Source organism: Brachybacterium sp. UMB0905 (genome assembly GCF_002871795.1).
Lineage (GTDB): Bacteria > Actinomycetota > Actinomycetes > Actinomycetales > Dermabacteraceae > Brachybacterium.
On record NZ_PNHL01000006.1, the window covers coordinates 55984 to 111716 of the forward strand.

A 55733-nucleotide genomic window follows, 5' to 3' on the forward strand; every position below is an offset into this window, starting at 1 on the left:
AGCGCCCGCAGGATCCCGCGGTTGGGGGCGTGGGAGGCGGGGATCGGTCCCTGCCCGCGCCAGCCGTGGCGGCGCAGGGCGTCCAGGCCGCGGTGGTAGCCGGTTCGGGCATAGGCGTAGGCGGTGATGTCATCGCCATCGCTCAGCGCGTCCTCGGCCAGGGTCGCCCAGGCGAGCGGGGAATCGAGGTGCCGGGCCACGACCTCGCGCGGGTCCTGATCCACCAGCTCCTCGGCGACCTGCACGTCCACAAAGTCCTCGGGCAACCGGGTCTCGGGAATGCCCAGGAGGTTCCTGCCGACGAGGTTCTCGGTACGATCAGCCATGTTCGCATCGTAGGCGCTCCACGGCGCTGCGACCTCTCATATTGGGAACGATTCACACATGTCACACACGCAGGACGGCTCGGAGCTGCTGACGGGACCCGGGGCCGGAGGGCTGCTGGGCGCGGCCGTCGGGAACTCTGGCGGTGTGCTGCACAGCTGGCAGCTGGACCACGTCGACCATCGGCCCGGGCGCTCCACCAAGGCGCTGTACCGCACCCAGGTCTCCTGGCCTGAGCTGGATGGGCCGCAGGCTCCCGCCCGCGAGGAGCTGTTCGGCGCGAGCGCCCACATCGGCGAACAGGAGAAGGACCTGTACGTCGCCGAACAGACCCTCGTGATGACCGACGGGGACATCGATGTGCGGGTCTGGCGGTATCCGCATGACCCGTGGCTGCCGATGCTGCCGCGCGTGTGCTACCCCGACATCGTGGGCCGCACCCTGGCGGAACTGGGGGTGCACCTGGGCCCGGATCCGTCGGCCCCGATCGCGATCGACGTGGTCTCCTACCGTCCGGGCCGCCGCGCGGTGCTGCGTGCCGCGCAGGGTGGGGCGGCGGTGTTCCTGAAGGTGATGCAGCCGCATCGCAGCGGCGAGATCGTGGACCGGCATCACCGGCTGCTGGCCGCGGGGGTGCCGGTCCCGGAGGTGATGGCGCATCACGAGGGCCTCGTGGTGCTGCGGGAGCTGCCGGGCCGTCCGCTCTCGCGCGCGGTGATCGACGAAGGCGTGGATGCCTGCCGCGGCGAGGACCTGGTGGCGCTGCTGGACCGCCTGCCGGCCTCGATGTACTCGGTGCCGCTGCGGCCGCCGTGGACGGATTCGGTGGACTTCTACGCCGGGATCGTCGCCTCCTCTGTGCCGGCGCTCGGGCCGCGGCTGGATGCCCTGGTGCGGGAGATCCGCGAGGGCCTGGGCTCGCTCGAGCAGCGGATGGACATGCGCCCCCATGACGTGGTCCACGGCGATTTCTATGAGGCTCAGGTGTTCGTCGAGGACGGGCGCGTGGTGGGTCTGCTGGACATCGACACGGTGGGCCCGGGCCGACGGGCCGATGACCTCGCGTGCCTGCTCGCGCACCTGAGCGTGCTGGCGGACTACGGCAATGCCGGGCGGATCGACCGGGCGATGCAGGAGCGGGTGGAGACCGCGATCAGCACGTGGCATCGCACTTTCTCCGAGCGGGTGGATCCCACCGAGCTGGCGCTGCGCTCGGCCGGCGTGGTGCTCTCGCTCGCCACCGGCCCGCATCGGCAGCAGGAGACCGCCTGGGAGGCCGCCACCGAGGCGATCGTGCGGGTCGCCGAGGAGTGGGTGGCCAGGGCCCGCCGCGCCGAGGCTGCCACGCGCGAGCGCCTCGCGCAGGCGCAGGCGCAGTCCCAAGCCCCGCTCACCGGGCAGCGTCCCGTCGCGCCTGCGACGGAGCTGACGCCGGGCGATGATTCGCCCACGCAGGAGCGCCGCATCGACCAGATCGTGCAGGGCTGAGCTATGCGCGCGGTGCTGCAGCGGGTCGATGGGGCGAGCGTCGAGGTGGACGGCGAGGTCATCGGCGCGGTCACGGGTGAGGGGCTGCTGGCCCTGGTGGGCGTGACCCATGAGGACGGACCTCAGCAGGCGGCGACGATCGCCCGGAAGATCTGTGAGCTGAGGATCCTGGAGGGCGAGCGCTCGGTGCTCGATGCCGGTGCGCAGGTGCTCGTGGTCTCGCAGTTCACCCTGTACGGGAGCACGAAGAAGGGGCGCCGCCCCTCGTGGAGCGCGGCCGCACCCGGCCCGGTGGCGGAACCGCTTGTGGAGCAGGTGGTCTTGGCGATCCGCGAGCGCGGCGTGGAGGTTGCCACCGGCAGGTTCGGTGCGCAGATGCGGGTGGGCCTCATCAACGACGGCCCGTTCACGGTGCTCGTCGACACCGACGCGTAGCGTTCCTGGCGCGTCCCGGGCGCGTTCCTGGCGCGTCCCGGGCGCATTCCTGGCGCGTCCCGGGCGTGCGAGATCCGCCGTCCGTCCCGTGCGCCCGCCGCGGTGCGTGCGTAGGCTGGTGCCATGACCTACACACTTGTGCTGCTCCGCCACGGCGAGAGCGACTGGAACGCCAAGAACCTGTTCACCGGCTGGGTGGACGTGCCGCTGACCGAGAAGGGCCGCCAGGAGGCCATCGTCGGCGGTGAGCTCATGAAGCGCGAGGGCGTGCTGCCCGACGTGGTGCACACCTCCCTGCAGCGCCGCGCGATCATGACCGCGAACCTCGCGCTGGATGCCGCCGACCGCCATTGGATCCCCGTCAAGCGCGACTGGCGTCTGAACGAGCGCCACTACGGCGCCCTGCAGGGCATGAACAAGACGGAGATCCGCGAGAAGTACGGCGAGGAGCAGTTCATGGCCTGGCGCCGCTCCTACGACACCCCGCCCCCGGAGATCGAGTTCGGCAGCGAGTTCTCCCAGGACCAGGATCCGCAGTACGCGGACCTCGGCGATCAGCTGCCCAAGTCCGAGTGCCTCAAGGACGTCGTGGCGCGCTTCCTGCCCTACTGGGAGGAGGGCATCAAGCCGGATCTCCAGGCCGGGAAGACCGTTCTCATCGCCGCCCACGGCAACTCCCTGCGCGCGCTGGTGAAGTACCTCGATGGCATCTCCGATGAGGAGATCTCGGGCCTGAACATCCCCACCGGCCAGCCGCTGGTCTACGAGCTCGATGAGAGCTTCCAGCCCGTCGAGAAGGGCGGGCGCTACCTGGACCCGGTGGCCGCGAAGGCCGCTGCCGAGGCAGTCGCGAACCAGGGCAAGAAGTGAGCCGCTGGCATAGCGTGAGCGCTGCCTGACCTCCGATTTTTCGGTCCTGATCAGGAGCATAGCGGGACCGTGCATTAGACACAAGTACCCTCCTGTACCCTGCTGTTATCGCACGATGATTGCACGGGACCGGGAGGGTACTTGTGGCACGACCGAAAAAACGCACCCGCCGCTCATTCGGCGCTGTCCGCCAGCTCCCCAGCGGCCGCTACCAGGCCTCCTACCTCACCCCCGACGGGAAGCGTGTCAACGCCCCTGCCACGTTCACCGCAAAGGTCGACGCCGACGCATGGCTAGCCGTGCAACGGGCCGCCCTCGAAACAGGCCAGTGGAGAGGCATGGACGACAGCGTCATCCTCGGCCCGTACGCGGAGGCCTGGCTGGAGTCACTGAAGATCGCCCCGCGCACCCGCTACAACTACCGGTCCAGTTACACCAGGTGGATCAAGCCCACGTTCGCAGCCTCCCCGATGACCAGCGTCACCACAGCGCAGGTCCGCCGCTGGCTCGCCACCTTCCCCGACTCGAAACCTCAGGCCCGCGCCCAGGCGTACCGCGTGCTGTCCAGCATGTTCAGGCAGGCCGTGGAGGACGGCGTGGTCAACCAGAATCCGGTTCGCGTGAAAGGCGCTGGAGAGGTCCGCCCCGGGAGGGAAGGACACGCTCTGACGGTGGAGGAAGTCGTCATGATCGCTGAGCGGATGAATCCTGATCGTCGTCTCGCCGTCCTGCTGGCCGGTTTCTGCGCACTGCGCCCGGGTGAGACGCTGGCACTACGCCGCCGGGACGTCGATACCCAGGCGCGAACATTACACATCAGGGAGAGTGCATCCGCTCCCTACGGCAGCGGTGAGGCCGTCGGTCCGGTCAAGACGAAAGCTTCTAACCGTGTCGTGCACTATCCGGCCGCGCTGGATCCTGACGTGGCCCGGCAGCTCACGGAATGGGCGGCACCTGGCAGCCGGGGGCACCCGTTCCCCCGCGCGGCTGATCCTTCTAAGCCGCTCCCCTATTCGACGTTCTCACATTCGTTTCAAGAGGCGGCCGCGAGAGCTGGGGTGGAGGATGTGCGCCCGCATGACCTCAGGCATACGGGGGCGACGCTGGCCGCCGGTACCGGTGCGACGGTCCGAGAGCTCATGGCCCGGCTGGGACACACGACACCGAAGGTGGCGATGCGCTATCAGCACGCGGCGCGGGAGCGGGACAGGAGCATCGCCGACGCCCTGGGGGTGGAGATAGCTATGGCACGTCCCCAGACCGCTACCGCTGAGCGGATCGATGATGAGTGAGCAGCTCACCAAGGGTGGGCACGTCATCCGCGTGGTGTGCGCCGCGGGGGACCATGGCAGGGCCGTCCTCATGGAACTGGTGGAGCTTCCACGCTGGGACGGGCGCGGCACCTACTGGGGCCGATTGACAGCTATGTCCGCCCGCGAGGCGCGCGCGTGGAACGATTCCGAGCCCGGAGATGGTTCCCAGCTCCCCCGGCAAATGCGGGATCCGCGCGGAGATGGGTTCTACTGGCGGCGCAATGGGCAGAGGGTCATGGATCCCCGCGAGGCCCGCCGCATCTCTAACGCTTTCCACCATGCGGCTGGTGAGAATCGGCGTGGTGAGCCTGACCCGGGGATTCTTGCCGGGGTGGAACGCCGGTTCGAGCTCGCACCGTGCCGCCGCTGTGGCCGTGGCGGGACTACGCGAGCGCCCGCTTCACGGGTTGAGCATGTCCTGAGCGGCCTGCTGACCGCGGGCGTCACCGATGTGGACGTTGCCCTGTTCCGAAATGCCGTTGAACGGGTACGGCCTTAGCCGTGCTGCGCCCTGCTGTACCCTAGAGGCAGGTGCTAGCGGCACCCCCTGCGGTGGAGTACACCGCGCCCACGCCTCCAGCGTCGGCTACATAGCCCCCTTAGACCCGGGGCACGTAGTCACGCCCGGAGGCGTTTCTCATGCCCCTACAGAGCACCCGTCAGCGTTATTGCACCGTCGCCGAGGCCGCGGAATACCTAGGCGCGTCCACGAAGTTCGTTCGCGCCCTCATTGCACGCGGAGACCTGACCGGCTACCGCATCGGCGCACGACAGATCCGCCTAGATCTCCGCGAGATCGACCAGGCGCTAGCACCGATCCCCACCTCGAAGACGCGGGGTGGTGCCCGGTGAGCAGCGCAAAGAGAAGCCGCCCCGGCGCGAGCAACACCAGGGCGGCACTGAAAGAAAGTCAGACTCAAATCCACCCCCAGGGTACCCCGATCGGGTGCCCGGACGCGAGCGTGACACCCGCCCCCGTGGACTACCGGGACGACGACCCGCGCCTGCTGGAGCTGGGACCTGCCGTGCCTGTGGATCATCCCGGGCACCCGTGCTCCGACTGGAACCTGTACGGCCGCCCAGCCCCGGCCCCGTGGGGCAGCTACATGGACACCACGCCCCTGCCCCTCCCGCGGGATCGACGCGGCCCCATCGCCACGGCTCTGGACACCGCCGCCCGCTACCGGCAGGAGGTGGCCCTATGAGCGTCTCCTACTCTCAGGACACCGCGGTGTGGTGTGACCCGTGCGCCCTGCCCCGCGCCGAGTGCGGACACGCCCTCCAGGACACCCAGAACAGCGTCCAGGACGGCGAACAGTCCTCCCGCCACCTCCATGTCCAGGTGGCCGCCGACATCGTCCCTGAGCGCGTTTCCTGGCTCTGGCAGGGCCGCATGGCACTAGGTCACCTGTCCCTGCTGGCTGGCCGCGAAGGACTAGGGAAGTCCACGCTGGCCGCATGGATCACCGCTCAGGTCACCCGCGGCACCCTCCCTGGTGACCTGTACGGGCAGCCGCGGTCCGTCATCATCGTCGCCACCGAGGACTCATGGGCGCACACTCTCGTGCCCCGCCTCATGGCCGCCGGTGCCGACCTGTCCCGCGTCCTGAACGTCACCGTGGAGACCAGCGACGGGTTCATGACCGGCCTGTCCCTCCCGAAGGACATCACGGCCCTGGCCCGCGAGGCCGAGGCCCGGGATGTGGCTCTCATGGTCCTGGACCCCATCACATCCCGCCTGGAGAACCTGGACACGCACAAGGACGCCGAGGTGCGCCGTGCCCTGGAGCCTCTGGTGGCGATGGGCGACCGGGTGGGCATGTCCGTACTCGGACTCATCCACCTGAACAAGTCCAGCGCCGACCCGTTGAACGCAGTCATGGGCTCCAAGGCGTTCACTGCCGTGGCTCGGTCCGTGTCCACCGTCGTCGCAGACCCCGAGGACGAGGACGACCGCCGCCGCCTGTTCGGCACCGTGAAGAACAACCTGGGGCCGGCCCTCCCCGCGTCCGAGGTGTTCACCGTGGAGTCCTGCGAGGTCGAAGGACGGCGCGGAGCTCAGATCATCACGGGCCGCCTGGACTGGCACGGCAGTAGCGCGACGACGATCAAGTCCGCCATGGCCGACCCCGGCATGGAGGTCCAGGGAGCGCTCGGCGAGGCCGCGGAATGGCTGGAGGACTACCTATCCATGCACCCCGGCACCCCGCGCGTGGAAGTCATCCGGGACGCCGAGAAGGCCGGGCATAAGGAGCGGACGGTCAAGCGGGCCGCGAACGTCGTCGGTGTCCTCTCGCGCACCGAAGGGTTCCCCCGGCAGGCCGTGTGGAGTCTGTCCGCACAGTCGGGCCAAGCACAGTTGGGCCAGTCGGGCCAAGCCCCCCCTGGGGAGAGTGTGAATAAAGGACTGACTGGCCCTACTGGACGTGACCAGCACAAACAGTCCGAGGGGGGTGGATCAGTCGGGCCAGTCGGGCCAAGCTCCGGAGACGTGGCCCCACTGCTGGCCCAACAGCCGATGATCTGCCCCGGATGCAACGAACCGGGCTGCGACGGGGACTGTCTGGAGGTGGACCGATGACCCGCCGATGCACCGCCCACACCAGCAGCGGCCAGCCATGCAAGAAACCACCGATCCGCGGCGGCACCGCCTGCACCTCCCACGGCGGCAGCTCACCCCGCGTCCGTGCTGCTGCTGAGCGTCGCCTCGCCGAGCAGGACGCAGAAGCCAAGGCAGCTCAGGCCGTGGAACGCCTCACCGGTAAGCGAGCACCCATGAACATCGCCGACGTCTACCGCGAACTACTGGAACTGTCCGGTCTCGTCGTCGCCTGGAAAGACGTTCTCCGTGATCGGGTGGATGCCCTGACCGACTACACCACCCCCACCCTCGTGGGAGGTGAACAGATCCGCGGGGACGTACTCCTGTTCGAGCGGGCCATGGACCGAGCCCTGAAAGTCCTGGACGCTGTGGCCCGTCTCGACCTTGACTCCCGGCTGTCAGTCATCAGTGAGGAGGGGGCCAGGCAGATCGTCGCGATGATCCGCCGAGCAGTAGCGGATGTGGACTTCACACCGGAGCAGGAAGACCGGTTCAATGCCGCGATCGCGCGGGAGCTACGTCGCGCCTCCGAGGCGGGAGACACACAGTGACCGTCATGCCTGCTGGCCGTCGCCTGCTCGGTGCCCACGTCAAGGGCTACGCCGCCGCGTACTTCGAGAACCTCGCCGACTACCGCGGAGCGGAGGCACACGCCCGGGACCTCGCCGCCCGCGGGCACCACCAGGCAGCCCGCGACCTCACTGACGCTCTCGCCGACCTACGCGAGGCCGCACGACAACACCGTTCCGCCCGCGGAATCCCGGAACCCATCCCCATCCCCACCGAGGAAACCTCACCTCATGGCCCGACCGTCACCACGGCAACCGCCGCCCGACACCTCGGAGTCACAGACCGCCGCGTCCGCTACCTCATCGCCGACGGCACCCTGGCCGCCACCCGCGACGGAACCGGACCATGGCGCATCCCCAGCACCGCACTAGCCGACTACACCACCAGGAGGACCGCATGAACCGCGACCTGACCCCCGAACAGCTAAGGGAAGCCCTCACCAACCCCGACCAGCAGGGCGACCCGATAACCCGCGACCTCACCGAAGCGCTCACCGCCCCCGACGCCACCACCCGCGAGGCAGCAGCCCGCAGGGCCGCAAGCTGGGACGGCCACCCATGGCGCGCCCACTGGGAGCCTCACGAGCGCCTGGAGTACCGAGGACGCGAGGCCCACCTAGCCGGACTGTACGAAACCCGCCTAGGTGAGTCCCGGGCGGAGGCCGACGCCCACGTTCACCGTGAACTCTCCGCCGCCTGGACCCGCGGACACCTCCCGGCCGTCGCCGAGCGTCTGCGCACCGAGACCGCCCGCGTGGAGGCCCTCCCCGCCCTCCAGGCCCGCGAGACCGTCACCTCGTACACCCGTTGAAGCGCATCCAGGGAAACCGGCCTCACCGGTCCTGGAGCAAGCCCGCCACGCAGAAGCAGCCGCCCCGTAGGAAGCAGATCCAGATCAGCGAAGTACTACGAGACGCAATCGTCACCGACCCGACCAAGGAGTACTGACCCATGGCCACGAAACTGGACAAGGCCCGCGCCGAGCTGCGCACCCTCACCGACACCCTCCCGAAGTGGGAGCAGGCCGTCACCGACGCCCGCCGCGACCTGGAGGCCAGCGAGGACGCCCCCACGGAACTCACCGACCTGGACGAGCACGCCCGCGACCTCGCCACCGCCCGCGCCCACGGACTCACCGACCACGCGGACCGCCTCCAGGCCGCCGCCGACGCAACCGACGAGACCCTGGACCGGGCACTAGCCGCGGCACGGGAACAGCAGCAGTGAGGGACGGCCGGTGCGCTCCGACCCATGGATCAACGCGCACCGGCCCGACCCATGGAACACCGGGGATCGACCCGACCCTGAGAGAGTGGAGGAAACGGTGGTGCTGACATACAGGCTGCTGCGTGCATCTGGTGAGGATGCTGGCACCAGCATGATTGCCTCGGAGCAACTGATGCTCCGGCAGATCCACGAAGCGGGCCGTAGAGCTGAGACGCTTTGTCCGTTCATGCCGGGTCCGTGGCCGCGTGCGCTTTACCGGGGGGCTACCCCCGAGGCTGTTCGCAGGATCTGGTGGGCGACAGATATGTCAGTCGCAGAGTCGTATGCACAAAGTCGAAGGGATGCGGGGCTGGACGCAGTTGTCTATCGGGTTCAGGTCATGCCCGAGCAGGTGTTGCATATCACTCGCTCCGGCATGCCACGGGGGTATGAGGTGCGGGTGCATCCAGATCACCTCGAAGATGTTGAAGTGGTACCTCACCGAGGGCGGCGGATGCCGGGCCGGGAGCTGGAGCAGTCGGTGCGGTGGTATGAGTGGCGTGATGCTCTGAACGCCGAGTTGTCGGCACGGTATGGCGGGTATCTCGCGTCGCAGATGCGTTCGCGTCACGATGAGATGGTGACGCTATACCGGGGGGCTACGCCGCTCACAGCGCATGGGGTGTACTGGACCAAGAACCGGGGGGAAGCAGAGGTCTACGCCCGCCGGTGTGTCAGTGATGGGTGGGACGGTGCACTGTTTATGTGTGAGATCCCGATGTCTGGACTGTTCGCGCTCAAGCGCAGGATCGCATGGGTTCGCCCTGAGGTGCTGGAGCAGGTGGGAGTGGTGGAACTGGAACGATATGCGGCAGATGAGGCGGAGCCGCCGATCATTCATACGCTCTACCGGCGCTAATAGCCGGTGCTGACAGTGAGGAGAAATGGTGAGGACTGAGGATCAGGCGGACCCGCTAGAGGTCGCCGAACAGATCACCGCCGTGCTGGAGGCGCTGGAGCCGACGGACGATATGGGGGATCGGTTGCTGCGCGCTCGACTGGAGGGGTACGCGGCGGGGGTGCGTGATGGGGTGGCGGGTGTGGTCTCCCACCACCCCTATACAAAACGGGAACCCCATTAGTATAATCGGGGTATGAGCAAGCGGGTCATCGGGTACGTCAGGGTCTCCACCTCGAAGCAGGACATCGGCCCCGAGGTCCAGGCCGCCGACCTCACCGCCGAAGCGGAGCGCCGAGGCTGGGAACTAGAGCTGCGCCGCGAGGACGCCGCTTCCGCTTCCACGGTCACGCGCCGCCCCGTCCTGCTCCAGGCCCTCGCCGACCTGAAGGCAGGCCGCGCCGATGTGCTGGCCGTGTCCAAGCTGGACCGCCTCTCCCGATCCGTCGCTGACTTCTCACGGATCCTGGACGACGCCGAGCGGCAGCGCTGGGATGTCGTGTGCCTGGATCTCGGAGTGGACACCACCACCCTGACCGGCCGCGCCATGGCCCAGGTGACTGCCACGTTCGCTGAGATGGAGCGCCGTCGCATCGGGGAACGGACCCGCGCCGCCATGGCCACCCTCCCCGATGATGTGCGGGACCGGATGCGCCGCGGCGGCAGGCCCCGTGTTCTCTCCGATGAGACCGCCCAGCGGATCCGGGGTATGCGCGAGCAGGGCATGACGCTCAAGGGGATCTGCGAGCAGCTCACAGCGGATGGGGTGCCCACGGCGACGGGTGGGAAATGGTGGCCCGCGACGGTGCGGAAGATCCTGGAGCGCGCCTGATCCTCTATGAGGTCGGATCCCGCGGGGGTCCTCTATGAGGTCCGTTCCGTGGGATCGACTCCCGGAGGGGGCTTCATGGGGTCGGATGCCGACGCATTGCATGGGATCGGCTCCGGGGCGGTCATTGCATGGGATCCCCGCTGCGCGGGCCACTGCTAGCGGTCCCTACGGGTCTCCCGGATCAGTGCCCCTTCCCCAAAGATTTGCCCGCCGCCCTGGACCCGTCATCCGACTGTAGACACGACTAGTAGCGCCCCGCCGGAGTGGCGGACCGCTAGCCGTTCATCGTCCCCGTGGCCTACGGGGTACGCCGCGCCGGGTCTGCGCGATTCGTGAGGATCCTTCTCTACCCGCCGTCTGTTGATACCCCCATGCCTGGGGGAGCGTGTGACGTAGAGAGAGCACGCTGGGGACGCCTGAGCGCCCCTAGACGGGCCGTAGATGCCCCGGGGACACTCTCGGGTGCCCTGGGGCCGCTACGGGCCGCGTAGGGGGCTCAGACGGGCGCGAGAGTGCTCCCGTCGCGGATCAGCTCAGCGATGAGCACCGGCAGGCACCTACATGCCTCGCCCGCGTCATGGTGGGAGCCGACGCACCGGGGATCGGGGCAGCCGCAGACGTCACCGGTCCACTGGCCGCGCGCACCGTTGAGTTGTGCCCACTGGTGGGCCGTGAGTCCATGTTCACCGAGCAGCTCGACGGCATCGGGTGACAGGCCGCTCACTGCTCCACCTCCGTGGCGAGGGTGAGGATGTGCCGTGCGACGGCACGGGCGGTCTCCAGGTCCAGTGCGAGGTCATGGACGTGGACGGTGATCTGTCCGTCTGGCTCGGTGTAGGCGGCCACGTCGATCACCCGCCCGTCCGTGGTGGGGAACAGCTCGGTGGGGGTGCACGTCATCGTGTCCCCGTCGATCTCCCAGGTGCTGGTGAATCGGGTCATCGCGTCGCCTGCGATGCCGTCCAGTGCATTGTGGAGCGCCCGCGTGTTCTGGGGTGCCCTGGTGTGGTCTGCATGGTCGTGGGTATGCTCTGGCATGACCCCGCCTCCGTTTCAGGTGGTGTCCATGCCCGCCCGTGTTCGCGCACGGGGCGGGCGTTTTCATGGAACCGTGTTGCACGGAGGTTGCACGTTCCAGCATGTCTGCTGGTCACGCATCACTCTGGAACCAGGGCAAGAAGTGAGCCGCTGATCCCTGACATGCAACGCCCCCGGACCATGCCGGTCCGGGGGCGCTGTGGTTCCTGCGCGAGGTTCTGTCACCAGAAGTAGCCGGCGGGCCGATCGCCGTAGGAGCCACAGAGGTTCGCGACCTCCTGCAACGACAGCCAGTAGTACTTCGGCGCGGTGTATCCGCCCAGCTTGTCGCGGGCGGGGTCAGCGATGAGCAGCTCGCGGGTCTCCGGGCGGTACCCGTCGATCACCACGTAATGGCCGATCCGATTGGGGTTGCCGTACCAGGTCGGGTAGGTGTTCGGCGCCGCCTGCCAGTAGCCGATCGAGGCGTAGCCCGTATCGACGTTCCGGGTCACGCGATCCCACAGGAGGTTCGCGGCATCGCTGCCCGCGGGCTTCCCGGAGATCTGCTCGAAGCGGTAGGTCGCATCGGGCAAGGTCGTGCTCAGGTAGTCATCCATCGTCCAGTACGGGGTGGCGCCGTACGCCTCGGTCTCCACCGCCGCGGCGATCGTGTCGATCGACGGCGGAGTGTCCATCTTGGCGCTGAGCGTCATCCAAATGGAGGTGGGGCCGCAGTAGTAGCCGTTCCTCTGCGCCATGTACGTCGATGCCGTGGTGATCTCCGTGGCGGCGACGGCCGGTGCGGACAGCCCCGCCGAGCCGGCGGCCAGGCCCACGCCCATCAGGGCGGCGGTGCCGAGGGTGCGCAGGGCGTCGCGGCGGTCGATGGTCACCGCGGTGGGTCGAGGGGTGGTCATACGAGCTCCTCTCGGGTCAGGGGAGAGCGGAACGATGTGCCCCGGACGGTACGTCCCACGGGATCAGGTGCACATGGGCAGTTGTATCCCTTGACGCACCGGTGGGGCGGCACCGCCTTTCGACACCCCGTCCTTTCGTCCCGGTCCCCGCGAGGGACAGGACCGAGAGGTTCGCACCGAGGAAGGAAGCGCCGCCGCGCGGTCCGCTCCTAGCGTGGAGGACGAGACATACCGAGCCGCAGCAGCGGCCACCCGAGACCTCCTGGAGGACACCGCGATGAGCACCCTGACCCGTCGGAACATGCTGCGTGCGAGCGGCCTGACCGTCCTGGCCGGCTTCGGCGCTGCGGCGCTGGCCGCGCCCGCACAGGCCGCAGATCACACTGTCCCTCACGAGTACGTGGTGCAGCCGAACTTCTTCTGGTGCGGGCCCAGCGCCTGCCATATGGCGATCACCGCGAAGACCGGCTCCCCTGGCCTGGAGGCCCTCGCCCAGCAGCTGGGCACCACCGAGAACGGCACGAACTTCGGCGCGATCTCCCCGGTGCTGACCCAGAACATCCCGGGTGCCACGTACCGCGATCAGTGGATCGCCGGCAATGACGCCACCCCGGAGGAGAAGGCAGTGTTCTGGGACCGGGTGAAGGCGAACATCGACACGGGCTTCGCGACCGTGTGCAACTGGGTGGTGCCCCCGGGCAGCTACCCCAACGGCTACCAGAACGGCTCGACGATCTACCACTTCACGACGGTCGTCGGCTATAACGATAACCGCGATCTGCTCATCGCGGACTCCGCGAACTTCAACAACGTGGGCGTCTATTGGGTCCCCTCGGATCGGGTGGCGACCCTGTGCGCCGAGCGCGGCTACTTCTGGTGAGCCGCTGACCTGAGTCGTCACGGGTGCGGCGCGCGGGCGCGTCCACACCCTGGCTGCAGTACCGGCCCCGGACACCGAGCAGGTGTCCGGGGCCGATGACGTGCGGGAGAGGCGGATCAGCACACGGGCAGCGCGACGTTCACCGCCAGCCCGCCTTCCGCGGTCTCCTTGTACTTGCTGGACATGTCCAGACCCGTGATCTTCATGGTGCGGACCACGTCATCCAGGGACACCATCGGCGTGCTGTGCTCGAACACCGCCATCCGCGCCGCCGTGATCGCGGTGTGCGAGGCCACGGCGTTGCGCTCGATGCACGGCACCTGGACCAGGCCACCGATGGGGTCGCAGGTCAGGCCCAGATGATGCTCCATCGCGATCTCCGCGGCGGTGCACACCTGCTTCGGGCTCCCACCCAGGATCTGGGCCAGACCTGCGGCCGCCATCGACGAGGCGGAACCCACCTCGCCCTGACAGCCCACCTCCGCGCCGGAGAGGGATGCCAGCTCCTTGATGACGATGCAGATCGCACCGGCCACCAGCATGAACTCCACCGCGATGTCCTCGCGGGCGCGGCGCTGCTCCTCGGTCAGCTCCGCCCAGGGACGCACTCCGCAGCCTTCGATGGCGCGCGGCGTGTAGTGGGTGGCGTAGAAGATGACTGCAGGAAGGATGCCCGCCGCCCCGTTGGTCGGGGCGGTGATGACCCGCCCCCCGGAGGCGTTCTCCTCATTGACCGCGAGGGCCACGAGGCTGGTCCACTCCACCCAGAACTGGGGGTCGCGCGTGGGATCCTGCTCGCGCAGGGAGGAGTACCACTCCGGAGCGCGCCGACGGGTGTTCAGTCCGCCGGGCAGCACCCCGCTGCGGGTGAGGCTGTTGGCCTTGCACTCCTCCATGATCCGCCAGCGACGGGCCAGGCCGTCACGCACCTCCTCAGGAGTGCGCAGCACCGTCTCGTTGGCCATCATGACCTCGGGGATGGTCATCCCCTCGCGACGGCAGTGCTCCAGCAACTCCGCTCCGGTGCCGAAGGGGAAGGGGAACACGACCTCCTCCGGGGAGGTCTCCGTCTGCGCGGTCTCCTCACCGTCGTGGACCACGAAGCCCCCGCCGATCGAGTACGAGTACCGCTCGCGCAGCACCTCACCGTCCGCGTCCAGGGCCTGGAACCGCATCCCGTTGGCGTGCCGCTCGAGGAAGGTCAGCGGATGCTGTCCGATGTCCTCGATGCCGAACACGATCTCGGGGCCGTCCCCGCCCAGGCGGAGCGGGGCGCCCTCGGCCAGCTCGGCCAGGCGCGTGTCCACCACATCGGGATCCACCGTGTCGGGGCGATGCCCGTCCAGGCCCAGGAGCACGGCGCCGAAGGTGCCGTGGCCCTGCCCGGTGGCTGAGAGGGACCCGTACAGGTCCACCGCGATCTGGGCGGTGCGCTCCAGCAGACCCTCGCTGCGCAGCAGCTCGGCGAAGTCCGCTCCGGCATTCATCGGTCCCACGGTGTGGGAGGACGACGGGCCGATCCCGATCGAGTACAGGTCGAAGACGCTGACAGTCATGATGAGCTCCTTCCTTCGGCTCGGGGTGGATCAGGCGAACAGCCGGACGATAGATACGAGGATCGCGCCGATGGCGATGATGCCCATGACCACCACGAAGATGTTCGAGATCTTGCCGCGGTACGGCGCGAGCGCCGGGACCTTGCGGATCGCGATCATCGGCATGATGTAGAGGATCGCGGCGATGACCGGGCCGGACAGAGTCTCGATCACGCCGAGGATGCTCGGGTTGAGGATCGCGACAATCCAGGTCGACAGGAACATGAAGGCCGCCACGAGGATGGAGACCTTGCGCTTGCCCAGGGACTCGTAGACGCCGGGGGTGAAGCCGCGGACCAGACCAGCCGCACCTTCGGCGGCACCGAGGTAGTGACCGAAGAAGGACGAGCCGATGGCGACGATGGCGATGGCCGGGCCGGCATAGGCGATGGCCGGGGTGTCGTTGACGTTCGCCAGGTAGGACAGCACCGGGAGGTTCGCCTCACGGGCGGCGGCCAGGCCGTCGGCGCCGAGGGACAGCACGCAGGACCACACGAACAGCATGGTGAAGACCACCAGGATGGTCGCGGTGCGCTTGAGGACCCAGGAGGCCCGCTCAGCGGCCTTATCACCGTGCGCACGCTGCATCGCGAGCGAGAAGGCGGAGATGGCCGGGGAGTGGTTGAAGGCGAAGACGAGCACGGGGATCATCAGCCAGGTGGTCATCAGCAGACCGCCGCCGCCGCCCTTGGGCAGCTGGGTCAGGTCGCCGATGTGCCAGGTGGGGATCAGCATCAGGGAGATGATGAACAGGGCCGCGATCAGCGGGTACACCAGGAACTGGGTGACGGCGAGCATGATCTTCTCACCGGCGATCATCACGGCCATCATCAGGGCGATGAGCACGAAGGAGAGGATCGGGCGCGGGACCTGCGGCAGGCCCAGCTGGTTGACCATCAGCGAGTCGATGGTGTTGGTGATGGACACGCCGTAGATCAGCACGATTGGGTAAATCGCGAAGAAGTACAGGATCGTGATGGCCTTGCCGACGCCGGGGCCGAAGTAGTCGCCGGCCACCACGGTGATGTCCTCGCCCTTGCGCGGGGACACGCACACGAAGCGGGACAGGGCCCGGTGGGAGAAATACACCATCGGGCCGATGATGATCGTCACGAACAGCAGCGGCCAGATGCCGCCAGCGCCCGCATTGATGGGAAGGAACAGGATCCCTGCGCCCACGGCGGTGCCGAAGAGGCTGATCACCCAGCTGAAGTCCTGGGCCTTGCTGCCCTTGGTGGTTGTCGGGGTGGAGGAGGGATCAGAAGCGCCCGAGGGGACGCTCGCAGAGGTATCGGTCGCGCTCGACATCATCGTCCTCGAAGGTGTGGCCGCGCTGTTGCGGCGGGGTGGTCGCCCCGGCGGGAGCTGGGGGGCGATGGTGCCGACTGCTCGGTGGCTGGTCGATCACCACACCACGATGGTGGACCTTTTTTCTCAGCTCCGTGACACCTTTCGTCCCGACCTCACCCCTCAAATCACACCTGACCTGCGGTTTTTATGTGAGAAAAGTTTTTTGTCACGTTTGCTCACTTGGGCCTGCGGGCGGCCCGGAGGCAGCGGTAGACCGTCGGGACGGACACCTCGAGGGCATCGGCCACATCAGCCACCGCACCCTTGAGCCGGAAGATCCCCTCATTCTCGAGAGCTGCGACGACCTCCTGGCGGTCCGCAGGGGTGAAGTCCCCCAGCGGCACGCCGCGGCGCTCGATCTCCCGCTGGGTCGCGGTCACCGCGATCTCCTCGGCGGAGGTCGCGAGGTTCTCCTGCCACTGGCTGTCCTCGAGCTCCGTGGTGATCCCCGGCAGGTGGCGTTCGCTGATCTTCCCGGCCAGACCGATCAGCTGCTCGAGCAGGCTGTCATCGGTGTTGATGCACAGCATCGCCACCACGCGGCCGTGGCGGCGGAAGAAGTACGTGGCCGAGCGGAAGAACTTCCCGCCCCCATCGGCAGAGGCACGGTATCCGGTGACGTAGTCATCGGTGTGAGCGCGGCCATCGCGCAGCATGCGCAGCACGAGATCCGTGGCGGGAGCACCGATCGTGCGACCGCTGTTCTCCCCATTGGCGATCGCGATCACGGAGGCATCCAGGCGCGCCACATCATGCAGCACCACCTCGGAGGTCTTGCCCAGCACCTCCCCCAGGAACGGGACGATGGGGATGAAACGCCGCACGTATTCGCTGTCGGTGAGGTGGTCGTCCAGTGCCGCCTCATAGTCGTCGAGCATCATCGCCGCCGCCTGGTGCCGAACAGCGAACGGGTGATCTCCCGGCCCAAGACGGTGCCGGCTGAGCGCAGGAAGGACTTCACGGCGGGGTTCGCCAGGAGCCCCTCGTCCTTCGTGCGCCGGGAGCTCTTCGTGGGCCGACGGCCCGGTGGCGCCTGCTCCGGGTCGCGCTCGGCGTCCTCGGCGGCGCGCGTCTCCTCCTCGGCAATGCGTTCAGCCTCCGCTTCAGCGCGGGCGGTGAGGATCTCGAAGGCGCTCTCGCGGTCCACGGGCGTGCCGTAGCGCTCCTGCAGCGGCGAGGCCTCGACGATCGTGGCGATCGCCTCCTCGCCGGCGGGCTCCATGGAGGATTCGGGGGCGCGGATCGCGGTGATCGCAACGGGCGTGGGGGCGCCGTCTTCGCTCAGGACGGTGACGATCGCCTCGCCGGTACCCAGCGCCGGGATCACCTCGGTCAGGTCATGCTCGCTGGTGGGGAAGGTGGAGGCGGTGGCCTTCAGCGCCTTCGCGTCCTGGGGGGTGAAAGCGCGCAGGGCGTGCTGGATGCGGTTGCCCAGCTGCGCCAGGACGTCGGCGGGGATGTCCTTCGGGGTCTGGGTGATGAAGAAGACGCCCACGCCCTTGGAGCGGATCAGGCGGACGGTCTGCACCACCTGCTCGAGGAAGGCCCTGGAGGCATCCTGGAACAGCAGATGTGCTTCGTCGAAGAAGAACACGAGCTTGGGGACGTCGAGGTCTCCCACCTCGGGCAGATCCTGGTAGAGCTCGGCGAGCATCCACATCATGAAGGTGGAGAACAGGGCCGGACGGGAGGCCACCGCGGGCAGCTCAAGGCAGGAGAGGATCCCGGTGCCGTCCTCAGCGGAGCGCAGCAGCTCCTGGACGTCGAAGGCGGGCTCGCCGAAGAACACATCGGCCCCGGAGGCCTCGAAGGCGGTGAGCTTGCGCAGGATCACCCCGGCGGTGGCGCTCGAGATCCCGCCGATGCCCTTCAGCTCCCCCTTGCCCTCCTCGGAGGTGAGGAACTGGATGAGGGAGCGCAGATCCTTGAGGTCCAGCAGCGCGAGCCCCTGGGTATCGGCGTAGTGGAAGATCAGCCCCAGCGAGGATTCCTGGGTCTCGTTGAGGTCCAGCACCTTGGCCAGCAGCACCGGCCCGAAGTCGCTCACGGTGGTGCGGATCGGCACGCCCTGGCCCTGCCCGCCCAGGCTGTAGAACTCGGTGACGGGGGCGCGGGAGACCCATTCCTGGCCGCGCGCCGCAGCGCGGGCGGCGAGCTTCTCGGAGCCTGCGGCGGGCACGGCGATGCCGGACAGATCGCCCTTCATATCGGCGACGAACACGCTCGCCCCCGCTGCCGCGGCCTGCTCAGCGATGATCTGCAGGGTGCGGGTCTTTCCGGTGCCGGTCGCCCCGGCGATCAGCCCGTGGCGGTTCAGCATCGGCACCGAGAGGTTCACGGGCGTAGCCGCATCCGGCTGCTCATCGACCACGAGAGCGCCGAGATGGATCCGCGCGCCGGGGAAGGCATACGCCGTTCGGACAGCGGTGATCTCAGGGGTGCTGGACATCGGAACTCCTGCGCAGAAGGGAATGAGGGCATGGTAATAGGCGGCTCGGGCGCTGAGCAGGACCTTCAGGCCTTACCGTAGGCCCATGCCCGCTTCCGAGCCTGTGACCCCTGCCCCCTCGGCCCCCGCTGCACCTCGCGCTGTGCACGCCACGGAGGAACTGAGCGCCGCCGATGTCCGCGTGATGCTCACCGCGCCCTCCCGCGAGGGGCTGCTGGACCTGCTGGGGATCACCGGTGCTGACGCTCATGAGCTCCTCCCCCAGGCCGATGCCGTCGCCGCCGATGCGGAGCTGCTGGCGGAGGTCACGACCATCGCGAACCGGCTGCGCGCCGAGGCAGGGCTCGAGACGACGGCGGTGGACCTCGCGGCGGACAAGGAGCGGCTGGATGCGCTGCAGCAGCGGCTCCTGCCCGGGGAGGGACTGTTGGTGATCCTCGCCGCCGTGGTCTCCACCGCGACGGTGCGCGCCTGGCATACCGCGCGCGGCCTCACCACCGAGCAGTCCTGGCATGTGCTCGCGGACCTCGGCCAGCAGATGCGGGTGCATCGCAGCGGCACCGGGCGGCTGGGTCTGCACCAGCTGAACTGGGTGAGCCTGAACTGGGCGGGGCGGCTTGTGCACCTGGGGCGCCTGCAGTTCGATCTGCACCGTCGGGCGATCCACGGCGCCCCCGAGCGCTGGGTGCTCGGCACCCATATCCCGGCCACGGGGCCGCTTGATCCATCGGCCGTGGAGGAGTCTTTCGCCGCGGCCACCGCGTATTTCACGGGGCACTATCCGGAGTTGCAGGAGGATCGAGGACCGGATGCACCGCGGTTCGGCCACGAGTTCGTGTGCGATTCCTGGCTGATCTCCGATGCCTTCGCCGAGATCACGGGGCCAGAATCGAACCTCGCGCGGTTCGCGGCGCTGTGGGACCGGATCGCGGTGCAGGAGAACGCGGCCGATGGTGCGCTGTTCTTCACCTTCGGTCTACGTCCGCCGGTGGATGCCCGCTCCCTCCCTCGCCGCACCCGGCTCGAGCGGGCGGTGGCGGATCGGCGGGCCGATGGGCGCGGCTGGACCGGCGGGGTGGGGCACCTGGTGCGCTGACCGGATCCGGGGCCCTCGTTCGGGCGGCAGCATGGCCGGCGCCGTGGAAAAATAGGTCCATGCTGTTGATCGACCACATGCCGCCGACGATGCCCGCACCTCTGAAGGGTCGGCTGACCACCCGCGTCCCTCTGGAGTGCGACGTCGACGCGGTGACGGCGCTCGCCACCGCCGCGATCCGTCGGCACACTCCGGATGGTCAGGCGGATCGAGATGGTCTGCGCTCGCGCATGGTGGGGCTGAAGTCCTGGGCGCGCCGCCAGATCGTGGTTGTCCCGGCTGCGGCCGACGGCTCCCCCGCCGTGGATGCGGATCCGGTGGGGTGGATCGCTGTGGAGGATCGCGCCGCCGGGCGGACGAATGTCCAGGTGGTTGTGGATGAGTCCCTGGATCATCGCGATGAGCTGGCGCTTGCCCTGCTGGAGTGGGCGGTGGAGGTGGGCGGCTCCTTTGCCCGTGCTCGCGGGGTGGACAGCACCCAGCTGAACACTGACGCCCACGAGCTGGACACCGAGCGGGGTCGGCTGCTGTCCGCCGGTGGGTACGAGATGGTGCGGACCTGGCTGCATATGCGCCGCCCGGTGGATCCGGATGAGGTCGCGCAGCTGCGCGGTCCCCGGCCCGGGACGCGGGTGCGGCCGGTGCATCGTCACCCCTCGGGCCTGCCGGTCTCGCAGGATGTGCGCTCGGTGCATCGCATGCTCGAGGAGTCCTTCGCGGACCACTTCAACTCCTACCGCGAGTCCTTCGCCGAGTTCGTCCAGCGCCTGATCGAGAACCCCGATGAGGCGGGTTGGGACCAGTGGTGGATCGCGGAGATGGAGCGCGACGGGCGCTGGCTGCCCGCGGGCGGCCTGGTGGCCGTGCCGGTTCCGGCCACGCCGGAGCGGGGCGAAGGCACCTACCTGGAGTACCTGGGGGTCCATCGCAGCGCCCGCGGCAAGGGGATCGCGAAGTCCCTGCTGCACGCGGCGCTGCAGGATGCAGCCGCGCGAGGCCGGACCTTCGTGGACCTCGAGGTGGATGACGACTCCCCCACCGGTGCCGATGAGCTATACGAGGCGATGGGGTGGCGCACCTTCGAGCGCACCCAGTCCTGGCATGCCACGGCCCCCGCGCACCCCTCGCGCCTGCTCGAGCCGCCGGAGCACTGAGGGGGCGCCGCGCGACTCAGCGCCCGGCGCGGCGCTGCTGCAGCCAGTGGCGGATCCGCAGCGGAAACATCCCCAGCAGCGGGGCATTGCGCCCCAGGTCCGCATCGTCCCTCTCATCGAAGGCGGCGGAGATGTCCAGGGCAGAGCCGTCCTCGGTGAGCCGGGCGGCGACGTTGCCCACCATCGTCACCTCGAGGCCATCGAGGATCCATACGCTGCCCAGGCCCACCACCACGCGCCAGTGGAACCGGCTCCAGGGCAGCCGATCCATGCGGGCTGGGATCTGCGTGGTGATCGTACCGTCGGTGGCCTGCGCCATCGCTCCGCCGCTCATCGTCAGGCACACCTCTGGGCAGATACTGCAGAGCATGCGGCCCCGATGTGAGTCGGGACACTAGCCCTTCAGGCGGTCCACAGCAACCGCGCCCTCACTCCCACTCGATCGTCCCCGGGGGCTTGCTCGTGATGTCGAGGGTGACGCGGTTGATTTCGGAGACTTCGTTGGTGATGCGCGTGGAGATGCGCGTCAGCACGTCGTAGGGCACCTTCGCCCAGTCCGCGGTCATCGCATCGTCGCTGGTCACAGGGCGCAGCACGATCGGGTGGCCGTAGGTGCGGCCATCGCCCTGCACGCCCACGGACCGCACATCGGCCAGCAGCACCACGGGGCACTGCCAGATCTCACGGTCCAGCCCAGCGGCGGTCAGCTCGGCGCGGGCGATCGCGTCGGCCTTGCGCAGGATGTCCAGCCGCTCCTTGGTGACCTCGCCGATGATGCGGATCCCCAGGCCCGGCCCCGGGAAGGGCTGGCGCCAGACGATCTCATCGGGCAGTCCCAGCTCGGTGCCGACGGCCCGCACCTCGTCCTTGAACAGGGTGCGCAGCGGCTCGACGAGCTCGAAGGACAGGTCCTCCGGCAGACCGCCAACATTGTGGTGACTCTTGATGTTCGCCGCGCCCTCGCCACCACCGGACTCGACCACATCCGGGTACAGGGTGCCCTGAACGAGGAACGCGGTGGCCTCGTCCGATGCCGTGTGGGCGTCGGCCCCGTCGCCCTCGACCACGCCCTGCTCGCGCAGGATGTCCGCCTGCGCGCGCTCGAAGGTGCGGATGAACTCGCGGCCGATGATCTTGCGCTTGGTCTCCGGGTCGGTGACCCCGGCGAGCGCGGCGAGGAACTGCTCCTCGGCGTCGACCATCACGAGCTTCGCCCCGCCGGTGGATTCGCCGAAGGCCTTCTCGATCTGCGCGGACTCATCCTGGCGCATCAGCCCGTGGTTGACGTACACGCAGGTCAGACGGTCACCGATGGCGCGCTGCACGAGCGCGGCGGCCACCGCGGAGTCCACGCCGCCGGAGAGGGCGCAGATGGCGCTGCCCTCACCCACCTGGGCGCGGATCTTCTCCACCTGCTCTTCGATGACGTTGCCGGTGGTCCACGTGGGGTCGATGCCCGCACCGCGGTACAGGAAGTTCTCGAGCACCTCCTGGCCGCGGTCCGAGTGGCCCACCTCAGGGTGCCACTGCACACCGAACAGGCGCCGCTCGCGGTCCTCGAACGCGGCGACGGGGCTGGCGGCAGAGGTGGCGATGACCTCGCAGCCGCTCGGCGGGGCGCTCACGCTGTCGCCGTGGCTCATCCACACGTTCTGCTCGAGGTCCTGCCCGGCCAGCAGCGTGGAACCCGCCTCGATGGAGGTCAGACGGGTCGCGCCGTACTCGCGCACTCCCGTCGGCGCCACGGTGCCATCCAGCGCCGCGGCCATCGCCTGGAAGCCGTAGCAGAGCCCCAGCACCGGCACCCCGGCCTGCAGGATCGCCGGATCCAGGCGCGGCGCACCCTCCGCGTACACGGAGCTGGGGCCGCCGGAGAGGATGATCGCGCGCGGCTGCTTGGCGAGCATCTGCTGGGCCGGCAGGGAATGCGGGACGATCTCGGAATAGACCCGGGCCTCGCGCACGCGCCGGGCGATGAGCTGGGCGTACTGGGCGCCGAAGTCGACGACGAGGACGGGGCGCTGATCGGTGTCGTTCACGGGATGGAGTCTACGTCGGACGCACCGGAGCCGAGGTCGCCCAGGGTGGGTCGGCGCCGCAGGTCCTCCTCGACCCGCTGGTGGGTCCAGCGCTCGCCGATGAAGCTCAGCACGGGCACCACACCGAACAGCATGAGCAGCAGCATCCGCGGCAGCGCCCAGCGCATCTTCATCCACAGGTCGAAGGCGAGGATGACGTAGATCATGTAGATCAGGCCGTGGATCGGGGACCACACCTCGGAGACGCGATCCCAGAAGGGGCTGACGGAGGTGAACAGGCCCTCCCCGCCGTAGACGCCGTAGCGCATCACCATGATGGCCACGAGCACCAGCAGGGCGATGCCCTCCACGATCGAGCCCACGCGGAAGCGGGCGAAGGAGGTGCGGCAGGCATGCTCATCGAGCGGTCGGGGGGTGGGCACGGTCTCAGGTCTCCTGCGGGGTCGAGTCGGTGGACGGGGAAGGCGCGGTGGATGGCGATGCAGCGGCGGACTCGGCAGAGTCCGGGGCGGTGGCCAGGGCTGCCACCGTCTCGCGCTGGTCGGCGAGCTCATCGTGGTAGGCGGTGCGCACGGTGCGCCACCACAGGTAGAGGAAGAAGCCGCCGAACAGCACCCATTGGAAGGAGTAGCCGATGTTTTGCCAGTCCAGGCCGCGGGAGAAGCGGCTGGAGGCATCCGGCATCGCGGACAGCCCCTCCCCTGGGGTCTGCAGCGCGACGAACCCGGCATACATCGGCGATCCCCACTCGTTGACCAACAGCGGGGTGGCGATCTCAGTGGCGATCCCGGCGGTCACACCGCCGGTGGCGGCTTCGCTGGCCTCCAGTCGGCCCTGGATCTGCTGCTCCCCCGTCGGGGGCGGTGGGGCAAGGCTCGCATCCAGGGCGCCATCGGGCCCGGTGACATCGGTGGCGGGCACCCAGCCGCGCGCCACGGGTAGCCGCGCAGTGGTGCCATCCTCCTGTTCGATGAGCAGGGCGGTGACGACGATGACGGCGTCGGTTTCCTCGATCTCGCGGCCGGGCACGATCACCTGCTCACCCTCGGCATAGCGTCCGCTCGCGCTCACGGTGTCACCGGATATCTCGTTGGTCACAACATCCCCGGGGGACATCAGCGCTGTGATTGCTCCGCGGTCGGTGGGGCCCGCGTCGCGGTCGCTCAACGCACGATGTGCGCGATCCCACTGCCAGCTGGCCAGCAGTCCGCAGGCCACGGTCGCCGCCACCATGAGGGCAAGGAGCCCCAGGAAGCGGGGGCGAAGGGCGACGCGCAGCATGCCGACATGCTACGAGCCCGCCCCTGGACGGACCCCGTAGACGTGACCTGCGCGGCACTGCGACGACAAGGCCTGACGTGATGTGCGCGGCATCGGCGGGCCGTCCCGTAGCAGATGCCGCGCGGGAAGGCGGTCCCACGGGTCCCGTTCCTCCGTCGGCCCCCGGTGCCTATTGTGGGAGTCGTGTCCAACAGTGTGTACATCGCCAGCCCGGAGGGTATGACTGGAAAGTCGATGGTGGCTTTCGGTCTGCTCGAGACCCTCGCCTCCCGTTCCGACCGTGTCGGGGTGTTCCGCCCCGTCGTCAAGGCCGACCGCTCGCGTGATTACGCCGTCGACCTGCTCACCAGCCATCCCGCCGTGGACCAGTCCTATGAGGACGCCATCGGTGTGGACTATCAGCTCGTCCTGTCCGACCCCGATAAGGCGCACGAGAAGATCGTGGCGCGCCATCGGGAGCTCGCCGAGCGCTACTCCATGCTCGTCGTGCTGGGTTCGGACTACGACGACCTCGCCAACCCCGCCGAGCTCGCCTTCAACGCGGAGGTCGCCGCGAACCTGGGCGCCCCCGTGGTGCTCGTGCTCTCGGGCCTGGACCGCACCGCCGACCAGGTGGCCGCCCTCGCGGCCGTCGCGAACTCCGAGTTCACCTCCCACCATGCGATGCCGCTGGCCGTGGTGATCAACCGGGTCGAGGAGGACGGCCTGGAGGCCGTCAAGGCCGCCGTGTCCCCGAAGGTGCCCGGCGCCGTGGTCGCCGCGATCCCCGAGAACCCCGTGATCATGGCCCCCACCGTGCAGGAGCTCACCGATGCGGTGGACGGCACCCTGCTGCAGGGCAATCCCGAGTGGCTGGGCCGCGTGGCGATCGGCACCGTCGTGGCAGCGATGAGCCTGCCCAATGTGCTGAACCGCCTGTCGGAGAACTGCACCGTGATCGCCCCCGGCGACCGCTACGACCTGCTGCCCGGCCTCGTCATGGCGCAGCAGTCCGGCACCTTCCCGTCGCTCAGCTCGATCATGCTCACCGGCGGCTATGAGGTGCCCGATGAGGTCCAGCGCCTGCTCTCCGGTGTCCCCCAGGACCTGCCGGTAATCACCTCGGACTTGTCCACCTTTGAGACCGCGGTGCGCGTGGCCAAGTCCCGCGGCCGTCTGCACGCCTCCAGCCAGCAGAAGGTCGATGCGGCCCGCCGTGCGGTCGCCGAGCATCTGCCCACCACGGAGCTGCTGAGCGCCCTCGAGGTGAGCCGCCCCGCCGTGGTCACCCCGATGATGTTCGAGTTCGAGCTGCTGGCCCGTGCCCGCGGCGAGAAGAAGACGATCGTGCTGCCCGAGGGTGATGAGCCGCGCATCATCGCCGCCGCCGAGGCAATCCTTGCCCGCGGCGTCGCGGACCTGATCCTGCTGGGTGATGAGAACACCATCCGCGCCAAGGCGTCCCAGCTGGGCCACGACATCTCCGAGGCCCGTGTGGTCTCCCCGCAGGACCCGCAGTTTGTGGAGCCCTTCGCCGAGGAGTATGCGCGGCTGCGCGCCAAGAAGGGCGTGACCCTCGAGCAGGCCCGGGAGAAGGTCCAGGACGTCTCCTATTTCGGCACCATGATGGTGCAGATGGGGCAGGCCGACGGGATGGTCTCCGGCGCGGTCCACTCCACCGCCCACACGATCCGGCCGTCTTTCGAGATCATCAAGACCAAGCCGGGCGCCCAGATCGTCTCCTCGGTGTTCCTCATGGCGCTCGAGGACCGGGTGCTGGTGTACGGCGACTGCGCCGTGAACCCGGATCCGAGCGCCGAGCAGCTCGCCGACATCGCCGCACAGTCCGCGCAGACCGCCGCCCAGTTCGGGGTGGAGCCGCGCATCGCGATGCTGTCCTACTCCACCGGCTCCTCCGGAACCGGCGCCGATGTGGACAAGGTGCGCGAGGCCACCGAGAAGGTCCGCGCGGACCATCCGGAGCTCGACGTCGAAGGTCCGATCCAGTACGACGCCGCGGTGGACGCCTCGGTCGCGAAGACCAAGCTGCCGGAGTCCTCGGTGGCCGGGCGCGCAACGGTGTTCGTGTTCCCGGATCTGAACACCGGCAACAACACGTACAAGGCGGTGCAGCGTTCCGCCGGGGCGATCGCGATCGGGCCGGTCCTGCAGGGTCTGAACAAGCCCGTCAACGATCTGTCCCGCGGCGCCCTGGTCGAGGACATCATCAACACCGTCGTGATCACCGCGATCCAGGCCCAGGCCGCCTCGGCGCCTGCCGAGGCCTGAGCCGCGGCCCCGTCGCGGGTCGCATCGGTCCTTTCCACTTCGTAGGTCATCGTCACTCTCAAGGAGCCCCCTGCCATGACAGCAGCCATCGATTCCCGTGTCCTGGTCATCAATTCCGGTTCGTCCTCGCTGAAGTTCCAGCTGGTCTCACCCGAGGACGGCACCGTCGATGCCGTCGGCATCGTCGAGCGCGTGGGCCTGGATATGGGCAGCGCGAAGATCAGCGCGGGCAAGAAGGACGCGACGTTCTCCGGCCCGGTCCCGGACCACAAGGAGGCCATGCGCATCGTCGAGCAGCTGTTCGGCGAGGTGGGGCTGTCGCTGCAGGATGACCGCATCACCGCCGTCGGCCACCGGGTGGTGCAGGGCGGCGCCCTGTTCTCCACCCCGGTGCTGATCGATGACCAGGTGCGCGATGACATCCACGACCTGGGCAAGCTCGCTCCGCTGCACAACTACGCGGCGGTCGACGGGATCGACGGGGCCCGCGCCCTGCTGCCGCAGGTGCCGCACGTGGCGGTGTTCGACACCGCGTTCTTCACGCAGCTGCCCGAGTACTCCGCCACCTACGCCCTGAACCGCGAGTTCGCCGAGCGCTACGAGGTGCGTCGCTACGGCGCCCACGGCACGAGCCACCACTATGTCTCCGCGCTCGTGGCGGAGCGTCTGGCGGCGGAGGGCCGGGATGTCTCGGACCTCAAGCAGGTGGTCATGCACCTGGGCAACGGCGCCTCCGCCTCTGCGGTGCGCGGCGGCCGCCCGCTGGACACCTCGATGGGCCTGACCCCGCTGGAGGGCCTGGTGATGGGCACCCGCACCGGCGATATCGACCCGTCGATCTACGTGCACCTGCACCGGCAGGCGGGCCTCAGCCCGGAGGAGGTCGACACGCTGCTGAACAAGCGCTCGGGCATGATGGGCCTGTGCGGCATGAGCGATTTCCGCGACATCGAAGACGCGATCGCGGCCGGCGATAAGGTCGCGGACCTGGCGATGGACGTGTACGTGCACCGGCTGCGCAAGTACCTGGGCTCCTACACCTTCGTGCTGGGCGGCCTGGACGTTCTGGCCTTCACCGCCGGGATCGGCGAGAACGCCGCGATCGTGCGCGAGCGTCTGCTGAAGGGCATGGAAGTCTTCGGCATCGAGCTGGATCTCGAGAAGAACGCGGAGCGCTCCAAGGAGGTGCGTGTGATCTCCACGCCCACCTCGAAGGTCACCGTCATGGTGGTGCCCACCGACGAGGAGCTCTCGATCGCCCGCCAGGCCACTGAGGTCGCAGCCCAGCACAGCTGATCACGGAGCGCTGAAGAGCACAGACACTCCCCTCGGGGCGCACCACTGGCGGTAGGCTCAAGCCGATCTGCACCAGCGCCCCGGGGGGACTTGTCATGTCGTACGACCCGTACTCGCAGCCGTATAGCCAGCAGGGGCAGCCCGCTGGCGGAATGCCCTACCCCGCACCGCAGCCACGGCGAAAGCGGCGCGGGCTCAAGCGGCTGATTTTCGGCATTTTGGGCATCATCGCCAATGCGATCGGCCTGTTCGTGCTGCCGTTCATCGCGGTCCTGGGCGGCGCCGTGGTGGGCCTGATGGGGATGACGCCAGCGCCCCTCAGCCCCGACGGCGGGACCTTCGAGACCTCGGCCGCGAGTATCTACTACATCGCCGCGCCCGCCGATGAAGCCTCCTCCACCACCTGCGAGTTCGACGGCCAGAACCTCGACGTTGATCGCGAGGACTCAGCCCTCAGCGTCGGGGAGATCGACGGGGTCGAGTACGAATCCGTCTACATGGTCATCAGCCCGCAGAATCAGCAGGTGACCGTGCACTGCGAGGGCGCGACCACCCTGGCGGTGGCGGAGGTCGGGGTCGTCGGCATGCTGATCAGCACAGGCGTCGGAGTCATCATCCCGATCGTCCTGGGCCTGCTGGCGCTGATCCTCACGATCTGGGGGATCATCGCGCTGGTGCGCTCGTCCTGACCGCAGGCGATGGATCAGCGGGAGGAGTCCCCAGCCGCATCGGCGGCAGATGCGTCGGTCTCTGAGGTCTCGGTGTCTGTGGTGTCTGTGGCGGCGGTATCTGGAATGTCAGCGTCTGTGGTGTCTGTCGTGCTGCTGTAGCCGGAGCCGGTGTAGACCGACGTCGAGGTGTAGACCGAGCCGAGGGATCCGTAGGACGCGGTGGGGTTCGCACTGCTCGAGTTCGATGTCGGGTAGCTGGAACCGCTCGAGTACGAGGTCGTGTAGCTGGAGCCGGACGTGTACGAGGTGGTGTACGGCTCGGGGTCCGGCGTGGGATCCGCGTCCGGTCCCGGCTCGGGCTCCGCCTCAGGCTCCGGGGCGTCCTGTTGGTTCGGCAGGGGTTGCGGGTCGGGATCGTCGACCACGATGGGGATCGGCTCCGGCTCCGGGGTGGGCGGAAGGTCCGCGGCAGGTTCCAGCTCCTCGCGGGACTCCGGGCCCTCGCTGAGCTCAGGTGTCTCCTCGTCCCCCAGCTCCGGCAGCGCGGCGGCCCCCTCCGCGGACGCTGCCGCCGCGGTCACGCTGACCAGCGGCGCCTCCGGCTCTTCCTCCGGCGGCTCATCGGGGCTCTCCAGTCCCTCGTAGCGCAGCGGGGCGACGGGTCCACGCCGGGCAGAGTCCTTCTGCGCGGCCTCCGCCCTCGCCGTCCGCTGCTTCTCCTCTCGTGCCATGCGCGCACGCCGACGGGCAGCAGCTGCCCGCTCCTTGTCTGAGCTCAAGGAGCTCTCGTCGCGCTCCTCCATTTTCCTCACCATGCCGATGACGAAGATGATGACGAACGCGATGACGATCAGGATCTCCATCGGCCCCACCTCCCGAGCGTGTCGAGCGGGCCCGGTCGGCCCCGCCTTGTGCGGCACCCCGCCATTGTGCCAGCGGCAGGGGTCTGCCGACGGTCACACGGTGGTGACGACCTCGATGCGCTGCAATTCCTTGAGGTCGGTGTAGCCGGTGGTGGCCATGGCATGCCGCAGCGCGCCGACAAGGTTCGTGGTGCCGTCGGCGCCGAGGGACGGCCCGAACAGGATCTGCTCGAGCGGCGCAACGGTGCCGACCTCGACGCGGTGGCCGCGGGCGAGCGTGGGGTGGTAGGCCTCGCTGCCCCAGTGGTGGCCGCGGCCGGGAGCTTCCTCGGCGCGGGCGAGCGCTGCGCCGACCATGAGCCCGTCGGCCCCGCAGGCGATGGCCTTGACCAGGTCACCAGAGCGGCCCAGGCCGCCGTCGGCGATGACGTGGACGTAGCGGCCGCCGGATTCGTCCATGTAGTCGCGGCGAGCGGCGGCGACATCCGCGACGGCGCTCGCGAGCGGGACGGAGATGCCGAGGGTCTCCTGGGTCATCTGGGAGGCGCCGCCGCCGAAGCCGACGAGTACCCCCGCGGCGCCGGTGCGCATGAGATGCAGGGCGGCGGTGTAGGTGGCGCAGCCGCCGACGATGACGGGCACGTCCAGCTCGTAGATAAATCGCTTGAGGTTCAGCGGCTCGCGGCCCGAGGAGACATGCTCGGCGGAGACGGTGGTGCCGCGGATGAAGAACAGGTCCACGCCTGCATCCACGACGGTCTTCCAGTGCTCCTGGGTGCGCTGCGGGGACAGCGACCCGGCCGCGGTCACCCCGGCCTCGCGCAGCTGCTGAATGCGGGCGGTGATCAGCTCGGGCTTGACCGGTTCGCTGTAGATCTCCCGCATGAGACCGACAACCTGGGCGTCGGACGCCTCGGCGATGCGGTCGAACTGGGCGGTCGGGTCCTCGTAGCGGGTCCACAGTCCCTCGAGGTCCAGCACGCCGAGGCCGCCGAGCTGGCCCAGCTCGATCGCGGTCGCCGGGGACATGAGGGAATCCATCGGCGCAGCGAAGATGGGGACCTCGAAGTGGTAGGCGTCCACCTGCCAGGACGTGGAGACGTCCTCCGGGTCCCGGGTGCGGCGGGAGGGGACCACCGCCACGTCGTCGAAGCTGTAGCTGCGGCGTCCGCGCTTGTTCCGGCCAATCTCGATCTCGCTCATCACGCAGGCCAGTCTAGGTGGTGGCGCGCGGGCGACGAGACGGCGCAGCGTCTACGGTGTGCCCATGGATCGCTCGGCACCCCGCTCCCCTCTGTGGACCCTGCTGGCCGCGCTGCCGTCGGCCCTTGGCGCGGGCTGGGCTGCCGTCGCGGCGGTCGAGGTCATCTCCGAGCGCGGCACAGCGCGGGAGCCGGGCTTCCTTGTTCCGCTGGTGGCAGCGCTCGGACTGCTGGCCGGGGGCTGGTCGCTCGTGCGTCTGTTGCAACTGCGCGCTGAGGCCGCCGGGAGCGGGGTGGAGGATGATCCCGGTGGGTTTGGCCCCTCGGAGTCGCCGATGATCTCCGCACAGATGCATCGGATCTGGCTGTTCGGGGTGGCGGGCTCGCTCGCCCTGGTGGGCGTGCTGGGGATCTGGTCGCTGGCCGATGGTGACCTGTCCGGCCTCGAGCCCGGGTGGCCGCTGGTGCTCGCCGGGGCGGTGCTGACCGGCGCCGCTCAGCTGCTCGGAAGGGCGGTCGAGCAGCGGGTGCAGGAGCGCAGTGAGCGCTGGGAGCAGGCGCGCCGTGCGGAGCATGAGCGGCGGATGGAGGATCCGATGGGGCGGATCCTCGAGGCGGCGGAACGGGAGCCGGCGGCGCAGGACGAGCCTGCGGCCGGGGAGATCACATCGGCCAGTTCGGATTCGCGTCCGGAGTCCGACCCTTCGAGCGCAGATACTCATTGAAGTTCTCCGCCCAGGAGCGGTGCCAGGTCATCTGCTCACGGTGCAGGTCCGCGAGGGCGGACTCCGCGAGCTGCGGGAATTTCTGCGCCTGAGCGCGCAGCACATCGAGCGTCGCGGACACATCCACGTCCGCGGTGTGGAGCCGCCCATCCTGGGTCAGGCCGTAATGCTCCAGCACCGCGGTGAGAGTGCGCTTGCCCTTGCGGAAGCGATCCAGGCCGCGGTCGATCACGAGGGCGTCGAGCACCGGGGCGATCTCATGGCCCAGGCGATCGGCGATCGTCGGCAGGGAGTGCCGGCGCAGCTCGTTCTCGATGATCTGCAGGTCAAAGCTGATGTTGAAGGCCACCAGCGGGACATCCTGGCCCAGGGCGTCCACGATCATGCCCGCCACCTCGTCGAGCGCGGGGGCGGGCTGCATGCCGTGGGTGCGGGCATGCTCGGTGGAGATGCCGTGGACCCGCTGCGCGGGCTCGGGAATCTCGACGCCAGGGTCGATCAGCCACGTCGCGACGGTCTCGTTCTCCCGGCCCGGGCCGACGGAGTGCACCAGCGCCACCGTGACGATGCGGTCATCGGCCACGCTCGTCCCCGTCGTCTCGGTGTCGAAGCCGAGCAGGGGGCGATCGATCCAGGAATCAGCGGCAGCGTTCATGGGAACAGCGTAGGCCCAGGGCCTGACGCCCCGGCCCAGCCCGCACACTGCCCCCACGCTCGGCCCCGGCCGCTCCCGACACGCCTGCCCCGCCCAACACGCCGCCTCAAGCACGCCGAGTGCACCGATATGTCTCGTTTGTGAGACGTATCGGTGCACTCGGCGTGCGACACGCGGCGTGGCGCGGGTCAGGGCATGCGGGACGAGGCGAGGCAGGGCGCGGGGGGGGGCAGAGGCAGAGCACAGGCCAGCCCTGCCGCCCCGCGCGCCCCACGCCTCACGCCTCACTCCACCGGCGTGGGCTCCAGCTTCCACACCTCATCGGCGTAGTCGCGGATCGTGCGGTCGGAGGAGAAACGGCCCGAGCGGGTGATGTTCACCCAGGCCTTCTGCGCCCAGGCCCGCTGGTCGGCGTAGTCCTCGGCCATGCGGTCGCGCGCCTCGCGGTAGGCGGCGAAGTCGCCGAGCACGTAGTAGACATCGGCCGGATCGTGGGTGGCATTCAGCAGCGACCAGTGCAGGTCGTGGAACCAGCCGGAGCCGTTGTCGTCCAGGGTGCCGTCCACCAGGGCGTCGATCACGCGGCGCAGGCCGGGCACGGTCTCCAGCAGGTGGTGGGGGTTGTAGGTGCGGCGCAGCTCCGGCAGCTCATCTTCGGTGGCGCCGAAGATGTAGGCGTTCTCCTCCCCCACGGCGTCGAGGATCTCCACGTTCGCACCGTCCAGGGTGCCCAGCGTCAGCGCGCCGTTCATCATGAACTTCATGTTGGAGGTGCCGGAGGCCTCCTTCCCGGCGGTGGAGATCTGCTCGGACACATCCGCGGCGGGGATGATGTGCTCGGCCGGGGAGACGTTGTAGTTGTGCACGAACACGACCTTGATCGTCTCGTTCACGGCCGGGTCGTTGTTGACCATCTCGGCGATCGTGTTGATGAGCTTGATGATGCCCTTGGCGCGGTAGTAGCCCGGCGCCGCCTTCGCGCCGAAGATGAACACGCGCTTCGGCACCTCGAGCGACGGATCGTCCTTGAGGCGGAAGTACAGGTCCAGCACGTACAGGGCGTTCATGAGCTGGCGCTTGTACTCGTGCAGACGCTTGATCTGCACATCGAAGATCGCGGTCGGGTCGATCTCGATGCCTTCGCGCTCGGCCACCCAGGCGGCGAAGTCCCGCTTGTTCGCCTGCTTGATCTCGATGAGGCGGTCCAGCACGGCGTCATCGGCCTTGTCGGTGACCTCGGCGAGCTGCGAGAGGTCGGTGACCCAGGCATCGGAGCCGGTGACCTCGGTGAGCAGCTCGGCCAGGCGCGGGTTGCACTGGTTCAGCCAGCGGCGCGGGGTGACGCCGTTGGTCTTGTTGTTGAACCGCTCGGGCCAGATGGCATGCCATTCGCCGAGGGTCTCGCGCTTGATGATCTCGGTGTGCAGCGCCGCCACGCCGTTGATGGAGTAGGAGGCGTAGCAGGCGATCCACGCCATGCGCACCCGGTTGCCGTCGATCGGCGCCATGTACGCGATGGTCGACTCGTCGAGTCCCCGCTCCGTCATCTCCTCGCGGAAGCGCCGGTCGATCTCTCGCACGATCTCCGTGATCCGCGGGAACAGGCGGTCGAAGATCGACATCTCCCAGGTCTCGAGGGCCTCGGCGAGCACCGTGTGGTTGGTGTACGCGAAGGTCTGCGTGACCTCGGCCCAGGCCTCGTCCCAGCCCAGGCCGTGCTCGTCCATCAGCAGGCGCATGAGCTCGGGGATCGCGAGGACCGGGTGGGTGTCGTTGAGCTGGACCGCGTTGTACTGGGCGAAGCCGGTGAGGTCCTCGCCGTGCTCGGCGATGTAGTCGTCGATGATGGTCTGCAGCGAGGCGGAGACGAAGAAGTACTGCTGGCGGACCCGCAGCACCTTGCCCTCGTAGGTGGTGTCGTTGGGGTAGAGCACGCGGGAGATGTCCATGGCACGCTCACGGTCCACGATCGCGTCGGTGAAGCGCTGGGAGTTGAAGGCGTCGTAGTCAAACTCCTCGATCGGCTCCGCCTTCCACAGCCGCAGGGTGTTCACATTCTGCGTGCCGTAGCCGGTGATCGGCATGTCATAGGGGATGGCCCGCACGTCCATGTCCGCGAAGTGCACGCGGCGCTGCAGCTCCTCCCGCCGGATCACGAAGGGGTAGCCCTCCTCCATCCAGGAGTCCGGGTGCTCGGTCTGGAAGCCCTTCTCGTCGAACAGCTGCTTGAACAGGCCGTAGCGGTAGAGGATGCCGTAGCCCGCGACCGGCAGATCCAGCGTGGCGCAGGAGTCCAGGAAGCAGGCGGCCAGCCGCCCCAGGCCCCCGTTGCCGAGCGCCGCATCGGGCTCCTGCTCGAGCACGTCGGAGAGGTTCTGACCGAAGGCGCTCACGGCCTCCCGCGCATCCTCGACCAGGCCCAGGTTCGAGAGGTTGTTCAGCAGGGCGCGGCCCATGAGGAACTCGGCGGAGAAGTAGTGCTCGCGCCGACCGGCCCGGTAGGCGGCCGAGGTGCGCTCCCAACGGCCTGCGACGCGCTCCACGACGGCGGCCGACAGGCCCTGCCACGCCTCGTACGGGGTGGAGAGCTTCGCGGGGCGGCCGGAGATGGCGCGGACGGCGGGGCCGACGGTCTGCTGCAGCTGCAAAGTCATGGAAGATCCTTCGAGCTCGGGGACGGATACCCCGATGGTAGCTGTGCAAGAACTGCAAGAAGTACCCACGGGTCCCGCTGCTTCGCGCGATGTCGCCCCCGGCGGCCCGTCACCTGGTCACGCCCCGGCGCCGACCACCCCGGTCAGAGCGAGGCGGACAGCTGCGCGGCGGTGATCAACATAGAGATCAGGAAGGCGGCGAACCCCAGCGCGGGGGTGCACACGGTGAGCAGGATGATGCCGATGGGGCCGCGGCGCCGCTCCCCACGCACCAGGGCGGCGATCGCCAGTCCGAGCGCCACCAGCGATGCCAGCCCCCACAGCAGCAGGGAGCCCGCGGCGATCAGCACGCTGAGCTGGTAGGCGTCCGGTGTGTCCAGGAGCGTCCGCCCGGCCGCGGCCTCCTGCGGCGCGATGGTGATGCCGATGTAGAGCGTCGGCGCGAGCGTTCCGAGCAGTCCCACCAGGGCCAGGATCCAGGCGGGGCGGGTCAGGGGCCGACGGGCGGGGGCAGCCGCGGTGGGCCGGGCGGCAGCGGGCTCGCTGGCAGTGGGCTGGGCGGCCGCGGCCGCAGTGGGCTGGCTGACGTTGGGGTGCTTGGCGGTGGTGCTCATGCTGTCACGCTAGTGGGCGCCGGGAACGACATGCTCCCGGGTTATCCTCCGCCCTCGCGGAGGATAACCCCCATGACCGCGGTCATGGGCGTGCCCACCCTGCTGGGCGTCGCCGCCCCTCAGCCCTGTCGGTAGTTCGGGGCCTCCATGATCGCGGCCATGTCGTGCGGATGGGATTCCTTGAGCCCGGCGGAGGTGATGCGCACGAACTCGCCCTTGTCCTTCAGCTCCGGCACGGTGTGCGCGCCCACGTAGAACATCGACTGGTGCAGGCCACCCACGAGCTGGTGGACCACGGAGCCCAGGTGCCCCTTGTAGGAGACCCGACCCTCGATGCCCTCGGGGACGATCTTGTCGTCGCGGGGGACGTCGGCCTGGAAGTAGCGGTCCTTGGAGAAGGACTTCTTGCCGCGCGAGCTCATCGCGCCGAGCGAGCCCATGCCGCGGTAGGCCTTGTACTGCTTGCCGCCCACGAGCACCACCTCGCCCGGGGACTCCTCGGTGCCGGCCAGGAGGGAGCCGACCATGACGGTGTCGGCACCGGCCACGAGGGCCTTGGCGATGTCCCCGGAGTACTGCAGGCCGCCGTCGCCGATGAGCGGCACCCCGGCGGGGCCGCAGGCCTTGGCGGCCTCGTGAATGGCGGTGACCTGGGGGACACCCACGCCGGCGACCACGCGAGTGGTGCAGATCGAGCCGGGACCTACACCCACCTTGACGGCATCGGCCCCGGCGTCCACGAGCGCCTGCGCACCCGCCCGGGTGGCGACGTTCCCGCCGATCACCTGCACGCCTGCGAAGGCCGGATCGGCCTTGAGGCGGGCGATCATCTCCAGGGCCAGGCGTGCATGCCCGTTGGCGGTGTCGACCACGAGCACGTCCACGCCGGCGTCGCGCAACTGCCCGGCGCGCTCAAGCGAGTAGCCGAAGAAGCCGACGCCCGCGCCGACCAGCAGGCGGCCCTGGGCGTCCTTAGAGGCGTCGGGGAACTGCTCGGACTTCACGAAGTCCTTGACGGTGATGAGCCCGGTAAGGGTACCGTCCTCGTCCACGAGCGGCAGGCGCTCACGCTTGTTGCGACGCAGCAGGGCGGTCGCATCGGCGGCGGAGACATCGCTCGGGGCGGTGAACACCTCGGTGGTCATGACGTCGCTGACCTTGGTGGTGGCCCATTCGGCCACGGGGATGAAGCGCAGGTCACGGTTGGTGCAGATGCCCAGCAGCTTCCCGGCGCCGTCCACGACCGGCAGCCCGGAGACCCGGAACTTGCCGCAGATGGTGTCGAAGTCCTCGAGAGTGGCGTCCGGGCCGATGGTCACGGGGTTGGTGATGCGACCGGTCTGGGTGCGCTTGACGAGGTCGACCTGGTGGGCCTGGTCCTCGATCGAGAGGTTGCGGTGCAGGATGCCGATGCCGCCGTGGCGGGCCATGGCGATCGCCATCCGCGACTCGGTGACGGTGTCCATCGCGGCGCTCGCGAGCGGGATCTTGAGGGTGATCTCCTTGGTGAGGCGACTGGTGGTGTCCGCCTCGGAGGGGATGACGTCTGTCTCGCCGGGCAGCAGCAGGACGTCGTCGTAGGTCAGGCCGATGAAACCGAAGGGATCCGCGCTCGTCATGGATCGATGGTATCCGCGGGCCGATGGGGGTGGCCGCCCGGGCCCGCCCCCTGCTGTGAGCGCTCCGTCACGTCAGCTGGGCTGGGCGGCTGAGCGCCAGGCCGTCGAGGTGGCCAGGTGTGCGAGCGCCAAGCCGAGGGCCGCGGCGATCACGACCTGCACAGCCTCCTGCCACACCATCGCCGCGGAGACGATGTTGCCGCTGTTCATGAGCGTGAACCCGGTGTACAGGGCGTAGCCGGGGATCATGATCACCACGGCAGGCACGGAGATGGAGGTGCGCGGTACGTGCTGGGTGCGGGCGATGACGTAGGCGATCACGCCCACCAGCACGGTCGCGGCGAAGGTCGCCAGCTGCACCGGCACATGCAGCTCCCCGAGCACGAACCGCACCGAGTTCGCGATCATCGACACCGCGGCAGCGGCCAGGGCGATCCGCCAGGGGGAGTTGAACAGGATCGCGAAGCCCAGCACGCCGATGGCTGTGAGAGCGGCCCGCAGCGGCAGCTCCACGGCGAAGGGCAGCCCCAGATGCTCCGCGGCGACCGGGGGGATGCCCACGGCAAGGCTCACCGTCCAGGAGGCTGCGGCGGCCCCCAGGATGATCAGTCCCGCGTAGGTCAGCCGCGCCAGACCTGCGGAGAAGTCCGATCTGACCAGGTCGAGCATCCCGGTGATGAGTGGGAAGCCGGGCACCAGGAACAGCACGGCGGCGAGGTATCCGCCCATGTGGTCGCCGGGCCCTCCGGCGACCCAGCCGGTCGCCGTGGGCAGCGCGACCGCCGCGAGGTACACGGAGGCGGCGACGACCGCGGCGATCAGAGTGACCAGCAGGTGATTCCAGGCGCGCAGCTGTACGGTGCGGCGCGCGGCCTGACCGATCCCCGCGGCGATACCCGCCGCGAGTGCTTCCAAGGGTGCGGCCTGGTTCAGCACCGCGAAGGCGGCGCAGGCGAAACCCCCTGCCAGGGCGTTGACGGTCCTCGAGTGCAGGGGACCGCGGGCACGGATCCGCGCCAGCTGTTCGAAGACGTCCGCGGCAGTGGTGCCCTGCTCCGGCAGCAGTTCGACGTACCGCTGGGTGCGGTGCAGGCGGTCCACGTTGACGCCCACGTGCGGCGGTTGGGTGATGCGGGTGCGGTAGCGGCCGTTCAGCGTGGCAGTCGCGGTGATGTCGGTGTACGTGACGATCGAGGTGAAGGAGTCCAGGCCCAGGGCGCGGGCGGTGCGGGCCATGGCGGTGCGCACCCGGTAGGAGGCCATGCCGGAGGCCAGCAGCTCGGCACCCACCGCGGCGGCGGCCTCGGAGCGGATGGTCAGGGAGTCGGGGATGCCCAGCGGGCTGGTGGCGGTGGAGTGGGGGCCGATGGGCGGCGCGGGCAGACGCTCCTGCAGTTCATCGGGCGCGTCGTCGGGTCCGGGCGGGGGTGGGGTGGTGCTCATGGCGTCGGGTCGCCCTCCCGGGGCTGCTCGATCCCGCCGAGGACCCGGCGGATGCGGTCAAATTCGGTGCGGAACGCGGCATCGTCCTGGGCATATTCCTCGCGCCAGGGCATGCCGACGCGGGCGGCGAGCTCGCGGTTCCGGGCTTCCCCGCGGGTACGGCGGTGCTCGGCGAGGATCTGCTCCCGTGGTGGCACGGGGGTGAAGCCTGCGGCGGCCTGCAGGGCGCGCAACCCGTCGAAGGATGCGGCGTCCCAGCCCACCTCGGGGATGGTCCAGTGCCGCTCGGGTCCGCGCAGGCCGATCAGGGCCATGCCGCCGCGCTCGGCCTCCCCCACCGCGTGGTCCACGTCGGCGAGCGTGGCCCGGTCGGTGATGCGCAGCCCCTTGCGCAGGCGCAGCGTGCCGGCGTCCGCATCGAACAGCACGACGGTGCGGGTGAGCACGAGCGGCACGAGGGCCCACAGGGCGAACAGACCCCACAGCAGCAGCGCCCCGAGCACGAGCTGCACGGTCGCGAGCCCCAGGATCTGCTCGACCAGGCCGTCATGGCCGGCGCGCACCCGGCGGCGATGCCAGGCCTGCAGGGCGGTGGCCGCGAAGGGGCTGAGCAGGATCGCGAGCAGGGGCAGGCCCATCAGCACAAGCGGCCGGTAGCGCGCAGCGAGGGAGGGTCCCACGAGCACCACCCCACGACGGGTGCGGCGCGGGGCGGGCGCCGACGGGGTCGCGGCCGGGCTGGGACTGCTCACCCTGACAGGGTACGGGTGGAGGTGAAACGCCGCTCCTGTCCTGTGACCGGGTCGGTGAAGGCGAGGCGGCGGGCCAGCAGCTGCAGCGGGCCGACGGGGTCGCGGCGCGGCACGGGGTAGAGGTCCTCGCCGCGGATCGGGGCGCCGCGCGAGGATAGCTGGATGCGCAGCTGGTGGGTGCGACCGGTGTGCGGTTCGAGATCCAGGTGCAGCGTGCCCCGCGGGCCCGGGCCGCGGACACTCACAGCGGTGTGGGCGTTCGGCTCGCCGGGGACGACCTGCACGGTGAGGCTGTCTGCGGGCTTGATGAGGCGGTCGCGGAGCGCGATGCGAGTGCCGGGGTCACGCGGCAGCGACCCCTCGTCGTCCGTCGGCCGCCTCTCCCCTGGCTCGACCAGGGCCTCGTAGTGCTTGCGCACCGCTCCGCGGGCGAAGAGCTGCTGGTAGGCGGCACGTTCGGAGGGCACGATCCCGAAGGCGAGCACCCCGGCGGTGCGGCGGTCCAGGCGATGCAGCGGCACCAGGGTCGTGATGCCGGTCAGGCGGCGCAGACGGGCGAGGGCGCTGGCGCGCACATGGGCACCGCGCGGCATCGTCGCCACGTCATGCGGTTTGTCGATGATCAGCAGATGCTCATCATGCAGCAGCACGGGCAGGTCGATGTCCGGGACGTCTTCGTCGGCGAGCTCACGGTGGAACCACAGGCGGTCTCCGGGGTGCAGCATCTCCTCGGCGGCGATGGCGGTGCCGTCGGCGCGCACTACGTCTCCGCCCTCGAAGCGCTCGAGCAGCGGTGTCGCCGCAGGATCCCCGAGGGGTGGGAAGCGCTGCAGCAGAAGGTCGTGGGCGGGGCCGCTCGGGGTGCTGGGCGGGATGGTCCAGCAGATCGCGTCCAGGCCCTCGCGCTGCGGCAGCGGGGAGGCGGGCCGGCGTCCCCTCACCCGGTCACAGCCCCCACACGATGAAGGTCAGCAGATTGTGGCCCGCGTAGAACGCCACCAGGGCGAGCAGCAGCAGCTGCGGGTGGCGGTCCACGAAGTTCATGGCCTGCGGCACCTGCTGGCGCAGCTCGGCGGGCGTGATGGCGTCGATGTGGTCGATGCGCACCTGCGCTTCTCTGGCGCGTTGCAGCACCATGTCCTGGGCGCGCGGGCCGAACAGGCGGCTGGGGACGGCGAGCATCCGGCGGTCCGCCGGGTCCATGACGTACACGCCGTCGTACAGGGTGTCGGGGGCGTCGAGCATCTCCCCGGCGCTGGTGCCGCGGGAGATGTCCCGCACCGCGATCACGCGGCCCACCTGCTGCCAGGTGGCGGTGCGGGGGGTGCGCAGGAGACTGCGCAGGGTGAAGCCCTCCTCGTCGACCTGCAACCAGGCGGTCAGCACGCGCAGCGTCACCGCGGTGGCCAGCACCGCCACGATCACCCACAGCACCAGGGGGAGGGTGAAGAGGGCGTCGCGGAAAAGGGCCTCGTCACGCCACAGTCGCTGGCCCACGAAGCTAATGATCACGAGGAACTCGAGGACCACCACGAACACGAGGGCGGTCACGAGCGTGCCGATCACGACGGAGGCCGGGGGCCCGAAGGTTCGGGTCGGGCGATCGTCGTGGACCCTGGGCTCGGCCGGGCCGGATGTGCTGGCCACCTACGCTCCTCGGGACTCGACATCTGAACACGGACATCCTAGTGGGAGCCCGATGCGCAACGGGCGAGCCAGGTGCTCCTGGCCCGCCCGTTGCTGCGATCTGACCGTGAGGTCAGTCTTCCTCGTCGTCCTTCTTCTCGATGACGAGGGTCTCGGTGGTCAGCACCAGACCGGCGATCGAGGCGGCGTTGCGCAGCGCGGAACGGGTCACCTTGACCGGGTCGATAATCCCGGCGGCGGCGAGGTCCACGTACTCGCCGGTGGCGGCGTTCAGGCCGGTGCCCACCGGGGACTCCTTGACCTTCTCCACCACGACGTAGCCCTCGTGGCCCGCGTTCTCGGCGATCCAGCGCAGCGGCTCGACGACCGCACGGGCCACGGCGCGCACGCCCACGGCCTCGTCGCCCTCAAGGCCGAGGTCGCTCTCGAGCACGGAGGAGGCCTGGACGATGGCGGAGCCGCCACCGGCCACGATGCCCTCGGCGATGGCAGCGCGGGTCGCGGAGACCGCGTCCTCGATGCGCATCTTCTTCTCCTTGAGCTCGACCTCCGTGTGCGCGCCCACCTTGATGACGGACACGCCGCCGGAGAGCTTCGCGAGACGCTCCTGGAGCTTCTCGCGGTCCCAGTCGGAGTCGGTGTTCTCGATCTCGCCGCGGATCTGGGCGACACGATCGGCCACGGCCTCATCGTCACCGGCCCCACCCACGATGGTGGTGGAGTCCTTGGTGATGACCACGCGACCGGCGTGACCGAGCACCTCGGTGCCGACGGTCTTGAGGTCCAGGCCGAGATCGGCCGTGACCACCTGGGCGCCGGTGAGCACCGCGATGTCCTGCAGCATGGCCTTGCGGCGGTCGCCGAAGGCCGGGGCCTTGACGGCCGCGCCCTTGAAGGCGCCGCGGACCTTGTTCACGACCAGCGTGGACAGGGCCTCGCCGTCGACGTCCTCGGCGATGATGAACAGCGGCTTGCCGCCCTCGACGACCTTCTCCAGCAGCGGGAGAATGTCCCCCACTGCGGAGATCTTCGACTGCACCAGCAGCACCTGCGCGTCCTCCAGGACGGTCTCCTGGCGGTCGGCGTCGGTGATGAAGTGCGGGGAGATGTAGCCCTTGTCGAACTGCATGCCCTCGGTGAAGTCGAGCTCCATCGCGGTGGTGGAGGACTCCTCCACCGTGATGACGCCGTCCTTGCCGACCTTGTCGAACGCCTCGGCGAGCAGCTCGCCGATCTCGCGGTCCTGGCTGGAGACGGCCGCGACGTTCGCGATCTGCTCCTTGGTGTCCACGTCGGTGGCGATCTCGCCGAGCTTCTCGGAGAGGGCCTCGACGGCCTTCTCGATGCCGCGCTTGAGGGCCGCGGGAGCGGCGCCGGAGGCGACGTTGCGCAGGCCCTCGTGGACGAGCGCCTGGGCGAGGACGGTGGCGGTGGTGGTGCCATCGCCGGCCACGTCGTTGGTCTTGGTCGCGACCTCCTTGGTGAGCTGCGCACCGAGGTTCTCGTAGGGATCCTCGAGCTCGACCTCACGGGCGATGGTCACGCCGTCGTTGGTGATGGTGGGGGCGCCCCACTTCTTGTCGAGGACGACGTTGCGGCCCTTGGGGCCCAGCGTCACCTTGACGGTGTTCGCGAGCTTGTCGACGCCGCGCTCCAGTGCGCGCCGCGCCTCCTCGTCGTAGATGATCTCCTTGGCCATGGGGTCTCCGCTCAGTGCTCGACGATTGCGAGGATGTCACGGGAGCCGAGGACCAGGTACTCCTCGTTGCCGTACTTCAGCTCGGTGCCGCCGTACTTGGAGAAGACGACCTTGTCGCCGACCTTGACGTCCATGGGGATGCGCTCGCCCTTGTCGTCGAAACGACCGGCGCCGACCGCGACGACCTCGCCCTCCTGGGGCTTCTCCTTCGCGGTGTCCGGGATGACCAGGCCGGAGGCGGTGGTCTGCTCCGCCTCGAGCGGCTTGATGACGACACGGTCCTCGAGGGGCTTGATGGAGACCGACATGCGGCTCACTCCTTCTTGAGATGACTCTGCTTGAGTTCGGGTGGCGGGATCGGGGTCCGATCGTCGTCGCGGGTCCGACCGGGAGGATCCCTGACGGCAGGCTCTGGCACTCTCGGCCGTCGACTGCCAACGCGCTCACTCTAGGCCCCGCGCTGGCACTCGTGCAAGGCGAGTGCTAAGCGCTCGGCGAACGGCTCGCGCCCCTCAGCGCCCGGCCGCCTGCAGGATCTGCGCCACCTGCTGTTCCTCGAAGCGGTAGACCGGTTCGAAGACATCGCGCTGGGCGTCACCCGCGTTCGGCAGCACGGAGCTCCAGATCCGCGGGGCGCCCGCCCCGAGCTCCACGATGCTCGCGCCGGACAGGGCCAGGGCCTGCTCGCTCTCCCCCGCTCCCAGCGGATCCACGACGTTCGTGATCCCCGGGGCGACATGCACCGGGATGCCCGCGACCTGTCCGTCCATCGCGTGGTGGTAGTGGCCGGACAGCACGATGCGTACATCGGAGCCCTCGAGCACCGCAGCGAGCTCATCCCGGCCATCCAGCTCGAGGCCGGCCAGCAGCGGTGTCGCGGCTGGAAGCGGCGGATGGTGGATCACCAGCACCGTCCCCGCGGCGGCGGGCTCGGCGAGAACGGCGCGCAGCCACTGCAGCTGCTCGGTCTCGAGATGGCCGTACCCGGCCCCCGGCACGCTCGAATCGAGCACCACCACGCGACCGCCGCCGGACAGCTGCACCACCCGGTCCTGGCTCTCGGCACGCTGCTCCCCCGGGGCGATCGTCTGGCCGTACACGGTGGAGACGTCATGGTTGCCCATGGCGACCACGAGCGGGGCCCCGAGCTGCTGGGCGAAGGGGTCCAGGAGCTCGTGCAGCAGCGCGTAGCTCTTGGCGCTGCCATCCTCGGAGGCATCGCCCGCGTGGACCACGAGGTCGATGTCCTGCAGGGGCGCAAGATGCGCGAGCAGTCCGCGCAGCGCCGCGGCAGTGTCGATGCGGTCGTAGTGACGGGCGTTCGGATCGCCGTACAGGTGGGTGTCGGTCAGGTGGAGGATGCGCATGATCGCACCGTAGCGGTGGCGTGTGGCCGATAAGTGAACAGCCGCGTCGGCGCGGTGATTGATCCGTGTGCGCGGACGCTCCGGGCCCCTCAGCCCAGCGCCCCCACCCATTCCTCCTCGCCGTCCGTGAAGCGCTGATGCTTCCAGATCGGCAGGCGACGCTTGACCGTGTCCACAAGGTCATCGCAGGCGGCGAAGGCCTGTTTGCGGTGCGGAGCGGAGACCGCGCAGGCCAGGGCGGACTCCCCGATCGCGAGCGGCCCCACCCGGTGGGTGAGCGCCACGAGCACGTCGGGGTAGCGCTCGGCGATCTCTGCGGCGACCTCGCGGGCGACCGCCGAGGCGCTCGGATGGGAGCTGTATTCGAGGCGTTCGACGTCCTTGCCGCCGTCGTGGTCGCGCACCACCCCGTCGAAGGTGACGACCGCGCCGCAGCGCGGATCGGCGACGGCCGCGGCCATCACGGCGATGCTCACCGGCTCCTCGGTCACCGCGGCGTGCCGCACCCGCTGGTCGGCAGTCCCCATCGCGGGATCGCCCGGCACCCGCAGCTGCGCGATGTCTCCGCCGAAGGGCGTGGGCCCGGTGGTCATTCGTGTCCCCCGCCGTCGCGCTGCTCGAGCAGGTGGTCCAGGATCGGATCAAGCACCGTGATGCCGTCCTTCACCCCGCCGCGAGAACCCGGCAGGTTCACCACGAAGCTGCGGCCCGCCATCCCGGCGAGGCCGCGGCTGAGCACAGCGGCCGGAGACTTCTCAGAGCCGATGCGCCGCACCGCCTCCAGCACGCCGGGCATCTCGCGCTCGATCAGCGGGGCGGTCTGCTCGGGGGTGACGTCGGTGGGGCTGATGCCGGTGCCGCCCGAGGAGATCACCACATCGATCTCGCGGCTGATCGCCGTGGCGAGCGCGGCACCGACCTCGGGGCCATCGGGCACAACCTGGTGCTCGACGGGGTCCAGGCCGCGCTCGGTCAGCCACTGCACGAGCAGCGGGCCGGTGCGGTCCTCATAGGTGCCGTCGGCGGCGCGGGTCGAGGCGATCAGCACCAGGGCGCTGCCGCGCAGGGTCGGGGCGGGGGCTCCTTCCTCGCGGGCGGTGCAGTCGGCGTCGCTGCGCTGGGCGGGCATGTGTTTCATCGGTCCTCCTCCGAGGAGTTCGTCCGGGCGGCCTCGCGCTGCTCGCGCGTCCAGTCCCCGCTCTTGCCGCCGGATTTCGCCATGACGGCGATGTCCTCGATGCGGGCCAGCGGGTCCACGGCCTTGATCATGTCGAACAGGGTCAGCGCGGTGACGCTCACCGCGGTCAGAGCCTCCATCTCCACGCCGGTGACGCCGCGGGTGCGCACGCGCGCGATGATCTCCACGCGGTGCCCGGCGGGGTGCAGGTCCACCTCGATGCCGCCGAGTGGCAGCGGATGGCACAGGGGGATGAGGTCGCTCGTGCGCTTGGCACCCATGATCCCGGCCAGGCGGGCGGTGGCGAGCGCCTCCCCCTTGGGCAGGTCACCGGTCGCGATGCGGTCCACCACATCGGCGCGGGTGCGCAGGATTCCGCGGGCGCGGGCCTCGCGGGAGGTGACGTTCTTGGCGGTCACATCGACCATATGGGCGGAGCCGTCGGGGCGCACATGGCTGAGCTCGGTGCCGTGCTCTGAGTGGGGGTGTGAGGGCGAGGGGTTCGGCTGGTCCATCAGCGTTCTCCTTCCGGCAGCAGGATCGTCTCCACCAGGTCTTCGTGGTGCAGGGCGTCCACCCCGACGGGGACCCGGACCAGGGCGGTGGCACCGGCCAGGGCTCCCAGCAGATGCGAGGAGGGCCCGCCGGCCAGGCGCACGTGACCGCTGGGCAGTACGCGAGCGCGGCGATACTGCTCAAGATGGGCGGGTGAGGGCTCGGGGCGCGCGGGGTCATCGAGCTGCAGGGGCAGGCGGAGGCGCTGGCGGGGGGTGGCGCCGAGGGCGGGGCGCAGCAGCAGCTCGACGGACAGCAGCGCGGAGACCGGGTTGCCGGGCAGTGCGACCCAGGCGATGTCTCCCGCCGCGGGATCGGCCAGGTCGCGGTCCAGGGTGCCGATGCCCTGCGGTCCGCCCGGTTGCATCGCGACCTTCGGGAACACCAGGCGCACCCCGGGCAGCTCGGCGGCCTGGCGCACCGGTTCGAAGGCACCGGCGGAGACACCGCCGGAGGTGACCACGGCCTGTGCCTGCGCGTGGCGGCGGATCAGGTCCACCAGCCGCGGCGCATCATCACCCACCTGCTCGACGTTCACCACCTCGGCCCCCAGGGCACGCAGTGCCGCAGCGATCCCGGGCCCATTGGCATCGAAGGCCGCGCCACGGGGCAGCTGCGCTCCCGGCTGCGGGGTGGCGAGCTCACTGCCGGTGGAGACCACGAGCACGCGCAGCGGATCGCGGGCCTCAACGCTGGCGACGCCGCAGGCGGCGAGATGGGCGATGCGCGCCGCGGACAGGGCCGTGCCCTCACGGGCGATGACATCCCCGGCGCGGGTGTCCGAGCCGGCGCGGCGCACGAATCGGCCAGCCTGCGCGGCACCGGACGGCAGGGTCACCGTGGTCGCGGTGAAGTCCTGCTCGGCGGTGTCCTCGATCGGGATCACCTGGTCGGCGCCGGTGGGCACGGGGGCGCCGGTCATGATCGGGCGCGCCTGCCCGGGCTCGAGGGTCCCCGGCGCATCCCCGGCGGCGATCGGCGGCCCGACGGGCAGGGTCACCGGCTGGGCCGGGGTGAGGTCCGCACAGCGCACGGCATAGCCGTCCATCTGGGAGTTGTCGGCGGACGGCACGTCGACGACCGCGCGCACATCGGCGGCGATCACCACCCCGGGGCGCAGGTCCTCAAGCGCCACCCGCCGACGGGTCGCGCGGTGCGCGAGCAGGGCGTGAACGTCCTGCTGATGCTCCTGCACGGGGACGCGGGCGGGGGTGTCGGAGCTCATCTGCCCAGTATCTCCCACTGCCCCTATGCTGGATGGACGTCCGATGAGCGCTGGAGGTGAGCGATGGCATCCCCGGTTCCCCTGGGCATCCCGATGCCGCGGCGCACGGACCCGCTGTCTCCGCACCTGCCCGATACGAGCGACCGCCCCGCTGTGCCCGGTCTGCTGGACACCTTCGCACGCACCGCCACCGATCTGCGCGTCTCCCTGACCGACTTCTGCAATCTGCGCTGCACCTACTGCATGCCCGAATCCGGGATGGAGTTTTTGAAGAAGCAGCAGCTGCTGTCCGTCGAGGAGATCGTGCGCCTGGTGCGCGTGGGCGTGGAGCAGCTGGGCATCCAGCAGGTGCGCTTCACCGGCGGTGAGCCGCTGACCCGCGCGGACCTCGACGAGATCATCGCGGGAGTCGCCGCGCTCACCCCGCGCCCCGAGATCTCCCTGACCACGAATGCGATCGGCCTGGAGGTGCGGGCGGCGAAGCTCGCCCGGGCAGGGCTGGACCGCATCAACGTGTCGCTGGACTCCGTGGTCTCGGAGACCTTCGAGCGGATCACCCGTCGGCCCCTGCTGCACCGAGTGCTCGAGGGCATCGAGGGGGCGCGGGAGGCAGGTCTGGATCCGATCAAGATCAACGCCGTGCTGATGCCGGGGATCAACGATCATGAGCTGCCGGATCTGCTGGCCTGGTGCCTGGAGCGGGACCTGCAGCTGCGCGTGATTGAGCAGATGCCGCTGGATGCGGGCCGCACCTGGGAGCGCACCGCCATGGTCACCGCGGCGGATGTGCACCAGATGCTCGCTCCGCACTACCTCCTCACCCCCAGCGAGGAGCCGCGCGAGGGCGCGCCCGCGGAGAAGTTCCAGGTGCGCTCCCGCGCCGCCGGGCCCGACTCCCCGGTGCTAGGGACGCTGGGGATCATCGCCTCAGTGACCCGCCCGTTCTGCGCCGACTGCCGCCGCACCCGGCTGACCGCCGAGGGCAGCGTGCGCACCTGCCTGTTCTCCACCTCGGAGACCGGGCTGCGCGATGCCCTGCGCGCCGGAGCATCCGATGAGGACCTGGCCCGGATCTGGCGGGCCGCGCACTGGGGCAAGGCCGCCGGTCACGGCATGGACCGCCCCGACTTCACCCAGCCCGAGCGCCCCATGAGCGCTATCGGCGGCTGAGACCGCACCCAGGAGGACCGACATGACCCAGACGCCTGCCGCAGCCCCCGAGACCACCGCCCCCCAGACCGCCCCGGCCCCCACCACTGCGCCGCTGATCAGCGTGCACCTGTTCGCCGCCGCCGCCGCGGAGCTCGGCACCGCACAGACCCAGGTCACCGGCGCCACGGTCCAGGGGGCCCTGGAGAACCTGCTGGAGGGCGCGAGCGATCGTGCCCGCCAGGTGGTCGAGCGCTCCTCGCTGCTGCTGAACGCGGTCTCCTGCACCGACCGCGAGCGGGAGCTTGCCGACGGGGACCGCCTAGACGTGCTGCCGCCGTTTGCGGGCGGCTGAGCCCCGGGATGCGACCGGACGCCTGCCGGGCAGCGCCCTGGCCTGTGGGTCAGTCGGCGCCCGCCGCAACCAACGCCGGATACCCATCGGCCACGGACAGCACCTCGATCCCGACCCCGGCCAGCATCTTCTGCGCGGCGGCCGACCGTTTCCCGGCGGCGCAGTAGAGGATCGCCCCGGCCAGCTCCTGCTGCGCGGCGGGATCTTCGGTGATCTCTCCCAGCGGCAGATGCCGCGCCCCGGCCACCATGCCCCCGGCGACCTCCTCCGCCTCGCGCACATCCACCAGCAAGGCGCCATCCCGCTGCCGTTTGAGGGCTTCCCGCGCGCTGATCTCCCGTGCGTCCCCGGCATCCGCCCCGGGTAGCCCGCAGGTGAGCGTCAGGTCCTCAAGCTCGGTCACTGGTGCACGGGAGGGATCTCGCCGCACCGGCAGCTGCGCCCAGGTCATGGTGAGAGCGTCGAACAGGGCGATCCTGCCGCGCAGGTCCTCCCCCACCCCGGTGAGGACCTTGACCGCTTCGAGCGCCATGGTGGAGCCGATGACGCCGCACAGCATGCCCAGCACCCCGGCTTCTGCGCAGGAGGGCACCTCGCCGGGTCGTGGCGGGACGGGGTGGACATCGCGGTAGGTGACGCCGCTGCCACCAGCGGCATCGAACACGGAGACCTGCCCGGCATAGGCCAGGATCGAACCCCACACGAGCGGCACATCGAGGATCTCGCAGGCGTCGGAGACCAGGTAGCGGGTGGGGAAGTTGTCGGTGCCGTCCAGCACCAGGTCATGGCCCGCGATGATGTCCAGGGCGTTGTCCACCGTCAGCGTCTGCGTGAGCGGCGTGACGTGGACCGCAGGGTCCAGGGCGCGCATCCGCCGGGCCGCGGACTCCGCTTTCGGCTCGCCGATCTCCGCGGTGGCGTGGATGACCTGACGGTGCAAGTTCGACTCGTCCACCCGGTCGGCGTCGAGGACGGTCAGGTGCCCCACGCCGACCCCGGTGAGGTAGGACAGCACCGGGGCGCCCAGGCCGCCCGCTCCGACCACGAGCACCCGGGCGTCTCGCAGGCGCCGCTGCTCGGCGGGACCGAAGCCGGGCAGGCGCAGCTGGCGGGCATGACGGGGGCTGAGGTCGGGATCGATCGTGGTCACAGATCCATTCTCCCACCCGGTCGCAGGTCGGGGATCAGCGCGCCGGGTCCACACGACGAGGCGCGGCGCGGGGGCTCCTCCCTCGCGCCGCGCTCGGTGATGCTCAGCTGAGCTGCGCGCCGATCAGCCGTTCAGCTTGTCGGAGTCGGCCATGTAGCCGATGTTCTTCCAGTCCGGGGTCTGGAAGCCGAACGCGCCGAAGTTGGCCAGGTCGTCGTGCTGGATCATGAAGGTGTAGCCCTGCCACAGCGGCAGCACACCGGCCAGATCCCACAGGCGCACGTCGATCTCGTTGATCAGATCCAGGCGGGCCTGCGGGTCGGTCTCAACGGCGGCCTGCTCGATGAGCTTGTCCGTCTCCTCATCGCCGATCTTGCCGAAGTTCTGCTCGCCGCCGGTCTTCCAGATCGCATCGCCCGAGGACAGGAAGGGCGTGCCGTTCCAGCCGAACAGGGTGATGTCGAAGTCGCCGGGAATGACGTACTTGGAGAACAGGTCGGTGGGCGGCACGGTGCGCACGTCCATCTTGATGCCGATCTCCTTGAGCGCCTCCTGCACCACGGGGGCGACGGCCTCGTTGGTCTTCGAGCCCTCGTTGTAGGTGTAGGTGATGGCCAGCTCCTTGCCATCCTTGGTGGCCCACTCGCCGGAGACGTCGTAGCCGGCCTCCTCGAGCTTCGCCTTGGCGCCCTCGAGGTCCTGCTCGCCGAGCTCGCCGGCGTTGGCCACGTAGCCCTCCTGATTGGCCATCAGCAGGTGGTTGTCCAGACGGCCCGCGCCCTCGGGGTAGGGCATCACGGCGTTGACGGACTGGAAGATCTCCTCGCGATCCATCGCCATGAAGAACGCCTGCCGCACGAGCTTGTCCTCGAGCGGGCGGCCAGCGGCGCCGTTGAGGGTCAGGTGGGTCCAGTTCGGGCCGGCGGCGGTGCGCAGGGTCGCCCCCTGGCCCACCATCGGCTCGAGCACCGTGTAGGTGGCGGGCACGGAGGTCTCGATCGAGTCCAGCTGGCCGTTCTGGAAGGAGGTCGCGGCCGCGGCCGGGTCCTCGATGGTGGTGAACAGGATCTGCTCCAGCAGCGGCTTCTCGCCCCACCAGTTCTCATCCGGCACCACGGTGACGGTCTTGTTGTTGGCGTCGATCTTGCCGATCTTGAAGGGACCGGCGGTCACGCCGGGCTCCTTCGTCCAGCCCTCGTTGAAGGTCTCGGGGGACTCGGCCAGCTCATCCGGCATGGCGGAGATCAGGCCCATCCAGTCCGCGTACGGCTCCGCGAAGGTGATGACGGCGGTGAGCTCATCATCGCCCTGCTCGACGGACTCGACCTTGCTGTAGCCCTCGGAGGAGGCGATGGCGTACTCGTCGTCCTTGCCGCTCATGACGTCGAAGACGTTCTTGACGGACTTCCAGTCCAGCGCGGTGCCGTCGGACCACTTCATGTCCGGGTTCAGCTTGACCTCGACGACCTGCGGGTCCTCGCCGGTCAGCTCCACGCTCTGGGTGTAGTCGGGGTTCGCGGAGACCACGCCGGCGGCGTCGGAGATGACCAGCAGCGGCTGCATGGTCTCGGAGATCCTGATCGTGTTGGCCTCGTTGCCGTCCGAGCTGAAGGTGTTCCAGTTCGCGGGGAAAGCGTTGTTGGTCAGGCGCAGCACGCCACCCTCGCCGAGGGCGCTGCGCTCCTGGGCGTTGATGTCGTTGGCGTCCGAGGCGATCGACTCGCCGCCGCCGTCGCTGCCGCCGGAGCCGCCCCCGTTGCCGCCGTCGGCCTCATCGGCGCGCGTGCAGGCGGCGAGGACGAGCAGGGAGGTCGCCGCGGAGGCGCCGAGGACAGAGCGTCGGGTGAAACGCATGGAGTGTTCCTCCTAATCGAGCGCTGGGTGCGGGTCCCAGCAGGTCAGAGTTTCGCCGCGATGTCCGTGAAGTGACAGGCCGCAGCGTGAGCCGCTTCCGCTCCGCCATGGAGCTGAGGTAGCTCGGAGGAGCACCGGGTGCGCTGCTCCTCGGACAGGAGATCCCGATACACGGGGCAGCGCCCCGCGAAACGGCATCCACTGGGGATGTTGTCGGGAGAGGGAACGTCACCGGCGAGGATGATCCGCGCCCGAGACTTCTCGACCTCCGGATCCGGCACCGGCACCGCGGAGAGCAGGGCCTTGGTATACGGATGCTGGGGGCTCTCGAAGACTGCACGGGTGTCTCCGATCTCCACGATCTTGCCTAGGTACATTACTGCGATGCGGTCCGAGATGTGGCTCACGACCGACAGATCATGGGACACGAATAGATAACTAAGTCCCAGGCGATTCTTGAGGTCATCGAGCAGATTGATAACGCCGGCCTGGATCGAGACGTCGAGCGCGGAGACCGGCTCGTCCAGCACGATGAGCTTGGGCTCGCAGGCCAGCGCCCGGGCGATGCCCACGCGCTGACGCTGCCCGCCGGAGAACTCCGTGGGGTAGCGCGAGGCCTGCTCGGGCAGCAGCCCGACGGTGCGCAGCAGCCAGTCCACCCGCTCGTCCATCTTCTCGGCCGAGTAGCCCTGCACGCGCATCGGCTCGCGCAGGATGTCGCCGATGGGCAGGCGGGGGTCCAGGGACGCCATCGGGTCCTGGAACACGATCGCCACCTCGGAGCGCATGGCGGCGCGCTGCTTGCGATTCAGCGATGAGGTGTCCAGTCCCCCGATCTCGATCGTGCCGCTCTGCGGCTTCTGCAGCTGCATGACCTCGAGGATGGTCGTGGACTTGCCGGAGCCGGACTCTCCCACCAGTGCAAGGCATTCCCCCTGGCGGATCTCCAGATCCACCTCATCGACCGCCCGGACCTCCCCCAGCTTGCGCTTGACCAGCACGCCCTTGGAGATCGGGAAGGTGCGCAGCAGGCCGTCGGTGCGGAGCGCTACCTCCCGCTGCTCGCGCGGCAGCGTCACCTCGGGGTCGGCGATCTGGGGGCGCGGGTAGATGTCCAGGCTCTCGGCGAGCTGATCCGCGTGATGGCAGGCGGCCAGGTGATCCTCCGCGGCCTGCGGGGCCGGGAGCAGCTCGGGATCCTCACGCTGGCAGCGCGTGGTGGCGATCGGGCAGCGCGGCGCGAAGGGGCAGCCGTCGGGCAGCGCGACCAGGGAGGGCGGGCTGCCCTTGACGGAGATCAGCGGCTCCTTGACGGCCACATCGGCGCGCGGCACGGAGGAGAGCAGGCCGACGGTGTAGGGCATGCGGGGCCGGGTGAAGACCTCATGCGCGGTGCCGCTCTCCACAGCCTCGCCGGCGTACATCACGAGCACCCGGTCGGCGAAGCCCGCCACGACGCCGAGGTCGTGGGTGATGAGGATGGTCGCGGCGCCGGTCATCTCCTGCGCCGTCTTGAGCAGCTCCATCACCTGCGCCTGGATCGTCACATCCAGCGCCGTGGTGGGCTCATCGGCGATGATCAGGTCCGGCTCGTTGGCGATCGCGATGGCGATCATGGCGCGCTGCCGCATGCCGCCGGAGTACTCGTGCGGGTACTGCCCGGCGCGACGCGCCGGGTTGGGGATCCCCACGGCCTCCAGCAACTCGATCGCGCGCTCATTGGCCTGGGCGCGGCTGACCTCGGGGTGGTGAATGCGCACCACCTCGGCGATCTGCTGGCCGACGGTGTACACCGGGGTCAGGGCGGACAGCGGGTCCTGGAACACCATGGAGATGCGGCCGCCGCGCAGATCCGAGAGCTGCTTGTCGTTCATCGCCAGCAGGTTCTCGCCGTCGAAGTGAATCTCACCGCTGACGCGGGCGGAACCGGGCAGCAGGCCCATCACCGCCAGGGAGCTGACGGACTTTCCCGAGCCGGACTCGCCGACGATCGCGAGCGCTTCGCCGCGGTGGACGTCATAGCTGAGGGAGCGCACGGCACGGACGATGCCGGCCTCCGAGGGGAAGGAGACGCTGAGGTCCCGGACGGAGAGCAGAGGAGTGGTCATCGGATACCTCAGAGGCGGCTGGAGCCGCTGGTCGGGTCGAGGGCGTCGCGCAGCGCTTCGCCCATCAGATTGATCGAGATCACGAGGATGCCCAGCACCAGGGCGGGCCACACCCACGTGTGCGGGAACGCGATGTTGTACTCGCTGAGCACCTTCCCCAGCGACACCAGCGGGTACTGGATGCCGAAGCCGATGAAGGACAGGCCGGTCTCACCGAGGATCGCCGCGGAGACGCCGAGGGTGGTGTCGATGATGATCCAGCTGGCGACGTTCGGCAGGACGTGCCGCCAGGTGTTCACCACGGGGTTCACGCCCATGAAGCGCGCGGCCTGCACATAGTCGGTGCGCACCAGCTGCTGGGTCATCGCACGCAGCACACGGGCGGCAAGCATCCAGCTGAACAGGGCCAGCAGTGGGATCAGCACCAGCCAGCGCAGCTCGAAGGTGGTGCCCAGCAGGCTGTTCAGTCCGCCCTGACGCTCAGCCAGCCACTGCTGCAGCGGCGTGGAGAACAGCATCAGCAGCAGCAGGGAGGGGATCACCAGGAACAGGTTGATGAGGTTGACGATCGTGATGTCGATGAACGATCCCAGGCGGCCGCGTCCGATCATCCATCCCGAGATCGTCCCCACGATGACGGCGATGATCATGGTGAGCACCGCGGTGCCCAGGCCGATGATGATCGAGATCCGCAGTCCCTGCATGGTGCGGGCGAAGACGTCGTGCCCGAACTCGTTGACCCCGAACCAGTGGTACTGGCTGGGCTCGCTGAGCACATTGCGCAGGTCCGTCTCATTGGGCGTGTAGTGGTAGAACATCGGCGCGAAGATCGCCAGCAGCACCAGGGTGCCGAAGCCGATCATGCCCACCCAGGCGCCCGGGTTGCGCAGGAAGCGGCGGCGCAGCAGCTGGCTGCGGCTCATGGTGACGATGCGCTCCGGCGCTTCGGCGTCCAGCTCCGCGTCCACCAGGGCGTCATCGACGTAGGCGTCGTCGGCGCCGGGGCTGTGGGCGGACTCCATCGCCAGGGCGTCCGGGCGGTGCTCCTTCAGCTCGCCGGCCTCGACGGGGTCCTTCATATTGGGGGTCGAAGAGGTCACGGGATCACCGGATCCTGGGGTCGAGAGCGCCCTGCAGGATGTCTGCGAGGGTGGCGGAGAACAGGGTGAGGATCGCGCCGTACAGGGCGACGGCAGCGGTGCCGTTGACGTCGGCGATCTGGATGGCCTGCACGGAGTAGCGGCCGATCCCGTTCCAGTTGAACATCAGCTCCACGAACAGGGAGCCGCCGAAGGCCGAGCCGACCGCGAAGGCGAGGTACTGGCCCATGGGGATCAGTGCCATGCGCAGGCCGTGGCGGCGCATCGCGCCCAGGCGCGACAGTCCCTTGGCGCGCGCGGTGCGCAGATAGTCCGAGCCGAGCACGTCCAGCGTGGTGACTTTCATGTACCGCGAGTACGAGGCCATGCCGAACAGGGCCAGCACGATCGTGGGCATCACGAGGGCCTGCGCCTGGTAGACGATCGAGTCCCAGCTACCCTCCTCGAGCAGCGGATTGATCGGGTTCAGCGCCGGAAGCTTGAAGCCGGTGACGTTGCCGACGATCTCGTTGATCTGCTGCACCACGAGGATCACCACGACCGTGGGCAGGGAGAGGATGGTGAAGGACAGCAGGGTGATGGCGCGGTCGCTCAGGCTGTGGCGGCGCACGGCGGAGAAGGCGCCGACGATGATCCCGAGGATCACGCCGATCGAGGTGCCCAGGATGATCAGCCGCAGCGAGATGGGCACGCGCACCTTCATCTCGTCGAGCACCGGGTTCATCACCTTGTTGGTGCCGGTGGTGACGCCGAGGTCTCCGCGCACGACGCCGCCGAGCCAGGTGGCGTAGCGCTCCATCAGCGGGGTGTCAGGGTTGACGTTGCGCGCATTGAGGTACAGCTGCGCGGTCGCTTCCGGCACGGGCTCCGTGGCCTGCGGCGGGTAGAGCACCTCTTCGGGGTGCAGCAGGCCCGCGGCCAAGAGGTATGCCCCGCTGGTGGCGATGAACGTCAGGACGAGATACGTCAGGAACCGCAGCGTGATGAACCTAGCCACGATCCCTCCCGAGCGCCGATGCCAATAGTCCAGTCCTTCCGTGGGGGCGTGCGCGCACAACGGTGCCGCGCACGAGGTCAGTTCGTCACTGTACCGGCTGATGTGGCCTGGTCCACCCGCGGGCCCTCGTAGAGTGAGACCGTGACCGTTCTGTATTGGATTGCCCTGCTAGCGGGGATCGTGCTGGCCGTGCTGGCCTGCGACCTGCTG

Annotated in this window: 57 protein-coding genes and 1 pseudogene (2 of these 58 only partly in view); 24 read left to right on the forward strand and 34 right to left on the reverse strand. The window is 69.3% G+C overall.

Annotation, left to right across the window (positions count from 1 at the left end; translation table 11 throughout):
- Positions 1–326, reverse strand: partial view of a DUF3151 domain-containing protein gene (locus CJ197_RS07190; protein ID WP_102236070.1) — the 5' portion only. Its footprint begins 100 nt before the window's first position; only the first 326 of its 426 coding nucleotides appear in the window; the start codon lies at positions 324–326; its stop codon lies beyond the left edge, outside the window.
- 58 nt (positions 327–384) lie between these two features.
- Between CJ197_RS07190 and CJ197_RS07195 the strand changes: the two genes are divergently transcribed.
- The 14 genes from CJ197_RS07195 (at position 385) to CJ197_RS07260 (ending at position 10597) form a co-directional block, all read left to right on the forward strand.
- A complete protein-coding gene (locus tag CJ197_RS07195) occupies positions 385–1812 on the forward strand; it encodes a phosphotransferase family protein (RefSeq protein ID WP_102236071.1) in 1428 nt (475 codons plus the stop codon).
- Between the two features lie 3 nt (positions 1813–1815).
- On the forward strand, positions 1816–2247 hold the full coding sequence (gene dtd, locus CJ197_RS07200) for a D-aminoacyl-tRNA deacylase (protein WP_102236072.1): 432 nt from the start codon (positions 1816–1818) through the stop codon (positions 2245–2247).
- Between the two features lie 123 nt (positions 2248–2370).
- Positions 2371–3117, forward strand: coding sequence for a phosphoglyceromutase (locus tag CJ197_RS07205; protein WP_102236073.1), 747 nt, complete (start codon positions 2371–2373; stop codon positions 3115–3117).
- Positions 3118–3455: 338 nt separating this feature from the next.
- Entirely contained in the window at positions 3456–4409 is a 954-nt protein-coding gene (locus CJ197_RS07210) for a site-specific integrase (RefSeq protein ID WP_102236074.1), read from the forward strand.
- A gap of 660 nt (positions 4410–5069) precedes the next feature.
- Positions 5070–5282 (forward strand): helix-turn-helix domain-containing protein, encoded by a 213-nt coding sequence (locus tag CJ197_RS07215; RefSeq protein ID WP_102236075.1) that lies wholly within the window; start codon positions 5070–5072, stop codon positions 5280–5282.
- A gap of 110 nt (positions 5283–5392) precedes the next feature.
- Positions 5393–5635, forward strand: a complete 243-nt coding sequence (locus CJ197_RS07220; RefSeq protein WP_158239404.1) for a hypothetical protein — start codon at positions 5393–5395, stop codon at positions 5633–5635.
- Entirely contained in the window at positions 5632–7011 is a 1380-nt protein-coding gene (locus CJ197_RS07225; protein WP_102236076.1) for an AAA family ATPase, read from the forward strand. The genes CJ197_RS07220 and CJ197_RS07225 overlap by 4 nt, the downstream gene beginning before the upstream one ends.
- Positions 7008–7583, forward strand: a complete 576-nt coding sequence (locus tag CJ197_RS07230; protein ID WP_102236077.1) for a hypothetical protein — start codon at positions 7008–7010, stop codon at positions 7581–7583. Before CJ197_RS07225 ends, CJ197_RS07230 begins: the two co-directional genes overlap by 4 nt.
- Before the next feature lie 5 nt (positions 7584–7588).
- Positions 7589–8002, forward strand: a complete 414-nt coding sequence (locus CJ197_RS07235; protein ID WP_146007720.1) for a helix-turn-helix domain-containing protein — start codon at positions 7589–7591, stop codon at positions 8000–8002.
- Entirely contained in the window at positions 7999–8412 is a 414-nt protein-coding gene (locus CJ197_RS07240; protein ID WP_102236079.1) for a hypothetical protein, read from the forward strand. Before CJ197_RS07235 ends, CJ197_RS07240 begins: the two co-directional genes overlap by 4 nt.
- 140 nt (positions 8413–8552) lie before the next feature.
- Complete coding sequence (locus CJ197_RS07245) at positions 8553–8828, forward strand: hypothetical protein (RefSeq protein ID WP_102236080.1); 276 nt, start codon at positions 8553–8555, stop codon at positions 8826–8828.
- A 379-nt stretch (positions 8829–9207) separates the two neighbouring features.
- Positions 9208–9726: a hypothetical protein gene (locus tag CJ197_RS07250; RefSeq protein ID WP_146007721.1), complete on the forward strand. Its 519-nt coding sequence runs from the start codon at positions 9208–9210 to the stop codon at positions 9724–9726.
- A 28-nt stretch (positions 9727–9754) separates the two neighbouring features.
- The gene (locus CJ197_RS07255) at positions 9755–9949 is read left to right on the forward strand and encodes a hypothetical protein (RefSeq protein WP_146007722.1); all 195 of its coding nucleotides are present in this window, start codon (positions 9755–9757) and stop codon (positions 9947–9949) included.
- Between the two features lie 12 nt (positions 9950–9961).
- A complete protein-coding gene (locus CJ197_RS07260; RefSeq protein WP_102236083.1) occupies positions 9962–10597 on the forward strand; it encodes a recombinase family protein in 636 nt (211 codons plus the stop codon).
- Positions 10598–11093: 496 nt separating this feature from the next.
- Here CJ197_RS07260 and CJ197_RS14875 read toward each other — a convergent pair whose 3' ends face one another.
- The 3 genes from CJ197_RS14875 to CJ197_RS07270 all read right to left on the reverse strand — a co-directional run bounded on the left by CJ197_RS14875 (position 11094) and on the right by CJ197_RS07270 (position 12534).
- A complete protein-coding gene (locus CJ197_RS14875; protein WP_146007723.1) occupies positions 11094–11321 on the reverse strand; it encodes a hypothetical protein in 228 nt (75 codons plus the stop codon).
- A complete protein-coding gene (locus tag CJ197_RS07265) occupies positions 11318–11539 on the reverse strand; it encodes a hypothetical protein (protein ID WP_146007724.1) in 222 nt (73 codons plus the stop codon). The genes CJ197_RS14875 and CJ197_RS07265 overlap by 4 nt, the downstream gene beginning before the upstream one ends.
- 317 nt (positions 11540–11856) lie before the next feature.
- The gene (locus CJ197_RS07270) at positions 11857–12534 is read right to left on the reverse strand and encodes a C39 family peptidase (protein WP_102236085.1); all 678 of its coding nucleotides are present in this window, start codon (positions 12532–12534) and stop codon (positions 11857–11859) included.
- A gap of 277 nt (positions 12535–12811) precedes the next feature.
- On the opposite strand from CJ197_RS07270, the gene CJ197_RS07275 reads away from it, so the two are divergent.
- Complete coding sequence (locus CJ197_RS07275) at positions 12812–13414, forward strand: C39 family peptidase (protein ID WP_146007725.1); 603 nt, start codon at positions 12812–12814, stop codon at positions 13412–13414.
- 116 nt (positions 13415–13530) lie between these two features.
- Here the strand turns inward: CJ197_RS07275 and CJ197_RS07280 are convergent, their stop codons facing one another.
- The 4 genes from CJ197_RS07280 to CJ197_RS07295 all read right to left on the reverse strand — a co-directional run bounded on the left by CJ197_RS07280 (position 13531) and on the right by CJ197_RS07295 (position 18808).
- Positions 13531–14970: an L-serine ammonia-lyase gene (locus CJ197_RS07280; RefSeq protein ID WP_102236087.1), complete on the reverse strand. Its 1440-nt coding sequence runs from the start codon at positions 14968–14970 to the stop codon at positions 13531–13533.
- A gap of 30 nt (positions 14971–15000) precedes the next feature.
- The gene (locus CJ197_RS07285) at positions 15001–16317 is read right to left on the reverse strand and encodes an HAAAP family serine/threonine permease (protein WP_102236088.1); all 1317 of its coding nucleotides are present in this window, start codon (positions 16315–16317) and stop codon (positions 15001–15003) included.
- A gap of 218 nt (positions 16318–16535) precedes the next feature.
- Complete coding sequence (locus tag CJ197_RS07290; protein WP_199173889.1) at positions 16536–17240, reverse strand: transcriptional regulator; 705 nt, start codon at positions 17238–17240, stop codon at positions 16536–16538.
- On the reverse strand, positions 17237–18808 hold the full coding sequence (locus CJ197_RS07295; protein WP_102236089.1) for a helicase HerA-like domain-containing protein: 1572 nt from the start codon (positions 18806–18808) through the stop codon (positions 17237–17239). Before CJ197_RS07295 ends, CJ197_RS07290 begins: the two co-directional genes overlap by 4 nt.
- 85 nt (positions 18809–18893) lie before the next feature.
- On the opposite strand from CJ197_RS07295, the gene CJ197_RS07300 reads away from it, so the two are divergent.
- Together CJ197_RS07300 and CJ197_RS07305 are read left to right on the forward strand one after the other, a co-directional pair.
- Positions 18894–19904: an acyltransferase domain-containing protein gene (locus CJ197_RS07300; RefSeq protein WP_102236090.1), complete on the forward strand. Its 1011-nt coding sequence runs from the start codon at positions 18894–18896 to the stop codon at positions 19902–19904.
- Positions 19905–19963: 59 nt separating this feature from the next.
- Complete coding sequence (locus CJ197_RS07305) at positions 19964–21058, forward strand: GNAT family N-acetyltransferase (RefSeq protein WP_102236091.1); 1095 nt, start codon at positions 19964–19966, stop codon at positions 21056–21058.
- A 121-nt stretch (positions 21059–21179) separates the two neighbouring features.
- Here CJ197_RS07305 and CJ197_RS07310 read toward each other — a convergent pair.
- From CJ197_RS07310 to CJ197_RS07325, 4 genes and pseudogenes are all read right to left on the reverse strand, one after another.
- Positions 21180–21377: pseudogene (locus tag CJ197_RS07310) on the reverse strand (MFS transporter); the annotation flags it as partial.
- Positions 21378–21486: 109 nt separating this feature from the next.
- Positions 21487–23097 carry a glutamine-hydrolyzing GMP synthase gene (gene guaA / locus CJ197_RS07315; protein WP_102236092.1) on the reverse strand — a complete coding sequence of 537 codons (1611 nt, stop codon included), beginning with the start codon at positions 23095–23097 and terminating at the stop codon, positions 21487–21489.
- Positions 23094–23519 carry a DUF3817 domain-containing protein gene (locus tag CJ197_RS07320; protein ID WP_102236093.1) on the reverse strand — a complete coding sequence of 142 codons (426 nt, stop codon included), beginning with the start codon at positions 23517–23519 and terminating at the stop codon, positions 23094–23096. Before CJ197_RS07320 ends, guaA begins: the two co-directional genes overlap by 4 nt.
- Before the next feature lie 4 nt (positions 23520–23523).
- Positions 23524–24378, reverse strand: a complete 855-nt coding sequence (locus tag CJ197_RS07325) for an SURF1 family protein (protein WP_102236094.1) — start codon at positions 24376–24378, stop codon at positions 23524–23526.
- Between the two features lie 183 nt (positions 24379–24561).
- Here CJ197_RS07325 and pta point away from each other — a divergent pair, with 183 nt between their 5' ends.
- From pta to CJ197_RS07340, 3 genes are all read left to right on the forward strand, one after another.
- Positions 24562–26646 (forward strand): phosphate acetyltransferase, encoded by a 2085-nt coding sequence (gene pta, locus CJ197_RS07330; protein ID WP_255407874.1) that lies wholly within the window; start codon positions 24562–24564, stop codon positions 26644–26646.
- A gap of 75 nt (positions 26647–26721) precedes the next feature.
- Entirely contained in the window at positions 26722–27942 is a 1221-nt protein-coding gene (locus CJ197_RS07335; RefSeq protein WP_102236095.1) for an acetate kinase, read from the forward strand.
- Between the two features lie 95 nt (positions 27943–28037).
- Positions 28038–28631, forward strand: a complete 594-nt coding sequence (locus CJ197_RS07340; protein WP_146007726.1) for a hypothetical protein — start codon at positions 28038–28040, stop codon at positions 28629–28631.
- 14 nt (positions 28632–28645) lie between these two features.
- Here CJ197_RS07340 and CJ197_RS07345 read toward each other — a convergent pair whose 3' ends face one another.
- On the reverse strand, positions 28646–29476 hold the full coding sequence (locus CJ197_RS07345) for a hypothetical protein (protein WP_102236097.1): 831 nt from the start codon (positions 29474–29476) through the stop codon (positions 28646–28648).
- Positions 29477–29569: 93 nt separating this feature from the next.
- The gene (locus CJ197_RS07350; RefSeq protein ID WP_102236098.1) at positions 29570–30679 is read right to left on the reverse strand and encodes a GuaB3 family IMP dehydrogenase-related protein; all 1110 of its coding nucleotides are present in this window, start codon (positions 30677–30679) and stop codon (positions 29570–29572) included.
- A gap of 64 nt (positions 30680–30743) precedes the next feature.
- On the opposite strand from CJ197_RS07350, the gene CJ197_RS07355 reads away from it, so the two are divergent.
- Positions 30744–31403: a hypothetical protein gene (locus tag CJ197_RS07355; RefSeq protein WP_102236099.1), complete on the forward strand. Its 660-nt coding sequence runs from the start codon at positions 30744–30746 to the stop codon at positions 31401–31403.
- Here the strand turns inward: CJ197_RS07355 and CJ197_RS07360 are convergent.
- From CJ197_RS07360 to glp, 15 genes are all read right to left on the reverse strand, one after another.
- Complete coding sequence (locus CJ197_RS07360; protein WP_102236100.1) at positions 31342–32058, reverse strand: exonuclease domain-containing protein; 717 nt, start codon at positions 32056–32058, stop codon at positions 31342–31344. The genes CJ197_RS07355 and CJ197_RS07360 overlap by 62 nt on opposite strands.
- Positions 32059–32342: 284 nt before the next feature.
- The gene (locus CJ197_RS07365) at positions 32343–34712 is read right to left on the reverse strand and encodes a glycogen/starch/alpha-glucan phosphorylase (RefSeq protein WP_102236101.1); all 2370 of its coding nucleotides are present in this window, start codon (positions 34710–34712) and stop codon (positions 32343–32345) included.
- Between the two features lie 143 nt (positions 34713–34855).
- Positions 34856–35326 carry a hypothetical protein gene (locus tag CJ197_RS07370; protein ID WP_102236102.1) on the reverse strand — a complete coding sequence of 157 codons (471 nt, stop codon included), beginning with the start codon at positions 35324–35326 and terminating at the stop codon, positions 34856–34858.
- 119 nt (positions 35327–35445) lie between these two features.
- Entirely contained in the window at positions 35446–36945 is a 1500-nt protein-coding gene (gene guaB / locus CJ197_RS07375) for an IMP dehydrogenase (protein ID WP_102236103.1), read from the reverse strand.
- A gap of 72 nt (positions 36946–37017) precedes the next feature.
- Positions 37018–38388, reverse strand: a complete 1371-nt coding sequence (locus CJ197_RS07380; RefSeq protein ID WP_102236104.1) for a threonine/serine exporter ThrE family protein — start codon at positions 38386–38388, stop codon at positions 37018–37020.
- Entirely contained in the window at positions 38385–39140 is a 756-nt protein-coding gene (locus tag CJ197_RS07385) for a hypothetical protein (RefSeq protein ID WP_102236105.1), read from the reverse strand. The genes CJ197_RS07380 and CJ197_RS07385 overlap by 4 nt, the downstream gene beginning before the upstream one ends.
- Positions 39137–40081 (reverse strand): pseudouridine synthase, encoded by a 945-nt coding sequence (locus tag CJ197_RS07390; RefSeq protein ID WP_233190716.1) that lies wholly within the window; start codon positions 40079–40081, stop codon positions 39137–39139. Before CJ197_RS07390 ends, CJ197_RS07385 begins: the two co-directional genes overlap by 4 nt.
- A 4-nt stretch (positions 40082–40085) precedes the next feature.
- Positions 40086–40787, reverse strand: a complete 702-nt coding sequence (locus CJ197_RS07395) for a hypothetical protein (protein ID WP_102236106.1) — start codon at positions 40785–40787, stop codon at positions 40086–40088.
- 112 nt (positions 40788–40899) lie between these two features.
- On the reverse strand, positions 40900–42486 hold the full coding sequence (groL, locus tag CJ197_RS07400) for a chaperonin GroEL (RefSeq protein ID WP_102236107.1): 1587 nt from the start codon (positions 42484–42486) through the stop codon (positions 40900–40902).
- Positions 42487–42497: 11 nt separating this feature from the next.
- Positions 42498–42794, reverse strand: a complete 297-nt coding sequence (gene groES / locus CJ197_RS07405; protein WP_102236108.1) for a co-chaperone GroES — start codon at positions 42792–42794, stop codon at positions 42498–42500.
- A 204-nt stretch (positions 42795–42998) separates the two neighbouring features.
- On the reverse strand, positions 42999–43853 hold the full coding sequence (locus CJ197_RS07410; RefSeq protein WP_102236109.1) for a metallophosphoesterase: 855 nt from the start codon (positions 43851–43853) through the stop codon (positions 42999–43001).
- Between the two features lie 89 nt (positions 43854–43942).
- Positions 43943–44380, reverse strand: a complete 438-nt coding sequence (locus CJ197_RS07415; RefSeq protein WP_102236227.1) for a molybdenum cofactor biosynthesis protein MoaE — start codon at positions 44378–44380, stop codon at positions 43943–43945.
- Positions 44381–44442: 62 nt separating this feature from the next.
- Positions 44443–44991, reverse strand: coding sequence for a molybdenum cofactor biosynthesis protein B (locus tag CJ197_RS07420; protein WP_102236110.1), 549 nt, complete (start codon positions 44989–44991; stop codon positions 44443–44445).
- Entirely contained in the window at positions 44988–45545 is a 558-nt protein-coding gene (gene moaC / locus CJ197_RS07425; RefSeq protein ID WP_102236111.1) for a cyclic pyranopterin monophosphate synthase MoaC, read from the reverse strand. The genes CJ197_RS07420 and moaC overlap by 4 nt, the downstream gene beginning before the upstream one ends.
- Positions 45545–46810, reverse strand: coding sequence for a gephyrin-like molybdotransferase Glp (gene glp / locus CJ197_RS07430; RefSeq protein ID WP_102236112.1), 1266 nt, complete (start codon positions 46808–46810; stop codon positions 45545–45547). Before glp ends, moaC begins: the two co-directional genes overlap by 1 nt.
- Positions 46811–46873: 63 nt before the next feature.
- Between glp and moaA the strand changes: the two genes are divergently transcribed.
- Together moaA and CJ197_RS07440 are read left to right on the forward strand one after the other, a co-directional pair.
- Positions 46874–47980, forward strand: coding sequence for a GTP 3',8-cyclase MoaA (moaA, locus tag CJ197_RS07435; protein ID WP_102236113.1), 1107 nt, complete (start codon positions 46874–46876; stop codon positions 47978–47980).
- Between the two features lie 22 nt (positions 47981–48002).
- Positions 48003–48314 carry a MoaD/ThiS family protein gene (locus CJ197_RS07440; RefSeq protein WP_102236114.1) on the forward strand — a complete coding sequence of 104 codons (312 nt, stop codon included), beginning with the start codon at positions 48003–48005 and terminating at the stop codon, positions 48312–48314.
- Positions 48315–48363: 49 nt separating this feature from the next.
- Here CJ197_RS07440 and CJ197_RS07445 read toward each other — a convergent pair whose 3' ends face one another.
- The 5 genes from CJ197_RS07445 to CJ197_RS07465 all read right to left on the reverse strand — a co-directional run bounded on the left by CJ197_RS07445 (position 48364) and on the right by CJ197_RS07465 (position 55523).
- Positions 48364–49464, reverse strand: a complete 1101-nt coding sequence (locus CJ197_RS07445; RefSeq protein ID WP_233190719.1) for a ThiF family adenylyltransferase — start codon at positions 49462–49464, stop codon at positions 48364–48366.
- Between the two features lie 123 nt (positions 49465–49587).
- Entirely contained in the window at positions 49588–51318 is a 1731-nt protein-coding gene (locus CJ197_RS07450; protein WP_102236115.1) for an ABC transporter family substrate-binding protein, read from the reverse strand.
- A gap of 44 nt (positions 51319–51362) precedes the next feature.
- Positions 51363–53426 (reverse strand): ABC transporter ATP-binding protein, encoded by a 2064-nt coding sequence (locus tag CJ197_RS07455; protein WP_102236116.1) that lies wholly within the window; start codon positions 53424–53426, stop codon positions 51363–51365.
- Positions 53427–53434: 8 nt separating this feature from the next.
- Positions 53435–54526 carry an ABC transporter permease gene (locus CJ197_RS07460; protein ID WP_233190721.1) on the reverse strand — a complete coding sequence of 364 codons (1092 nt, stop codon included), beginning with the start codon at positions 54524–54526 and terminating at the stop codon, positions 53435–53437.
- A gap of 4 nt (positions 54527–54530) precedes the next feature.
- Positions 54531–55523: an ABC transporter permease gene (locus tag CJ197_RS07465; RefSeq protein ID WP_233190723.1), complete on the reverse strand. Its 993-nt coding sequence runs from the start codon at positions 55521–55523 to the stop codon at positions 54531–54533.
- A 141-nt stretch (positions 55524–55664) separates the two neighbouring features.
- On the opposite strand from CJ197_RS07465, the gene CJ197_RS07470 reads away from it, so the two are divergent.
- Positions 55665–55733 carry the 5' portion of a hypothetical protein gene (locus CJ197_RS07470; protein ID WP_102236117.1) on the forward strand. It continues 231 nt past the right edge of the window, so 69 of the gene's 300 nt are visible here — the first part of the coding sequence; its start codon is at positions 55665–55667; the stop codon falls past the right edge of the window.

Excerpts from the sequence above, each read along its gene's own strand:
- moaA (WP_102236113.1), top strand. The coding sequence starts at position 46,874 with ATGGCATCCCCGGTTCCCCTGGGCATCCCGATGCCGCGGCGCACGGAC.
- CJ197_RS07360 (WP_102236100.1), bottom strand. The coding sequence starts at position 32,058 with ATGAACGCTGCCGCTGATTCCTGGATCGATCGCCCCCTGCTCGGCTTC.
- CJ197_RS07285 (WP_102236088.1), bottom strand. The coding sequence starts at position 16,317 with ATGTCGAGCGCGACCGATACCTCTGCGAGCGTCCCCTCGGGCGCTTCT.
- CJ197_RS07215 (WP_102236075.1), top strand. The coding sequence starts at position 5,070 with ATGCCCCTACAGAGCACCCGTCAGCGTTATTGCACCGTCGCCGAGGCC.
- CJ197_RS07270 (WP_102236085.1), bottom strand. The coding sequence starts at position 12,534 with ATGACCACCCCTCGACCCACCGCGGTGACCATCGACCGCCGCGACGCC.
- CJ197_RS07205 (WP_102236073.1), top strand. The coding sequence starts at position 2,371 with ATGACCTACACACTTGTGCTGCTCCGCCACGGCGAGAGCGACTGGAAC.
- dtd (WP_102236072.1), top strand. The coding sequence starts at position 1,816 with ATGCGCGCGGTGCTGCAGCGGGTCGATGGGGCGAGCGTCGAGGTGGAC.
- CJ197_RS07235 (WP_146007720.1), top strand. The coding sequence starts at position 7,589 with ATGCCTGCTGGCCGTCGCCTGCTCGGTGCCCACGTCAAGGGCTACGCC.
- CJ197_RS07335 (WP_102236095.1), top strand. The coding sequence starts at position 26,722 with ATGACAGCAGCCATCGATTCCCGTGTCCTGGTCATCAATTCCGGTTCG.
- CJ197_RS07245 (WP_102236080.1), top strand. The coding sequence starts at position 8,553 with ATGGCCACGAAACTGGACAAGGCCCGCGCCGAGCTGCGCACCCTCACC.
- CJ197_RS07440 (WP_102236114.1), top strand. The coding sequence starts at position 48,003 with ATGACCCAGACGCCTGCCGCAGCCCCCGAGACCACCGCCCCCCAGACC.
- CJ197_RS07370 (WP_102236102.1), bottom strand. The coding sequence starts at position 35,326 with ATGAGCACCACCGCCAAGCACCCCAACGTCAGCCAGCCCACTGCGGCC.
- guaB (WP_102236103.1), bottom strand. The coding sequence starts at position 36,945 with ATGACGAGCGCGGATCCCTTCGGTTTCATCGGCCTGACCTACGACGAC.
- CJ197_RS07410 (WP_102236109.1), bottom strand. The coding sequence starts at position 43,853 with ATGCGCATCCTCCACCTGACCGACACCCACCTGTACGGCGATCCGAAC.
- CJ197_RS07345 (WP_102236097.1), bottom strand. The coding sequence starts at position 29,476 with ATGGAGATCCTGATCGTCATCGCGTTCGTCATCATCTTCGTCATCGGC.
- CJ197_RS07230 (WP_102236077.1), top strand. The coding sequence starts at position 7,008 with ATGACCCGCCGATGCACCGCCCACACCAGCAGCGGCCAGCCATGCAAG.
- moaC (WP_102236111.1), bottom strand. The coding sequence starts at position 45,545 with ATGGACCAGCCGAACCCCTCGCCCTCACACCCCCACTCAGAGCACGGC.
- CJ197_RS07300 (WP_102236090.1), top strand. The coding sequence starts at position 18,894 with ATGCCCGCTTCCGAGCCTGTGACCCCTGCCCCCTCGGCCCCCGCTGCA.
- CJ197_RS07295 (WP_102236089.1), bottom strand. The coding sequence starts at position 18,808 with ATGTCCAGCACCCCTGAGATCACCGCTGTCCGAACGGCGTATGCCTTC.
- groL (WP_102236107.1), bottom strand. The coding sequence starts at position 42,486 with ATGGCCAAGGAGATCATCTACGACGAGGAGGCGCGGCGCGCACTGGAG.
- CJ197_RS07455 (WP_102236116.1), bottom strand. The coding sequence starts at position 53,426 with ATGACCACTCCTCTGCTCTCCGTCCGGGACCTCAGCGTCTCCTTCCCC.
- groES (WP_102236108.1), bottom strand. The coding sequence starts at position 42,794 with ATGTCGGTCTCCATCAAGCCCCTCGAGGACCGTGTCGTCATCAAGCCG.
- CJ197_RS07340 (WP_146007726.1), top strand. The coding sequence starts at position 28,038 with ATGTCGTACGACCCGTACTCGCAGCCGTATAGCCAGCAGGGGCAGCCC.
- CJ197_RS07290 (WP_199173889.1), bottom strand. The coding sequence starts at position 17,240 with ATGATGCTCGACGACTATGAGGCGGCACTGGACGACCACCTCACCGAC.
- CJ197_RS07350 (WP_102236098.1), bottom strand. The coding sequence starts at position 30,679 with ATGAGCGAGATCGAGATTGGCCGGAACAAGCGCGGACGCCGCAGCTAC.
- CJ197_RS07380 (WP_102236104.1), bottom strand. The coding sequence starts at position 38,388 with ATGAGCACCACCCCACCCCCGCCCGGACCCGACGACGCGCCCGATGAA.
- CJ197_RS07450 (WP_102236115.1), bottom strand. The coding sequence starts at position 51,318 with ATGCGTTTCACCCGACGCTCTGTCCTCGGCGCCTCCGCGGCGACCTCC.
- CJ197_RS07210 (WP_102236074.1), top strand. The coding sequence starts at position 3,456 with ATGGACGACAGCGTCATCCTCGGCCCGTACGCGGAGGCCTGGCTGGAG.
- glp (WP_102236112.1), bottom strand. The coding sequence starts at position 46,810 with ATGAGCTCCGACACCCCCGCCCGCGTCCCCGTGCAGGAGCATCAGCAG.
- CJ197_RS07420 (WP_102236110.1), bottom strand. The coding sequence starts at position 44,991 with ATGAAACACATGCCCGCCCAGCGCAGCGACGCCGACTGCACCGCCCGC.
- CJ197_RS07260 (WP_102236083.1), top strand. The coding sequence starts at position 9,962 with ATGAGCAAGCGGGTCATCGGGTACGTCAGGGTCTCCACCTCGAAGCAG.
- CJ197_RS07365 (WP_102236101.1), bottom strand. The coding sequence starts at position 34,712 with ATGACTTTGCAGCTGCAGCAGACCGTCGGCCCCGCCGTCCGCGCCATC.
- CJ197_RS07250 (WP_146007721.1), top strand. The coding sequence starts at position 9,208 with ATGCCCGAGCAGGTGTTGCATATCACTCGCTCCGGCATGCCACGGGGG.
- CJ197_RS07415 (WP_102236227.1), bottom strand. The coding sequence starts at position 44,380 with ATGGGGACTGCCGACCAGCGGGTGCGGCACGCCGCGGTGACCGAGGAG.
- CJ197_RS07225 (WP_102236076.1), top strand. The coding sequence starts at position 5,632 with ATGAGCGTCTCCTACTCTCAGGACACCGCGGTGTGGTGTGACCCGTGC.
- CJ197_RS07275 (WP_146007725.1), top strand. The coding sequence starts at position 12,812 with ATGAGCACCCTGACCCGTCGGAACATGCTGCGTGCGAGCGGCCTGACC.
- CJ197_RS07325 (WP_102236094.1), bottom strand. The coding sequence starts at position 24,378 with ATGCTGCGCGTCGCCCTTCGCCCCCGCTTCCTGGGGCTCCTTGCCCTC.
- CJ197_RS07355 (WP_102236099.1), top strand. The coding sequence starts at position 30,744 with ATGGATCGCTCGGCACCCCGCTCCCCTCTGTGGACCCTGCTGGCCGCG.
- CJ197_RS07305 (WP_102236091.1), top strand. The coding sequence starts at position 19,964 with ATGCTGTTGATCGACCACATGCCGCCGACGATGCCCGCACCTCTGAAG.
- CJ197_RS07265 (WP_146007724.1), bottom strand. The coding sequence starts at position 11,539 with ATGACCCGATTCACCAGCACCTGGGAGATCGACGGGGACACGATGACG.
- CJ197_RS07240 (WP_102236079.1), top strand. The coding sequence starts at position 7,999 with ATGAACCGCGACCTGACCCCCGAACAGCTAAGGGAAGCCCTCACCAAC.
- CJ197_RS07280 (WP_102236087.1), bottom strand. The coding sequence starts at position 14,970 with ATGACTGTCAGCGTCTTCGACCTGTACTCGATCGGGATCGGCCCGTCG.
- CJ197_RS07195 (WP_102236071.1), top strand. The coding sequence starts at position 385 with ATGTCACACACGCAGGACGGCTCGGAGCTGCTGACGGGACCCGGGGCC.